Source organism: Rivularia sp. UHCC 0363, from assembly GCF_034931125.1.
In the GTDB taxonomy this organism is placed as follows: Bacteria; Cyanobacteriota; Cyanobacteriia; order Cyanobacteriales; family Nostocaceae; genus Rivularia.
On sequence record NZ_JAYGHM010000006.1, the window covers coordinates 1 to 57,671 of the forward strand.

General features: G+C 38.5%; 47 protein-coding genes (1 of these 47 running past the window's edge). 26 read left to right on the top strand and 21 right to left on the bottom strand.

All coding sequences use genetic code 11. The features are described from left to right. Positions 1 to 475: 475 nt before the first annotated feature. From VB797_RS05055 to VB797_RS05075, 5 genes are all read left to right on the top strand, one after another. On the top strand, positions 476 to 1,045 hold the full coding sequence (locus tag VB797_RS05055) for a photosystem I assembly protein Ycf4 (RefSeq protein ID WP_323236559.1): 570 nt from the start codon (positions 476 to 478) through the stop codon (positions 1,043 to 1,045). Positions 1,046 to 1,322: 277 nt separating this feature from the next. Beyond that, positions 1,323 to 2,084, top strand: coding sequence for a peptidylprolyl isomerase (locus VB797_RS05060; protein ID WP_323236560.1), 762 nt, complete (start codon positions 1,323 to 1,325; stop codon positions 2,082 to 2,084). Positions 2,085 to 2,270: 186 nt separating this feature from the next. Then, entirely contained in the window at positions 2,271 to 3,521 is a 1,251-nt protein-coding gene (locus tag VB797_RS05065; protein ID WP_323236561.1) for a beta-ketoacyl-ACP synthase, read from the top strand. A 213-nt stretch (positions 3,522 to 3,734) separates the two neighbouring features. Then, positions 3,735 to 5,147, top strand: coding sequence for a folate/biopterin family MFS transporter (locus VB797_RS05070; protein ID WP_323236562.1), 1,413 nt, complete (start codon positions 3,735 to 3,737; stop codon positions 5,145 to 5,147). 123 nt (positions 5,148 to 5,270) lie between these two features. Next, positions 5,271 to 6,782, top strand: coding sequence for a carotenoid oxygenase family protein (locus VB797_RS05075; RefSeq protein WP_323236563.1), 1,512 nt, complete (start codon positions 5,271 to 5,273; stop codon positions 6,780 to 6,782). 160 nt (positions 6,783 to 6,942) lie between these two features. Here the strand turns inward: VB797_RS05075 and VB797_RS05080 are convergent, their stop codons facing one another. From VB797_RS05080 to VB797_RS05090, 3 genes are all read right to left on the bottom strand, one after another. Next, positions 6,943 to 7,092 (bottom strand): hypothetical protein, encoded by a 150-nt coding sequence (locus VB797_RS05080; protein ID WP_323236564.1) that lies wholly within the window; start codon positions 7,090 to 7,092, stop codon positions 6,943 to 6,945. 173 nt (positions 7,093 to 7,265) lie between these two features. Continuing rightward, a complete protein-coding gene (gene hemN / locus VB797_RS05085; RefSeq protein WP_323236565.1) occupies positions 7,266 to 8,648 on the bottom strand; it encodes an oxygen-independent coproporphyrinogen III oxidase in 1,383 nt (460 codons plus the stop codon). A gap of 166 nt (positions 8,649 to 8,814) precedes the next feature. Further along, positions 8,815 to 9,513 carry a heme oxygenase (biliverdin-producing) gene (locus VB797_RS05090; RefSeq protein WP_323236566.1) on the bottom strand — a complete coding sequence of 233 codons (699 nt, stop codon included), beginning with the start codon at positions 9,511 to 9,513 and terminating at the stop codon, positions 8,815 to 8,817. 414 nt (positions 9,514 to 9,927) lie between these two features. Here VB797_RS05090 and VB797_RS05095 point away from each other — a divergent pair, with 414 nt between their 5' ends. Continuing rightward, positions 9,928 to 10,131, top strand: a complete 204-nt coding sequence (locus VB797_RS05095) for a hypothetical protein (protein ID WP_323236567.1) — start codon at positions 9,928 to 9,930, stop codon at positions 10,129 to 10,131. A 72-nt stretch (positions 10,132 to 10,203) separates the two neighbouring features. Here the strand turns inward: VB797_RS05095 and VB797_RS05100 are convergent, their stop codons facing one another. Then, positions 10,204 to 10,464 (bottom strand): hypothetical protein, encoded by a 261-nt coding sequence (locus VB797_RS05100; protein WP_323236568.1) that lies wholly within the window; start codon positions 10,462 to 10,464, stop codon positions 10,204 to 10,206. A 383-nt stretch (positions 10,465 to 10,847) separates the two neighbouring features. Here VB797_RS05100 and acsF point away from each other — a divergent pair, with 383 nt between their 5' ends. Beyond that, positions 10,848 to 11,921 carry a magnesium-protoporphyrin IX monomethyl ester (oxidative) cyclase gene (gene acsF, locus VB797_RS05105; RefSeq protein ID WP_323236569.1) on the top strand — a complete coding sequence of 358 codons (1,074 nt, stop codon included), beginning with the start codon at positions 10,848 to 10,850 and terminating at the stop codon, positions 11,919 to 11,921. A 246-nt stretch (positions 11,922 to 12,167) separates the two neighbouring features. Beyond that, positions 12,168 to 13,658 carry a Rieske 2Fe-2S domain-containing protein gene (locus VB797_RS05110; RefSeq protein ID WP_323236570.1) on the top strand — a complete coding sequence of 497 codons (1,491 nt, stop codon included), beginning with the start codon at positions 12,168 to 12,170 and terminating at the stop codon, positions 13,656 to 13,658. Positions 13,659 to 13,740: 82 nt separating this feature from the next. Here VB797_RS05110 and VB797_RS05115 read toward each other — a convergent pair whose 3' ends face one another. Next, positions 13,741 to 15,069: a cytochrome P450 gene (locus VB797_RS05115; RefSeq protein WP_323236571.1), complete on the bottom strand. Its 1,329-nt coding sequence runs from the start codon at positions 15,067 to 15,069 to the stop codon at positions 13,741 to 13,743. 233 nt (positions 15,070 to 15,302) lie between these two features. On the opposite strand from VB797_RS05115, the gene VB797_RS05120 reads away from it, so the two are divergent. Further along, on the top strand, positions 15,303 to 16,592 hold the full coding sequence (locus VB797_RS05120) for a Glu/Leu/Phe/Val dehydrogenase (protein ID WP_323236572.1): 1,290 nt from the start codon (positions 15,303 to 15,305) through the stop codon (positions 16,590 to 16,592). A gap of 139 nt (positions 16,593 to 16,731) precedes the next feature. Here VB797_RS05120 and VB797_RS05125 read toward each other — a convergent pair whose 3' ends face one another. Continuing rightward, positions 16,732 to 17,337, bottom strand: a complete 606-nt coding sequence (locus VB797_RS05125) for an SH3 domain-containing protein (RefSeq protein WP_323236573.1) — start codon at positions 17,335 to 17,337, stop codon at positions 16,732 to 16,734. 753 nt (positions 17,338 to 18,090) lie between these two features. Here VB797_RS05125 and VB797_RS05130 point away from each other — a divergent pair. Further along, positions 18,091 to 20,187 carry an ATP-dependent DNA helicase RecQ gene (locus VB797_RS05130; protein WP_323236574.1) on the top strand — a complete coding sequence of 699 codons (2,097 nt, stop codon included), beginning with the start codon at positions 18,091 to 18,093 and terminating at the stop codon, positions 20,185 to 20,187. Positions 20,188 to 20,317: 130 nt separating this feature from the next. Further along, positions 20,318 to 21,520, top strand: a complete 1,203-nt coding sequence (locus VB797_RS05135; protein WP_323236575.1) for a DNA-processing protein DprA — start codon at positions 20,318 to 20,320, stop codon at positions 21,518 to 21,520. Positions 21,521 to 21,620: 100 nt separating this feature from the next. On the opposite strand, the gene VB797_RS05140 is transcribed toward VB797_RS05135, so the two are convergent. After that, complete coding sequence (locus tag VB797_RS05140) at positions 21,621 to 21,875, bottom strand: hypothetical protein (protein WP_323236576.1); 255 nt, start codon at positions 21,873 to 21,875, stop codon at positions 21,621 to 21,623. A gap of 327 nt (positions 21,876 to 22,202) precedes the next feature. Here VB797_RS05140 and VB797_RS05145 point away from each other — a divergent pair, with 327 nt between their 5' ends. The 5 genes from VB797_RS05145 to minE all read left to right on the top strand — a co-directional run bounded on the left by VB797_RS05145 (position 22,203) and on the right by minE (position 26,767). Next, positions 22,203 to 22,868, top strand: coding sequence for a hypothetical protein (locus tag VB797_RS05145; RefSeq protein ID WP_323236577.1), 666 nt, complete (start codon positions 22,203 to 22,205; stop codon positions 22,866 to 22,868). Between the two features lie 18 nt (positions 22,869 to 22,886). Continuing rightward, on the top strand, positions 22,887 to 24,212 hold the full coding sequence (locus VB797_RS05150) for a four-carbon acid sugar kinase family protein (protein ID WP_323236578.1): 1,326 nt from the start codon (positions 22,887 to 22,889) through the stop codon (positions 24,210 to 24,212). A gap of 69 nt (positions 24,213 to 24,281) precedes the next feature. Next, complete coding sequence (minC, locus tag VB797_RS05155; protein WP_323236579.1) at positions 24,282 to 25,457, top strand: septum site-determining protein MinC; 1,176 nt, start codon at positions 24,282 to 24,284, stop codon at positions 25,455 to 25,457. A 161-nt stretch (positions 25,458 to 25,618) separates the two neighbouring features. Beyond that, positions 25,619 to 26,425, top strand: coding sequence for a septum site-determining protein MinD (minD, locus tag VB797_RS05160; protein WP_323236580.1), 807 nt, complete (start codon positions 25,619 to 25,621; stop codon positions 26,423 to 26,425). Positions 26,426 to 26,455: 30 nt separating this feature from the next. After that, positions 26,456 to 26,767: a cell division topological specificity factor MinE gene (gene minE / locus VB797_RS05165; protein WP_323236581.1), complete on the top strand. Its 312-nt coding sequence runs from the start codon at positions 26,456 to 26,458 to the stop codon at positions 26,765 to 26,767. 281 nt (positions 26,768 to 27,048) lie between these two features. Here the strand turns inward: minE and VB797_RS05170 are convergent, their stop codons facing one another. Beyond that, a complete protein-coding gene (locus VB797_RS05170; RefSeq protein WP_323236582.1) occupies positions 27,049 to 28,350 on the bottom strand; it encodes a hypothetical protein in 1,302 nt (433 codons plus the stop codon). Between the two features lie 772 nt (positions 28,351 to 29,122). On the opposite strand from VB797_RS05170, the gene fmt reads away from it, so the two are divergent. Further along, positions 29,123 to 30,118 carry a methionyl-tRNA formyltransferase gene (fmt, locus tag VB797_RS05175; protein WP_323236583.1) on the top strand — a complete coding sequence of 332 codons (996 nt, stop codon included), beginning with the start codon at positions 29,123 to 29,125 and terminating at the stop codon, positions 30,116 to 30,118. A 111-nt stretch (positions 30,119 to 30,229) separates the two neighbouring features. On the opposite strand, the gene VB797_RS05180 is transcribed toward fmt, so the two are convergent. From VB797_RS05180 to VB797_RS05195, 4 genes are all read right to left on the bottom strand, one after another. Beyond that, entirely contained in the window at positions 30,230 to 30,583 is a 354-nt protein-coding gene (locus VB797_RS05180) for a DUF6464 family protein (RefSeq protein WP_323236584.1), read from the bottom strand. A 199-nt stretch (positions 30,584 to 30,782) separates the two neighbouring features. Further along, the gene (locus VB797_RS05185) at positions 30,783 to 31,790 is read right to left on the bottom strand and encodes a patatin-like phospholipase family protein (protein WP_323236585.1); all 1,008 of its coding nucleotides are present in this window, start codon (positions 31,788 to 31,790) and stop codon (positions 30,783 to 30,785) included. Positions 31,791 to 31,935: 145 nt separating this feature from the next. After that, positions 31,936 to 32,949, bottom strand: coding sequence for a diguanylate cyclase regulator RdcB family protein (locus VB797_RS05190; protein ID WP_323236586.1), 1,014 nt, complete (start codon positions 32,947 to 32,949; stop codon positions 31,936 to 31,938). Next, positions 32,949 to 35,330, bottom strand: coding sequence for a dynamin family protein (locus VB797_RS05195; RefSeq protein WP_323236587.1), 2,382 nt, complete (start codon positions 35,328 to 35,330; stop codon positions 32,949 to 32,951). The genes VB797_RS05190 and VB797_RS05195 overlap by 1 nt, the downstream gene beginning before the upstream one ends. Before the next feature lie 242 nt (positions 35,331 to 35,572). Here VB797_RS05195 and VB797_RS05200 point away from each other — a divergent pair, with 242 nt between their 5' ends. Both VB797_RS05200 and VB797_RS05205 read left to right on the top strand, forming a co-directional pair. Further along, positions 35,573 to 35,803, top strand: a complete 231-nt coding sequence (locus VB797_RS05200; protein ID WP_323236588.1) for a type II toxin-antitoxin system prevent-host-death family antitoxin — start codon at positions 35,573 to 35,575, stop codon at positions 35,801 to 35,803. Continuing rightward, positions 35,800 to 36,186 (top strand): type II toxin-antitoxin system VapC family toxin, encoded by a 387-nt coding sequence (locus tag VB797_RS05205; RefSeq protein ID WP_323236589.1) that lies wholly within the window; start codon positions 35,800 to 35,802, stop codon positions 36,184 to 36,186. The genes VB797_RS05200 and VB797_RS05205 overlap by 4 nt, the downstream gene beginning before the upstream one ends. Before the next feature lie 497 nt (positions 36,187 to 36,683). Here VB797_RS05205 and VB797_RS05210 read toward each other — a convergent pair whose 3' ends face one another. From VB797_RS05210 to mfd, 4 genes are all read right to left on the bottom strand, one after another. After that, the gene (locus VB797_RS05210; RefSeq protein WP_323236590.1) at positions 36,684 to 37,463 is read right to left on the bottom strand and encodes a photosystem II S4 domain protein; all 780 of its coding nucleotides are present in this window, start codon (positions 37,461 to 37,463) and stop codon (positions 36,684 to 36,686) included. A 244-nt stretch (positions 37,464 to 37,707) separates the two neighbouring features. Then, entirely contained in the window at positions 37,708 to 38,205 is a 498-nt protein-coding gene (locus tag VB797_RS05215; RefSeq protein WP_323236591.1) for a hypothetical protein, read from the bottom strand. A gap of 250 nt (positions 38,206 to 38,455) precedes the next feature. Further along, positions 38,456 to 39,160, bottom strand: a complete 705-nt coding sequence (locus tag VB797_RS05220; protein ID WP_323236592.1) for an FkbM family methyltransferase — start codon at positions 39,158 to 39,160, stop codon at positions 38,456 to 38,458. A 440-nt stretch (positions 39,161 to 39,600) separates the two neighbouring features. After that, positions 39,601 to 43,236, bottom strand: a complete 3,636-nt coding sequence (gene mfd / locus VB797_RS05225) for a transcription-repair coupling factor (protein ID WP_323236593.1) — start codon at positions 43,234 to 43,236, stop codon at positions 39,601 to 39,603. A gap of 447 nt (positions 43,237 to 43,683) precedes the next feature. Between mfd and VB797_RS05230 the strand changes: the two genes are divergently transcribed. Then, a complete protein-coding gene (locus VB797_RS05230) occupies positions 43,684 to 45,000 on the top strand; it encodes a hemolysin family protein (protein ID WP_323236594.1) in 1,317 nt (438 codons plus the stop codon). A gap of 659 nt (positions 45,001 to 45,659) precedes the next feature. Here the strand turns inward: VB797_RS05230 and VB797_RS05235 are convergent. After that, positions 45,660 to 46,223, bottom strand: a complete 564-nt coding sequence (locus VB797_RS05235; protein ID WP_416350838.1) for a phosphate-starvation-inducible PsiE family protein — start codon at positions 46,221 to 46,223, stop codon at positions 45,660 to 45,662. A gap of 105 nt (positions 46,224 to 46,328) precedes the next feature. Continuing rightward, the gene (locus VB797_RS05240) at positions 46,329 to 47,270 is read right to left on the bottom strand and encodes a tetratricopeptide repeat protein (protein WP_323236595.1); all 942 of its coding nucleotides are present in this window, start codon (positions 47,268 to 47,270) and stop codon (positions 46,329 to 46,331) included. 247 nt (positions 47,271 to 47,517) lie between these two features. On the opposite strand from VB797_RS05240, the gene VB797_RS05245 reads away from it, so the two are divergent. The 3 genes from VB797_RS05245 to VB797_RS05255 all read left to right on the top strand — a co-directional run bounded on the left by VB797_RS05245 (position 47,518) and on the right by VB797_RS05255 (position 51,180). Next, on the top strand, positions 47,518 to 49,545 hold the full coding sequence (locus VB797_RS05245) for an elongation factor G (protein ID WP_323236596.1): 2,028 nt from the start codon (positions 47,518 to 47,520) through the stop codon (positions 49,543 to 49,545). Between the two features lie 263 nt (positions 49,546 to 49,808). Next, entirely contained in the window at positions 49,809 to 50,702 is an 894-nt protein-coding gene (locus tag VB797_RS05250) for a prohibitin family protein (protein WP_323236597.1), read from the top strand. A gap of 295 nt (positions 50,703 to 50,997) precedes the next feature. Then, positions 50,998 to 51,180 (top strand): DDE transposase family protein, encoded by a 183-nt coding sequence (locus tag VB797_RS05255; protein WP_323236598.1) that lies wholly within the window; start codon positions 50,998 to 51,000, stop codon positions 51,178 to 51,180. Between the two features lie 162 nt (positions 51,181 to 51,342). On the opposite strand, the gene ctpC is transcribed toward VB797_RS05255, so the two are convergent. Further along, positions 51,343 to 52,629: a carboxyl-terminal processing protease CtpC gene (ctpC, locus tag VB797_RS05260; RefSeq protein WP_323236599.1), complete on the bottom strand. Its 1,287-nt coding sequence runs from the start codon at positions 52,627 to 52,629 to the stop codon at positions 51,343 to 51,345. Positions 52,630 to 52,780: 151 nt separating this feature from the next. Beyond that, a complete protein-coding gene (gene ispG / locus VB797_RS05265) occupies positions 52,781 to 54,004 on the bottom strand; it encodes a (E)-4-hydroxy-3-methylbut-2-enyl-diphosphate synthase (RefSeq protein ID WP_323236600.1) in 1,224 nt (407 codons plus the stop codon). A gap of 427 nt (positions 54,005 to 54,431) precedes the next feature. On the opposite strand from ispG, the gene VB797_RS05270 reads away from it, so the two are divergent. The 3 genes from VB797_RS05270 to VB797_RS05280 all read left to right on the top strand — a co-directional run bounded on the left by VB797_RS05270 (position 54,432) and on the right by VB797_RS05280 (position 57,442). Beyond that, positions 54,432 to 54,602: a hypothetical protein gene (locus VB797_RS05270; protein WP_323236601.1), complete on the top strand. Its 171-nt coding sequence runs from the start codon at positions 54,432 to 54,434 to the stop codon at positions 54,600 to 54,602. Positions 54,603 to 54,830: 228 nt separating this feature from the next. Next, positions 54,831 to 56,423, top strand: coding sequence for a hypothetical protein (locus VB797_RS05275; RefSeq protein WP_323236602.1), 1,593 nt, complete (start codon positions 54,831 to 54,833; stop codon positions 56,421 to 56,423). Positions 56,424 to 56,437: 14 nt separating this feature from the next. After that, positions 56,438 to 57,442, top strand: coding sequence for an isochorismatase (locus VB797_RS05280; RefSeq protein ID WP_323236603.1), 1,005 nt, complete (start codon positions 56,438 to 56,440; stop codon positions 57,440 to 57,442). Positions 57,443 to 57,623: 181 nt separating this feature from the next. Here VB797_RS05280 and VB797_RS05285 read toward each other — a convergent pair whose 3' ends face one another. Beyond that, positions 57,624 to 57,671: the 3' portion of a M23 family metallopeptidase gene (locus tag VB797_RS05285; RefSeq protein WP_323236604.1), read on the bottom strand. The gene runs 831 nt beyond the window's last position; the window shows 48 of its 879 coding nt (coding positions 832–879); the start codon falls outside the window, past its right edge — the gene reads right to left on this strand; the stop codon is at positions 57,624 to 57,626.

The window sequence follows — 57,671 nt, forward strand, 5'->3', positions numbered from 1 at the left end:
TACTACTGGGGGCGCGTCCAACTGCGATAGTCATTTGGACAATCCTCTTTTACTAAAATTGCAACGTTTCCGAGGAAACAACTTTTTTTATCTAGACACTCTCAACAGTTTTAATACTGTCCATTTTATGAGAAAATACCACTCAATGAGTAGCTATTTCTCATTCTTTGTGCCAAACCTCAATCAGTGACTGTGTTAACAGAGTATGATTGCTTAATAATTTTTAACTTATCACATTAGTCAAGCTTTGTGCCTAATTTATACTTATAAATAAAGTATTAAATGCAAAAGAGCCACATACAATCAATATCAGAATTTTTACAATTTGACACAACTTTTCTCAGAAAACTCAGAAAACTTAATTTAAAACTTAATTTATGAGAAAATCTAAAGAAAAAGAAATGGAAATAGTGACCGTTACAGTGGCAGACTTTAAATAGGGATCTTATAACCTCTAAACCTCCAAAATAATTACATGACGGCATCAACAACTATTCCTCAAGGCAGTAATGTCCTAACACAGAAGGTTCTGGGCTCTCGCAGATTTAGTAATTACTGGTGGGCAACAATCGTTTTTTTGGGAGCTACAGGCTTCTTGCTAGCCGGTTTGTCAAGTTATTTTCAAAAAAATTTACTTTTAGTCACAGATGCAACTCAATTGATATTCTTCCCTCAAGGTTTAGTTATGGGGTTATACGGTATCGCGGGTTTGCTTTTGTCTTCATATCTGTGGCTGGTAATTCTATGGGACTTAGGAGGCGGATACAATGAATTTAATCGGGAGACAGGACAAATAAAAATCTTCCGTTGGGGATTTCCGGGTAAAAACCGCCGAATTGAAATTGACTTTCCCACTCAAGACGCGCAATCGGTACGAGTAGACATCAAAGAAGGAATTAACCCCCGTCGCGCCCTTTATTTACGGGTAAAAGGTCGCCGAGATATTCCTTTAACAAGAGTTGGTCAACCCTTGTCCTTAAAAGAATTAGAAACTCAAGGCGCTCAGTTAGCGAAGTTTTTAGGAGTACCGCTGGAAGGACTTTAATATGGGCATAGGTCAAAGGTTAAAGGTCAAAGGTCAAAAATTCAATAACTCCGAACACGGATTAAATGGATGGCACTGATGACACTGATTAATAACTCCGGTGTTCTAAAGTCCTAACTCCTAACTCCTAACTATTAATCCAAAATCCAAAATTCATTAACTCCCAACTATTTCTCATGCTCAATCTAAAATCCATTCACGAAGTGTGTCCGAAGGACATAATCTAAAATCCAAAATTTAGTAGGCTAAGATACTTGGGTTGAGTTTTGTAATGGAAATGCTGTTGAAAGCTCCTAAGTATTTTTTGGTTACTCTTTTGGTTGTCGGTGCTTTGATGTTGAATGGTTGTTCTGGTCAGGAGGTAGCTTCTACCACTACTTCTCCAGATACAGTCACGGAAGCAAACAACGACACAACCGCACAAGCAACTCTTGCATCTGAAGTAAAGAACGAGGCTGTCCCAGGAATGAACGATTTACCAAGACTTGAAGGCAACGCTACTGTAGTGATGACCGTTAATAGTTCACCAATCACTATCGAAGTAGATGGAACTGATGCTCCAATTAGCGCCGGGAACTTTGTGGATTTAGTCCAAAAAGGCGTATACGATGGCTTGATTTTCCATAGAGTAGTAAAAGATCCTCAACCTTTTGTAGCTCAGGGAGGCGATCCCAAAGGTAACGGAACTGGTGGGTATGTAGATAAAAGTGGTAAAGAACGTACTATACCTCTAGAAATCAAGCCACAAGGCGCTGATGAGCCTATTTATGGTAAAACACTTGAGATGGCAAATATTAGCAAGCCACCAGTATTGCAACATAAAGCAGGTGCCTTAGCAATGGCGCGATCGCAATCCCCCAACTCTGCTTCTTCGCAGTTTTATTTTGCTCTAGCAGACCTAGCTTTCCTAGACGGTAACTATGCAGTATTTGGTAACGTCACCGACGGCATGGATGTAGTAAATAAAATTAAACAAGGTGACAAAATCGAGAGCGCCAAAGTTACCAAAGGTGCCGAGAACTTGAAAAACGCCGAGTAGTTTTGATACGGAAATGAGGGACTAGGGGAAAAGGGGATGGGGAGACAAGGGGATGGAGGGAATAATTAATTTATTCTTAACTCCTAACTCCTAACTCCTAACTCCTCACTCCTAACTCCTAACTCCTAACTCCTCACTCCTAATTCTTAACTCTTAAATCCAAAATCCAAAATCCAAAATCTAAAATTGAATCGGGTTGTAGTTACTGGTATTGGTTTGATTTCTGCTTTGGGTAATAACCTGGAAGATAGTTGGCGGCATTTGATTGCTGGCGAATCTGGGATTCATCTATACCAACCGTTTTCAGAATTGCGATCGCTTCCTTTGGGTTTAATTGGCGATCGCCCAGCAGAGGTAAAAAGTCTGACTCAACAAGCTGTGACTTCTGCTTTGCAAGATGCTTTATTAGTTGCGCCTTTACCCGATTGCGGAGTTGTAATTGGTTCGAGTCGCGGCTATCAAGCGGAATTGGAAAAGATGGCAAGGTGGATGTATGAAGACAAGGAGAATTTTAATTTTTCTACTTCTCCCTATCCCCCCATCCCCCCCTACGGGTTGCGCCACTTGCTACAAGTCGGGGAACCCGCCCAACGCAGTGGCTTACCATCCCCCCCTCCCTTCCTTTCCTCGCTCCCTCACATGAACGCGATCGCAGCAGCGCAAATCATTGGTGCAACTGGAACTGTACTCGCGCCAATGGCAGCTTGTGCTACTGGTATTTGGGCGCTTTTTCAAGGTTTTAACTTAATTAAATCTGGTCATTGCGATCAAGTTGTTGCGGGTGCTGTGGAAGCTCCAGTTACACCTTTGACAATAACTGGTTTTGATAAAATGGGCGCTTTAGCAAAAACTGGTGCTTATCCTTTTGATGTCAATCGGGAAGGTTTGGTTTTAGGTGAAGGTGCGGCGGTATTCGTTTTGGAATCGGCAGAATCAGCAAGTCGGCGTGGAGCGAAGATATACGGCGAAATATGTAGCTTTGGATTGACTGCGGACGCTTATCATTCTAACCAACCAGATCCTCAAGCAAAAGGCGCTATTTCTGCGGTAAAACAATGTTTACACCGCGCCGATATTTCTGCGAAAGATATTGATTATATTCACGCTCACGGTACGGCTACACAGATGAATGACCGTATGGAGAGTCTAGTTATACAAAAAATCTTTTCTCAAGGCGTGGCGGCTAGTTCTACTAAGGGAAGCACTGGTCATACCGTTGGAGCTTCTGGTGCTTTAGGAGTAGCTTTTACTTTGATGAGTTTACAGCATCAAATTTTACCGCCTTGTGTGGGATTACAGGAATCAGAATTTGATTTGAATTTAGTTAGGGAAGCGCGTCAAAGTGATATTAAGCGAGCAATGTGTTTTAGTTTTGGCTTTGGGGGACAAAATGCGGTTGTAGTTTTGGGTAATGGAAGTGACTTTAAAAAGAATTGATCGTAAATAAAAATTCCAGCATTACGTTTACCTAGACCATTTACACCAATACCTGGAATATCTACGTTTAAAAAACTAGTTATATATCTTAAAATCCATCTAATTACAGATAAAAAGCATTAATTTCTCTTGACATTCCATCCCAGAGAGGGTCGCGAGTATTGTTACTAGTTATCATAATAAAAGTAGAGAAAACTTAAAAAAAATTTACCAATGTTGGTATCCTCCTCTGGCTGGTCTAAGGTCAAACACTTAATCAAAGAAAAAATTCTTTTCGGTAACGAACCGACAGCAGAGTTGTTCGCAATTCTTACGGTTTATTTCGTCCAAGGTATTTTGGGACTGTCGCGTTTAGCGGTGAGCTTTTTTCTCAAAGATGAACTTGGGTTAAGTCCTGCTGAGGTTTCTGCATTATTTGGTATTATCGTTCTACCTTGGATTATTAAGCCTTTATTTGGCTTCTTTTCCGATGGTTTCCCCATATTTGGTTATCGACGACGACCTTATTTAATTTTATCGGGGATACTCGGAGCAATAGCCTGGGTAGCTATGGGGACTGTAGTTCATAGTAGCTGGGCTGCGACAACTGCTATTTTGTTAAGTTCGCTTTCGGTTGCGGTGAGCGATGTAATAGTTGATTCGCTAGTAGTAGAAAGAGCTAGAGCAGAATCGCAAGCAGAAGCGGGTTCTCTACAGTCGATTTGCTGGGGTGCGTCGGCATTTGGAGGTTTAATAACTGCTTACTTCAGCGGTTTTTTACTAGAACATTTTACTACGCGCACTGTATTTTTAATTACCGCTACATTCCCGTTGATTGTCTCTGGAGTTGCTTGGTTAATTGCCGAATCTCCCGTAGACAATAAAAACAGCAATTTCGAGGATGTTAAACAGCAAGTAAAGTTACTGCGTCAAGCTATAACTCAAAAAGTGATTTGGCTACCTGCTGCTTTTCTCTTCATCTGGTTGGCTACACCGAGTTCGGAATCGGCATTCTTTTTCTTCACTACTAACGAGCTACATTTTCAACCAGAATTTTTGGGAAGGGTGCGGTTAGTAACGAGTATTGCGGCTCTAGTCGGGATTTGGATTTTCCAACGTTTTCTCAAAAGCGTTCCGTTTCGAGTCATTTTTGGTTGGAGTACGGTAATCTCAGCAGTTTTAGGATTAACATCGCTGTTATTAGTAACTCATGCTAACCGGGCTTTAGGAATAGATGACCACTGGTTTAGTTTAGGTGATAGTTTAATTTTGACGGTAATGGGACAAATCGCCTATATGCCGGTTTTGGTATTGGCTGCAAGAATTTGTCCTCCAGGTGTAGAAGCGACTTTATTTGCATTATTAATGTCGGTAACTAACTTAGCGGGATTAGTTTCTCATGAGATGGGTGCAGTCCTAATGCATTATTTAGGAGTTAACGAAACCAACTTTGACAACTTGTGGTTATTAGTTACAATTACCAATCTCAGTACTTTGTTACCGCTACCGTTTATTAATTGGCTACCAGAGAGAGAAGAAACTCCAAAAGTGTCGCAACCAGCTTTAAAAGACAGCAAGGAAAAAGTTTTCCCAAGTTTAATGTCAGAATTAATTTTGCAACAGCCAGCGGAAGAAGTTGTTGATTGATAATTGGGGAGACAAGGGGATAAGGAGAATAATAATTAAATATTAAATTAAAATTCGTAATTTCTGAGTGCTAACTCCTCACTCTTTATTCTCAATGCCCAATGCCCTATTTATTTATTAGAAATGCAAAACTTTAAAATTGACGAACGAGATTTAATTACAGAAAAATCCTATTCTCGCGAAAGTTGGCGGGAAGGATATCAATCTATAACCGAAGAATATGATTATTGGATTGATGATATTGAAGGAGAAATTCCGCCAGAGTTAAAAGGTACGCTGTTTAAAAATGGTCCGGGTTTACTAGATATTCAAGGACATCGGATTCATCATCCTTTTGATGGTGATGGAATGATTAGCCGGTTTACTTTTACTAACGGACGCGCTCATTATAGCAATCGTTTTGTTCGGACTAAAGCTTATATCGAAGAAAAAAAAGCCGGTAAAATTCTTTATCGTGGCGTATTTGGAACTCAAAAACCTGGCGGTTGGTTGGCGAATGCTTTCGATTTTAATCTGAAAAATATTGCTAATACTAATGTTATTTATTGGGGTGGTAAACTGTTGGCATTATGGGAAGCAGCAGACCCTCATAAACTTGACCCACGAACATTAGAAACTCTAGGTAAAGAAAATTTTAATAGTGTTTTATCGGAAGGTGAAGCTTTTGCAGCACATCCACGTTTTGACCCTAGTTGCGAACAAGATAATGGTGAACCTTGCCTGGTAAATTTTTCTATTAAGCCGGGGTTATCTACAACTATTACTATTTTTGAATTAGATACTGCGGGTAAAATTGTCCGCAAGGATGCTCATAGCGTTCCGGGTTTTGCTTTTATCCACGATTTTGCGATTACTCCTAATTACTGCATCTTCTTTCAAAATCCCGTTGCTTTTAATCCCATTCCTTTTGCTTTAGGAATGCGTGGTGCTGCGGAATGTATTAAATTTCAGCCGAATCAACCGACTAAGGTTCTTCTCATTCCTCGAAGATCTTCTATTGAGAAGGGGGGAAGTCAGAAGAAAGTGCAAATTCTGGAAACTCAATCGGGTTTTGTTTTCCATCACACTAACGCTTTTGAAAAAGATAACGAAATAGTTATTGATTCTATTTGTTACGAAAATTTACCGGAAGTTGAACCAGAAAGCGATTTCCGAGATACTGATTTTGAATCTTTAACACCCGGTCAATTATGGCGATTTCATCTTAACCTTGAAAATAATACGGTACGACGAGAATTAATTGAAAGTCGTTGCTGTGAATTTCCCAGCGTACATCCAGAGAAAGTCGGACGCGAACATCGTTATTTATACATGGGTGCGACTCATGCCGATCGCGGTAATGCACCATTGCAAGCATTTGAAAAGGTTGATTTAGCAACTGGTGAAAAGCAACTTTGGAGTGCTGCACCTCATGGTTACGCTAGCGAACCGAATTTTGTGTCGCGTACTCGTCACGGTGATGAAGATGATGGCTGGTTATTAGGTTTGGTTTACGATTCAACTCACCACCGTTCTGATTTGGTAATTTTAGATGCCAAAGATTTGAATAAAGGAGCGATCGCAAGGTTGCATCTCAAACATCATATTCCCTATGGATTGCATGGGAATTTTGTTAGTGATGTGTTTATAAATTAGTATAGAACTTACGCAAAGCCTCATAACTTATGTGGTTGACTAGCGTATCGCTCCCTGATGGTAACGAGCGAGCGGGACGCTTGCGCTTCGCGCACACTTCGTGAACGCACTACGTTAACCCCTCATAACTTATGTGGTCAATTACTAGTACTCCACCACATTAATTTTGCGGGGTAAAACATTCGTAGTGCGACCATCTTGGTCGCTCGTTACCACCAACCAGCAGCGGGCTAAAACCAACCAGCGAGCGAGACGCTCGCACTACCGGACACCCCTCATAACTTATGTGGTTGAGTAGTAAGTAGTTCATTTCAAAAGTTTTGACTGGTTCGTTTTTTCAGTATAGTTTGGGAGACGTAGCAGTGCGGAAATCTCTACAACCCATCAAAAATTATGCAATCGAATAGTAGTTAAATAATAGATAATTAGAAACCTGCTTTCTCAAACAAAGCGGGTTTCTTGTTTTTCAGTAACTGCTAACTTTTAAATTGCGCGGGAGAATTTATTTTTTTGCGTAGTTTTACGAGAATCAAAAATAACCGCAATATTTCTCACCAACAATCTACCTATTTCTGTAACGTTGATTTGATTTATGGATAAGTCAACTAATCCATCGGTTTCTAATAATTTTAATGCTGTTAATTCCTGGGAAAAGTACTGATTAAAATTAATTTGATGCTTTGATTCAATATCTGAAAAACGCAAAATTCCGCTAGACATGATAGACATAATTACATCTCTTCTAATAATGTCATCATCACTTAATTTAAACCCTTTACTTATTGGTAATACTCCCGCTTCCACTGCTTGATAATAATCTTTGAGTTTTTTATGATTTTGAGCGTAAGCATCCCTGAGCAAACTTACTGATGTCGAACCAAAACCAAATAACTCTGTTTCCGCGTGGGTTGTGTAACCTTGGAAAGTGCGTCCTAAACTACCATTACTTTGCGCGATCGCTAACTCATCATCAGCTTTAGCAAAGTGATCCATCCCAATAAATTGATACTGATTTGCAGTCAATTCCTCAATTGTCAATTTGAAAATTTCTAGTTTTTCTTGAGGTGTGGGAAGTGCATCTATTGGTAACTTTTTCTGCAATGGTTTCAGCCACGGTACGTAAGCAAAGTTAAATACAGCAATGCGATCGGGGTCTAATTGAATAGTCTTTTTAATCGTCTTCCAAAAACCGTGCAAAGTTTGATAAGGTAAACCGTAAATTAAGTCTACATTCACACTTGTAAATCCAGCTTCTCGAATCCAGCCCATGACATTAAACAGCATTTCTTCGGGTTGAACGCGATTTACTGCTACCTGTACTTGATAATTAAAATCCTGAATCCCAAAACTGATCCGATTAAACCCAATATCTCGCAAAAATAAAATATAGTCTCGATCTACATAGGTAGGATGAATTTCAATCGAAACTTCAGAAGAAACATCAAGATTAAAGTACTGATTGATATTTCCCCAAAGCTGTTTTACCTGGTGAATGTTCAGGTAATTAGGGGTTCCTCCTCCCCAATGCATCTGCACCACTTTGCGATCGGAATCAATTAAGCTCGCTGTTTGCTGAATTTCCTTAATTAAATGTTCTACATAAGGAATCGCAATCTCTTTTTTATGCGAAATCACAGTATTACAACCGCAGTAATAGCAAGCACTTTCACAAAAAGGGATATGAAAATACAAACTGAGCGGAGTTTTTCGGTGATTTGAGGTAGAAATAGCCGACTCAAAATCCTTAGCCGTGAACGCTTCATTCAACTCTGTAGCTGGAGGATAGCTAGTGTATCTCGGTGTCGGAGTGTCGTATTTTTGAATGATATCTAAGTCAAATTTAACGCCGGGAAATTGGAATATCATCGAATTAGGATTTTAGATTTTGGATTTTGGATTTTAGATTTTAGATTTTGGATTTTGGATTTTGGATTTTGGATTGAAAGTTAAGAATTGGGAATTGGTAATTGGATTTTTTCCCATCACCCTATTACCTATTACCTATTACCCATTACCCATTACCCCTCTCATCTCAATTAGCTGTAGCGGTTTCGTTATTGATTAACTTACGAAACTTTTCTTCACCAATAGATTGGATTAAAATGGCTTCCAATTCTTTCGCCATTTGCATATTAAATTGGAATGAATTATTAGCTTCTACAACTATTTTGTCGGCTGTTGTATCGTCAACTGGTACTTTATCGAGTGCTTCGCGATATTTGTCTTTGAATACTTTTTTGTCAGGGATTTGCTCGAAGTTATAAAAAGATGTACCTTGATAACCTGTTAATTTCAAGGTTGATTGAACTACTCTTTGCAACATTTGTCCTCCCGACAAATCTCCCATGTAGCGAGTGTAAGCGTGTCCGATTAATAATTCTGGTTGTTTTTCTGATAGCTCCCGAATGCGAGAAACATAATTCTCAGTAGCGACTGATGGTTTAATTTGACTAAGCCAATCTGAACCATAGTAAAACTCTAAATCTTCGTGTAAATTAGCTTTACGATTGAGTTCGGGAAAATAAAGGACGCTAATACAAGGATGATTTTTATGACTTTCGAGTGCTGATTCTAATTCCCCGTACACAAAGTATAAATTACCCAAAAATTTCGCAAAGCAATTTCTATCGACAACTCCTTTGACGAAACATTTCATAAAACCGATATTCTCCGTAGCAGCATGAGAATGCTGGGTTCCGGAACGAAGTTTTATCGCTAGATTGTTACTCATTCTTAATCCTGCATTGATGAAACGCTATCTTCTACAGGATTTACGCAGTTTAATTATATAAACAACTTTGCTTAGCTTTTGTCTGTTTTCCGATCAAAAGCAATGAATTAAGGTTGAAACGAGCTTATCGGGAACTACAATTACAAAATTAACACGACTTCTACAATACTTGCTGGAGGTTTTATTTTTTGTATCGCGATATAGCTCTAAACATTTCTTCACATATCCAGATTTAATATCATGCTGTTTATAAGTAATCAATATGCATAATATTTGTCTTAAATGCTTGAAAAACGCTAATATAAACTTCAAGTTAAACAAAAGTTAAATGATACATATTCTTTTGCGTGTATTAATGATTTTGCTAATAAAATTAATAAATTTTAGGTGTAGATTTTATACAGGGGGGCGAAGTTGGATAATTTGCAAGGCATTCACATAGGAGATAAAGTTGTTATCCTGCATCCCTCGCATATAGCAGGAAAAACTGGTTTTATCTACGCAAGAGAAATGTTTTCAGATGATATTGTTAGTAAGCGCTGGATTATCCGTATAGATTCGGAAGACGTAATAGTTTCGCTAAATCCAAAGGAGTTTGAGTTATTAGCCGAGTTATAGGGTTTTGAGCTACATTCTTTATTTCAGCAACAAGCGCGTTAAGTGAAGCTCACTGTAAGGTATCGGTCAGCTTTAACTTTGTGCTGGAGGTTCATCGTTGATTCCGAGTTCTTTCTTACTGTGTTTCAAATTCTTCCAGAGTCCCTGAATTTGCCTATATGCATCTTCAGAAGTTAATTTCCCTGAAGTTTGCAAATTAACGATATAGCCTACTTTATGAGCAAATTCTTGCAAATTAGCATTGAATACCAAGTTTTCTGGTTTGAATTCGCCATAATAGCGACTGCGAGGATAAAGTAAGTTCTCTTTGTCTACTCTGTCGGAATTTTCCATGTTCAACCTCGAATAATATTTTGTTAAACTTAAATTAATCTTATCTTAATAATGGCATAAGTTTCTAATAATACATCTCTTCTTTTTACAGAGCATCTGTCTTAGGACTTACTTGGTATATTTTTGCAGTCAAAAAAAACACACCTGTTGAGTTTTCTTTAAGTGATAACACATAATAGACGAACAAAATTGTAAGTATAGATAGTATTATGCAGAAAAACTATTACATAGTAATTATTCTTAATAACAATTAGGCGAGTTTGAAGCAAGTAAACCTAGTTAAAGATTGGTTTTTGTAAATCAATTTAAATATTTTGGCTAAAGAGGAAATATTCTTCTATTAATGGTTATATAGCTGAAAGTGGATAAATTAAAGAATCCTTATGGTAAAGTCTCTTCCAAGCCCGCAGCCATTGTTCAAAGAAGGTGTAAAAGCGCCGGTACAGGAAACGCTGCTGACCCCCCGGTTTTACACGACTGACTTTGACGCTGTGGCATTGATGGATATTTCGGCGCATGAGAAGGAGTTGGGGGCGATTGTAGACGAGTTGAAAGCCGATTACAATCGTCATCACTTCGTGCGCGATGAGGAGTTTAAGCAGGTTTGGGATAGTATTGAAGGTGAAAAGCGCGAAGCTTTTATTGATTTCTTGGAAAGAAGCTGTACTTCTGAGTTTTCAGGATTTTTGCTATTCAAAGAGCTATCGCGCAAATTAAAAAAGCGCAATCCTATGTTAGCGGATGCTTTTAACTGTATGGCACGGGATGAAGCACGTCATGCAGGATTTTTAAATAAAGCAATGGCGGATTTCAATCTTTCTTTAGATTTAGGTCATTTAACCAAGAGCCGTGCATATACCTTCTTTCCCCCGGAATGGATTATTTACACGGTTTACCTATCTGAGAAAATTGGTTATTGGCGCTACATTATTATGTTTCGCCATTTGGAATTATATCCAGAAAACCAATTTTATCCACTATTTCGCTACTTTGAAAGTTGGTGTCAAGACGAGAACAGACACGGAGATTTTTTCAAAGCGCTGTTGCGATCGCAACCGTCACTTTTCAACAATTGGAAAGCGCGTTTATGGGTGCGTTTCTTTTTGCTCACAGTATTCGTAACTCATACCCTAACGGTATTTGAACGAGTCAACTTTTACCAATCTCTTGGTATAGACGCTCGCGAATACAACAACAGAGTTATTGAAGAAACCAATAAAACATCCGCACGAGCATTTCCAGTAATTCTGAATACCCAACATCCAGAATTTTTCCGGAGATTAGAAGAATGTTCCGACAGTAATTTGCGCTTAGCGGAAATTGATAAGAGCGATCGCCCTAAAATTGTTAAATTGTTGCAAAAGGTACCATCGTTCCTTTCCATCATGGGACATATGGTAAGGCTTTACACGATCAAACCAATTGATGCTGAAGCAACCAGAGCAGCAGTACATTAAATAGATTTGATACGAGAATCAATCTAAGGGAATAAGCGTAAATCCTTTTTTTAATATTTTTAAAGATAAGATCAATTAAGAAGTATTTGTTATTTTACAAATGTTATACCAATTCTGTATGAGGCTGCGCCAAAACACCCGCAGCCTAGAAGGCTGGGGCTAATATTACAAAGCCTACCTGCGTAGGCTGAATTAAGCGCATCTTTATACAGAAACGGTATTACTTAATAAATAAGAGGGGAAACTGTGAATATTGACAGTAATTTAAAACAAACTACTGATGAAATAACAACATCAAACCAAATAGAAGAAACATTTCAGTGGACAAAGCAGTGGTATCCAGTTGCCGTAGTTGACTTTTTAGATTCGTCTCAACCCCATTCGATACAGTTACTTGGTAAAGATATTGTTGTATGGCGCGATAACATCGGCAAATGGAACTGTTTTGAAGATTTTTGTCCTCACAGACTTGTTCCCCTTTCTGAAGGTCGCGTCGAGTCTGACGGAACCCTTTTGTGCGCTTACCATGCTTGGCGTTTTAATTCCGAAGGTAAATGCGTCAGTATACCTCAATCAAAAGATAAAGAAACTGAAGCAAAAAATTGTTCTAATAATAAATCCTGTGCAAAAGTTTATCCTACTCAGGTACGCCAAGGATTGTTGTGGGTATGGGGAGAGTCGGGAGAAACCGCTAAACTAGAAAGTCAATTGCGATCGCCTAGAATTGTCCCCGAACTAGAAGATAATTCCAACAAAGTCATTAAGCTTCCCTGGTACGTTCGCGATCTTCCTTATGGCTGGGATTATTTTATGGAAAATGTTTCAGATCCCGCACACGTACCTGTTTCTCATCATGGCATCATGGGCAGTCGATATGAAGATGCCAAATATTATGATATGCCTTGCGAGCGGAAGTTATCTACTCAAGAAGGGTTCTCTTTTGAAATTGCACCTACTTCTAGCGAGGATATAGAAAAAGCAGTTCATGATTTCCAGCCTCCTTGCCATATGCGGATCTGTTCCGTTGATAAACAAGGATGCAAACTTATTTTAGCTTTGTATGCCGTTCCTACTCGTCCAGGGTGGTGCCGTCATATAGCTGCTCAGGTGTTTGTAAAAAATGATAAAGGAGAATCTCCGAAAGGTTTAGGCTTTTTTGGTTTACCGATGCCAGTTTGGTTGAGTCACATTTTATCATCTGTTTTTCTGCACCAAGATGCAGTTTTTCTACATTATCAAGAAAAATTTATTGCACAAGCTCATCAAAATAAATGGTTGGATAAAGTTTATACTCCCAATCCTCAAGATAAAATGGTGGTTACTTTCCGCCAATGGTTTGAAAAAAGAGCAGGTGGTAGCGTACCTTGGGCATCAGAATGCGATGCGAATTTACCATCAAAAGAATACGATAAAAGCAAACTTTTTGATGTGTGGAATACGCACACTAAAAATTGCATAGTTTGCCAAAATGCTCTCAAAAATATTAATCGCTTCATCAAATTTAGTTTCGCAACTTCTATTGCTTGCCTGTTTTTGGCACTCTTTCTAGATGCGCGTACTGTAGCAGTAAAAGCTGCGAGCCAACAAATAGATACATCAATATTCGCAATGGCTCCGAGTACAGGATTTTGGTTAGCTTTAGTTGGTGCAATTTCCAGCGCAACAATAGGATATTATCTCCGTAGATTGAGCAAGCTTTTCTATACTTATGAATTTAATCATTCTCATAATGATTAGGTGTTAAGTTCTGCTCTGTATATATCAGTATCTTGTAGCTTGTTTACCATCGGAGTTGCAAAAAAAGCTACATAACAAATATCTACGAATTCAACCGAACAAATTTAACTTTTAACTTATCCTTGGGATAAGGTGTAGGCGCTGGTATGATGCTTAAATCTTGTCCAGGTAAAAGTTCCCATTCATACCCCCGAACTAAAAGCGCTGCAAAAAGTTTCATTTCCAATTTCGCGAACTCTTTCCCGATACATTCGCGCATCCCACCACCAAATGGAATGTGAGAAAAAGGTTTTGATTTATCTTCAGCCCTAGACGGTGCAAAACGCTCTGGGTCGAATTCCGACGGCTCAGTATATACACTGTTATCTTGATGCGTTTTAGGTACTTGATATAAAACAGACCAACCTTGAGGAATCAAGTAACCGTTAAATTCACAAGGTTGAATTACTTCTCGAAAACCACCACCAACCGGAGGAACCAAACGCAAGACTTCTTTAATCACTTGGTCTAAATAAGTCATTTGCTTGAGATTTTCTGTAGTTAGTTGCGAAAATCCTAGTTGCTGTTGTTCTTCACGTACTTTTGCGAGAACCTCGGGATGCTGTGCTAGTAAGAGACACATAGAAGCGATCGCCGATGTTAATGTTTCGTGTCCGGCAAATAATAAAGTTAATATTTGGTCTTTGATTTCTTCTACACCGAGCTTATTACCATCATCATCTGTAGCTTGTAATAGCATTCCTAAAGCATCGTTATTTGAAGCGGGTTGTTGTTGACGCTGCAATATTATTTCTTCAATCTGCTTAAGTAACAATTTACGACTGCGTAATGCTTTACCAAAACTAGTCCAAGGTAAAGAAAGAGGAATACTAAATAAACCTCCGACCCATTGTTCAAAAAGTTTTACAAAATTGCTATTGTTAGCTGCATCAGTTCCTACAAATAATTTACAAGCAACGTCAAAGGTATATTTTCTAATTTCTGGATACCAAGTCAAAGTACCCATTTTTTCCCATTTGTGTAAATAACTTTGCAGAATTTCTTCCATTGTAGAAGCATATTCCGCTAACGCTCTTGGTTGAAAAGCTTGCGATAAAATCCTGCGTCGGTTTTGATGTTCTCCACCATTTTGTATAGCTAAGGAAGCAGAACCTAATAAAATCTTAGTACTGGGAGGCCATTTATTAGAAAAATATTTATTGTCATTCGTAAACAGAAAAAGGTTAGCTTCCGAACCAACCATAATTACCGTAGGACTAAAAAAAATACTGGTTTTAAAGATAGAGCCATATTTTTTATATCGCTTATCTGTAAAATTGGCATCGCGAAAAAAGCTGATTGTTTCACCAATTACAGGTAAACCAAAATTACCAGGAGGTAAAGGAAGTGTTTTAGGATTGGTAGTTGTCATTCGATTTTGGATTTTGGATTTTGGATTACTCTACGAGAAGACGCTTCCGCGTCAATAGATTTTGGATTGTCCAGAATTATCTTAAATAACTATTATGAAACAAAAAATGTAACGAAATTTACAAAAATATCAGAAATTATCAAAAATCAAGTTACGGTAAATATGTAGAGACGCGATATATCGCGTCTCTACATCTATGAAAATAACGAAAAATATTTTAATCATTACATTTTATGGATAAAAAATCCCCACTTTTGCCAGAAAATCCTTCTCCTGCGTATATTTGCCCTTTCGACCAAGCTTGTAGCTATTTAGACGCAGCCGCAAAAGAATTAAAGTTGGAACAAGGTACATTAGAAATACTCAGTAATCCCCGTAAGGTAGTTACAGTTTCCATCCCGGTAAAACGAGATAGCGGTGAAATACAGGTTTTAGCTGGACATCGAGTCCAACACTGCGACGTTTTGGGTCCTTATAAAGGTGGTATTCGTTTCCATCCGGCCGTTACACTGCGGGAAGTTTCAGCCTTAGCAATGCTGATGACTTGGAAATGTGCGTTGTTGGGTATTCCTTACGGTGGTGCAAAAGGGGGTATTGCGATAAATCCCAAAAGTTACAGCATCCATGAATTAGAACGCATTTCTCGACGTTATATTAGCGAGTTAATCAAAGACATCGGGCCGTCGGTAGATATACCCGCACCAGACATGGGGACATCAGCCAGCGAGATGGCTTGGATGATGGATACTTATTCGGTAAATGTCGGTCATGCAGTACCCGGAGTTGTCACCGGGAAACCGCTTTCTATAGGTGGTTCGTTAGGAAGAGAAATGGCAACCGGACGCGGTGTAATGATTATTGTCCGTGAAGCCTTAGCAGATAAAGGTAAATCTTTAGCAGGAACCAGAATTGCCATTCAAGGTTTTGGAAACGTCGGTGGTGGTGCGGCTGAATTGCTGCATCAAGCTGGTGCAAAAATTATTGCTGTATCCACAGGTTCCGGCGGTATTTTCGCGGAGAATGGTTTAGATATTCCAGAATTACAAGCCTACGCAAAGGAGAATAATCGAAAGATTTCGGGATTTCCGAAAGCGAAACCAATTACGAATGCAGAGTTATTAACATTACCTTGCGACGTATTGATTCCCGCAGCCTTAGAAAATCAAATTACCCAAGAAAACGCCGATCAAGTTCAAGCAAATCTAATCGCTGAAGCTGCAAATGGTCCGGTTACACTCGAAGCAAACCAAAGTTTAGAAGCGCGGGGTGTAACAGTACTACCAGATATTTTGAGTAATGCTGGTGGAGTTGTAGTGAGTTATTTGGAATGGGTGCAGGGACTTTCTTATTTATTTTGGGATGAACAAAGAGTTAACGGTGAAATGGAAAGCTTGATGGTGCAAGCATATCGCAAAGTTATGCAGCAATCTCAGGAAAGGAAAATTTCACCGAGATTAGCAGCTTATGTATTAGGAGTAGGAAGAGTAGCGCAAGCTTTGAACGATAGAGGATTATATCCTTAATCAATTATCAGAATGTTTCCAATTTTATCTAGGAAATATTTTCGTTTATGATGAAAATATTGATAAAGACGTAGCACTGCTACGTCTCTACATCAGTGATTGAATAAATTACCAATTGTTCATTGTTCATTGATAATTGTTAATTGTTTTGATATTCACTACCGCTTGCACGGAAACCTTTTTCTTTGAGAATAATATTACCGTTAGTGGCGTTATTAACAATAAAATCTACTTCACCGAAAGGAATAAACCTGACGTAGTAAGCAGTATTATCTTTGATTGCAACGTAACTTTTAAACTTACTTTCAGCATCAACTTTTGGTAATCTTGCAGCTTCAACCGCGTATAATTCTGTTTTTTCAGCGCGGTTGTCGTAAACATTCATATAAATCTGCTTTTCTTCGGAATAAATTCTTACTGTCTTGCTGTTAGTTGCAAAAAGTAATTGAGTTGAAGTAGGAGAAGGATTTGTGTAAGTTAATTCGATCACATCTTCACGTACCCAGCCGATATCATCTGCTTCCGAACCGTATTTTACTTTATACCAAGCATAGGTATCTCCAGAAGGTTTGGTTTGATCGAGAATTTTTACCCTATCTCCCTTTTTTCCTTGGTGAATCACCTGACGATTCAACGAAGGTCCCGAACGGATGTTAATTGTAGTAGCATTACTATTGTTAGTCTTGAGAATCCCTTCGCTAGCAGTAAAGGTTTGTATCGGTGTTGATTGATTAGCGTCTGTCATAAATTTATCTCCCGTACTCTACTGTTAATAGATAGTTAAAAGTATTCAGATTTACCTAGGACTTACGCAACTGGCATATTTTGGTCGTAGGGTGCTGTGACACTTTGCTTGATTTCTAACGCAATATGTGTCACGCACCGTTCCCTCGCTCTTGTGACAATTGCGTAAGTCCTGTTACCACTATTATTTGTTACAAATTCTCAAGCGTGCAGTTTTTGCAACATTCTGAAATGTTTGAGGGGATTGAGTATAAAAAACCGCAGAGACGCTGAGAGCGCGGAGGGAAGAGGTTATAGAGGGATGATGGGTAAGAGTGGGATTTATCTTTAATTGTTATAAATGCTTAATCTCAGGTAGTTGGTGCGTGACACTACAAGCTTTATTACTACGTTCATAATTTCTATAAGTGTCACAGCACCCTACAAGAAAATATAATTAATTACGAATTACGAATTGCGAGTTACTAATTATATTTAACACGGGTGAAGAAGAATACGAATTACTTTAAACTTTATTGAACCCACGAAGGTGGGTTTCGCCTGTGTAGCCGTGATTTCAATCGCCAGGTATTCTTCGCCGTGTTAGCCCCTAGCGGAGCGTACCGTAGGTATTGCGTCTCCGGAGGAGATATTAAATCACCAGGTATTCAGATCGGGGAATAATTGCAAATATTTATACTATCTTTTACATATTTTTGCTTAGTTGTTTTTTTTAAATGCTAAAAAAGAAAAAACATTTTTAAACTAAGCATCTATGACATCGCAAATTGAAGATAAAGCTTTATTACTTCTACGTCAGGCTCTTGAGAACCCAAAAGCTGACTTTCGCTGCGGACAATGGGAAGCTATTGAGGAGTTATTAAGGCGATCGCGTTTGCTTGTGGTTCAACGTACTGGTTGGGGCAAAAGTCTGGTATATTTTTTAGCTACTCGTTTGTTACGAGATAAAGGTGCTGGCTGTACGCTTTTGATTTCACCGTTATTAGCTTTGATGCGAAATCAAATTGCAGCAGCAGAAAGGATAGGTGTGAAAGCTGTTACGATTAACTCTAGCAATACTGATGATTGGGGAGTTGTACAAACACAGTTACTTGCAGATGAAGTAGACATTTTGCTGATTTCTCCGGAAAGATTAGCTAATGATGAATTTAGAGAAAAAATACTGTTACCGTTATCCAAAAAAATCGGTTTATTTGTAGTTGATGAAGCGCACTGTATTTCCGATTGGGGACATGATTTTCGTCCCGATTACAAGCGAATTGTCAGAGTATTACAAGCTCTTCCTCAAAATATTCCAGCTTTAGCGACAACTGCTACGGCAAATAATCGAGTTGTGGATGATATTATTGCTCAATTGGGTTCGCAATTACAGGTTTCAAGAGGTGCTTTAACCAGACAAAGTTTGCATCTGCAAAATATTAAGATACCATCACCCGCAGCCCGAATGGCATGGTTAGCAGAACAACTGCCTAATTTACATGGAAGCGGAATTATTTACACTTTAACTGTAAGAGATTCTCAACGTGTTGCCGATTGGTTGGTAACTCAAGGAATAAATGCTGCTTCATATCATAGCGATTTGGAAAGCGATCTTCGTGAAGGATTAGAAGAGCAACTTATAAAAAACGAAATTAAAGTTTTAGTTGCAACTACTGCTTTAGGAATGGGTTTTGATAAACCAGATTTAGAATTTGTAATTCATTATCAACGTCCGGGTTCTGTTGTACATTATTATCAACAAGTGGGTAGAGCGGGAAGAGCGGTAGAAAAAGCCTACGGGATTCTTTTAAACGGTGAGGAAGATGATGAAATTACCAACTATTTTATTAATACAGCTTTTCCTCCAGAAGTTCATACACAGCAAGTTTTAAATGCCCTCAATCAAGCTAAGGATGGCTATTCTATTCCTCAGTTGGAGCAACAGCTTAATCTTTCCAGAGGACAAATTGATAAAGTTTTGAAATTACTATCCCTTGACTCTCCCGCACCTGTAACGAAACAAGGTTCAAAATGGTATACTACGCCGATAAATTATCAAATCGACACCGATAAAATCACAAAACTCACAAAAATCCGCTATCAAGAACAAGATAGAATGCGAGAATATATGCAAACTCAAGAATGTTTAATGTCTTTTCTCGCAACAGAATTAGATGACCCAAATCCGGCTGCTTGCGGTAAATGTGCTAACTGTTTGGGTAAAGCTTTACTACCAGAAAATTGCTCTTTTGAACTTGTAAATAAAGCAATTCAATTTTTACGCCGCAGCGATCAAATAATTGAACCGCGTAAAACTTGGGCATCACAAGCATTTCCAAATTATCAATTTTCTGGAAGAATTAAAGATAACTTAAAAGCAGAATCGGGAAGGGCTTTATCTTTATGGGGTGATGCAGGTTGGGGAGACTTAGTAAAGTCTGGGAAATATCAAGATGATTATTTTGATGATGCACTTGTAGAAGGTGTATGTGAAATGATTCAACGTTGGCAACCTCAACCATATCCCAGTTGGGTAACTTGCGTACCTTCTTTAAATCGGAAACAACTTGTACCGGATTTTGCTAAAAGGTTGGCTGACAAATTAGGTTTACCATTCGTACCAGTTGTGCAGAAAATTCGTCAAACTCAATTACAAAAAGAAATGAGCAACAGCTATCAACAAGCTCAAAACTTAGATGGTGCTTTTGCAATTAACAGTTGGTCAGGTATGAATGGTTCTGTATTTTTAGTTGATGATATGGTTAATTCCCGTTGGACTTTTACCGTAATTGCCGCGCTTTTACGTCGCAATCAAAGCGGGTTAGTTTTTCCTGTAGCATTAGCACTGAATACACTAGGTCAAGGGAATTAAAAAAGTTAGGCAACGGGGAACAGGGAACAGAAAATTTACTAAGTATTTTTTCCACATTCACATAGTTTTCCTATTCCCTCTTGCAGACTGTTAACTTAAGATAATAAGCACGGTAAAACCATTAAAAATCATGTTAAATCATGTATTATCGCCAGATACTCAAGCAATTTTATTATTATGTAGTAACTTCGGACAAAATCGCAAAATTGAACCGCAACCCTTGACTCTTAGTGAATATAATTCCTTAACTAATTGGTTGCGAAATAATCAAATGCGTCCAGCAGATTTACTCGAACCAATAGCAGGAAAACAACTACAAAAGATTGGCGAAACAAAACTTGATTTGACTAGAATATCAGCTTTACTCGAACGCGGTGCAATGCTAAGTTTAGCTGTGGAAAAATGGACTAATCAAGGATTGTGGATATTAGGAAGAGGTGATACAAATTATCCCAAATGTCTCAAGCAAACACTAAAGCATTCAGCACCAGCAGTTTTGTATGGAGTTGGTAATATCAAACTATTATCAATGGGAGGATTGGCGATCGTCGGTTCTCGCGACGTTGACGAAGAGAAACTAGAATATACAAAAAAAATCGCCCAACAAAGCGCCGTGGAAGGAATACAGGTCATTTCCGGTGGAGCGCGTGGTGTAGATAAAGCGGCGATGTTAGGAGTATTGCAAGCCGGAGGAACGTCTGTAGGAGTGTTAGCTAATAGTTTGACTAAAGCATCTGTAGACGCAGAGTATCGCTCAAGTATCAAAGAAGGTAGACTTGCATTAATTTCTAGTTACGATCCAGACGCTGGTTTTAATGTTGGGAATGCAATGGGACGAAATAAATATATTTATGCTCTTGCAGATTATGCTGTTGTAGTTGATGCAACTGCGGGTAAAGGTGGTACTTGGGCTGGTGCGGTGGAAGCCATTTCCAAATTACATCTAGCAGTTTTTGTTAAGATGCACCCTACTATATCCGAAGGTAATCAACAATTACACGATAAAGGAGCAAAAGTTTTTCCACCCGAACCTTGGAACGATTTGAAACAACTTTTGAAATCAACAGCATCCTTAATTGAACCATCAGCAGAAACAAAAGAAATTTCATCCACCTCAAAAGAAATTTACGAAGCAGTTTTACCTTTAATTCTCGATCGTTTACAACAACCATTAGATGCAAAAACTCTTGCAGAAACCTTAAACGTGAGATTATCGCAAATGCAAGATTGGTTAAATGAAGCTGTAGAAGAAGGAAAAATTAAAAAAACTCAAAAACCAGTTACTTACGTGATTAATCAGTCAGCAACTCAACTTTCTATGTTTTCAAATTAGTAAATTTATGAAAAAATCAACCTGTATTTTGTAGTTTTATAGTTAATACTTTAAATTTGATTAAACCCGCGCAGGTGGGTTTTGCTTGTGTAGCCGCGAATTAATTCGCCAGGTGCGGGCTTTGTTGAACCATTTGGGCTTCCGTAAGAGCTTGAAAATTTAATCCTGCGTCTATCTCACCGTATTCAAATGATTTTTTTATATCTTGAGTCGGTCGATTTGCAAGTAGCTGTTCAAAATCTTCTAAGTTACCAGATGAGTTTGTAAGAAAATTAGAAAGAAGAGTTTTTACCTGTTCTGATGGTAATGCTTCAAGATGGTTTAATATTTGCTGTTGAATATTCCCTGCTGTCATAATTTTCTCAGTTTTGTAATAGCTTTATAAAATCAAAAATGCATATATTATTTTAACGAAAACTTACTCATCTTCGTTTAAAAGCCAGAAACTTTGGTTACTCCGCATAATAAATAAAAAACTCTCAGTAAAAACCAAAACGTTAATGTTGGGTTAAAGCCGCTTCTACACTTGGAATAAATATATGTATTATTCGTGCGTCTTTAACCCAACCTACTTGAAACCTTCATTAAACCCACGCAGGTGGGTTTTGCTTGTGTAGCCGCGAATTAATTCGCCAGGTATTCTTAAAATATATAACCCCCACCAAAAGGAGAATATCTTAAAGTGCAGCCAGATTTACTCGGCTTGGAAATTAGCAAAGGTGAATTAAGACGCTTAACGGGTGTAGATCCAGAAGATGTATTTCGTCCTTCAATTCTGAAAAACCGCGAAAAACGAGTTGGTTTTTTCATGAACGAAGTAATTACAGCCTTAGCGTTAACTCCTATTGTTGTCGGCTTTATTTATGCATTTATTATTCTACCTACCATCGGTTCCTCAATTCCTATCGGATTATTGTTGTTAGCTTTAGTACCAGTATCAGTGGTATTAGCACGGGGAGTTTGGCGGCGAAAAAGTTGTCCGAAATCGCTCACAAAACTTCTCGATGAAGTTGATGAATATCACGAAGTTATTCAAGCGATCGATATTAACGACCAGTTAGATACAGCGGGAAATACGCAAAACAATATTAGCGATCGCGATCGAGTTATTACAGCGTTGCAACTAATTCGAGAAGATTTGGTACGCGCTTTGAAAACGGAACGAATTTTACGGGATAATAAAAAGTTACTTGCGAACAATCAAGATTTATTTGTTAATAATTTAGCCAATCTACAAGCTTTGCAAGTTAGTACGGAAGCTGGCGAATACGCTCAACTTCTCAATCAATCATTGCAAATTGCTGTTGATGTTCAATCTCAAATTAGAAAATTACAGTCGCCCAAATGATTTTAATATGACAAAAATATGACTAATAAACCAAAAATTATTGTTCTAGATGACGATCCTACTGGTTCTCAAACTGTCCACGGTTGTCTGCTTTTAATGCAGTGGGATGTAGATACTTTACGTTTGGGGTTACAAGACGATTCCCCGATTTTTTTTATTTTAACTAATACTAGGGCGTTAACTCCAGAAAAAGCTGCTTCTGTAACTAAAGAGGTTTGTCATAATTTAAAGTTGGCATTGGAAGCCGAAAAGATTGAGGATTTTCTGGTAGTTAGTCGTAGCGATTCAACTTTGCGGGGACATTACCCGGTTGAAACTGATGTTATTGCTGAAGAACTCGGACCTTTTGATGCTCATTTCCTCATACCGGCATTTTTTGAAGGAGGACGTGTTACCCGCGACAGCGTACATTACTTAACGATCGATGGTGTCCCAGTTGCAGTTCATGAAACTGAGTTCGCTCGCGATTCAGTATTTAGTTACAATCACAGTTATTTACCTAAATATGTAGAAGAAAAAACCGAAGGACGTATTGCAGCCGATACCGTAGAACGATTTCTACTTGATGACATTCGTGGTGGTAGTCTGGAACGGTTAATAAAGCTCAGGGGAAATCAATGTGGTGTGGTAGATGGTGAAACACAAGCCGATTTAAATCAGTTTGCTAAAGATGTATTAACAGCAGCGAGTCAGGGAAAACGGTTTTTATTCCGTTCTGCTGCAAGTATTTTAACTGCTTTAGCTGCACTACCTCCTCAACCAGTTTCCCCAGAAAATATGGCTGAATATGTCATGACGGGTAAACCGGGAGCCATAATAGTTGGTTCTCATGTAGAAAAAACTACCCAGCAGCTAGCAGCGCTGTTGCAAGCTGAAGGTATTGTCGGAGTAGAAGTAGATGTAGCGCGGTTGCTTAATAAAGGGAATCAATCTGCTACACTGCTAACCGATATACTCAAAAACGTTCATGAGGCACATGAAGCTGGAAATACACCAGTAGTTTATACCAGCCGTGAAGAATTAACTTTTGAGGATGTTAGTACGCGGTTGCAATTTGGGGCTAAGGTTTCAGACTTGTTAATGGATGTTGTCCGGGGTTTACCTTCTGATATCGGATTTTTAATCAGTAAGGGTGGTATCACTTCTAACGATGTTTTGAGTAATGGTCTTGCTTTGAGAGCAGCACGTTTGCTCGGTCAAATTCTCGCTGGTGTTTCAATGGTAAGAACTCCAGAGAATCACCCTCAGTTTCCTAATTTGCCAGTAGTACTATTTCCTGGTAATGTTGGCGATCGCGATGCTGTTTTCACTGTTTACGAAAGGTTAAGTAAAAATCTTAAATGAGGTTTAACAATTCAACGTTTTAATGACAATTTTCGATGTTAAAGCTTTGATATTCGTGGCTGGTGTTACATGACTTCTGATTCAGCTATTCCAGATTTTAATTCTAACGATGCCGAGACAGATTCCATTACTAGTTCGGATGAGGAGTCTACCGTGACAGAAGTTACTTTTATTTCAAGTATAAATAATGTCAATTCTTCAAAGTTAGTTGACGATCAAATCAGTGATGAAGATAATTCCTCATTTCATTTTGATCGAGTTAGTACTGAAGATAATTCTCATGAGACCGAAGATAAATTATCCGATCAAACAAACGTAGAAGAAAATTCTGCTGTTGAACAACAGGTTACAAACGTAGAAGAAAATTCTGTTGAACAACAGGTTACAAATGTAGAAGAAAACTCTGCTGTTGAACAACAAGTTACAAAGGTAGAAGAAAATTCTGCTGTTGAGCTTAACGATCGAATAAGCATTGATATTCCGTTGCTAGAAAATGCAGTTGCGGCAAATCAAAAAATACAGGTAGAAATCAGGAGTGCCAAAGATCGATTGGAATTAATTTTACCAATTGTATCCGAAGCTTCCATCTCGGAGTATACCTGGTCTGAAATTTGGCAGCAAATGAAGCTGCGACTTATAGCACAGCAACGCTTCTTTACCTCTCGAATCAACGTACATTTAGTAGCCCACGACCGCTTACTTGATAGCAGACAACTGCAAGATATTGCCGAAACTTTAAGCGAAATGTCCTTGCATCTCAAATCTGTAGGTACCAGTCGCCGACAAACTGCGATCGCGGCTGCGGGTTCTGGTTATTCTGTGGAACAATTGCAGCCAAAAACGGCTTTCAGTTTTGAATCAAAAACGGCTGCATTACCTCCAGCAGAAGCACTTTATCTAGAAACTACAGTACGTTCCGGTGTCGAAATTCGCCACAGAGGTAGTGTAATTATCTTGGGAGATGTAAATCCAGGTGGTATTGTAGTCGCAGATGGCGATATTCTAATTTGGGGTCGCTTACGGGGAGTTGCTCACGCAGGTGCCCAAGGTAACAGCGAATGCACAATTATGGCTTTACAAATGGAACCAACCCAGTTGCGAATTGCCGACGCTTTGGCTAGGGCCCCAGAAAAATCGCCTACACAAATTTGTGCGGAAGTTGCCTATATGACCGCAGAAGGAATCCGCATTACCAAAGCAAATGATTTTTCTAGAGTTCAATTAGCTAAGTTGAATCAACATTAGTCAAAACAATTCGTAACAGCCCTATGAATAAATAGATTCTAAAAAAGCGCGATTAATAATCAACCGCACCCTCTGGGTGAACACTGATAAACCACACCCTCTGGGTGAAAACTAATTAAACAATTGTATTTTTTAATGCCATCACGAGCGCGTTCGTAATCATGACTCGAATTGTTGTCATTACCTCCGGTAAAGGAGGAGTCGGAAAAACAACCACTACAGCCAATCTGGGCATGGCTTTAGCCAAAATAGGTCGCCAAGTGGCGTTAGTTGATGCGGATTTCGGTCTGCGAAATTTGGATTTGTTGCTAGGACTAGAAAACCGTATTGTCTACACTGCGGTGGAAGTTTTGGCAAGAGAATGTCGTTTGGAACAAGCCTTGGTTAAAGACAAGCGGCAACCCAATTTAGTACTGCTACCTGCCGCACAGAATCGCACCAAAGAAGCAGTTACCCCCGATCAAATGAAGTTATTGGTAAATGCTTTAGCGCAAAAATACCAGTACATCATTATTGACTGTCCTGCCGGAATTGAAATGGGGTTTAAAAATGCGATCGCCCCCGCAAACGAAGCATTAATTGTCACAACTCCTGAAATAGCAGCCGTCCGTGATGCTGACCGGGTGGTAGGGTTATTAGAAGCACAAGGAGTAAAGCGCATTCACTTAATAATTAACCGAATTAGACCCGCAATGGTTCGGTTAAATGATATGATGTCTGTGCAAGATGTTCAGGAACTTCTAGCAGTTCCCCTAATTGGGGTAATTCCCGATGACGAGCGGGTAATTGTTTCTACTAACCGTGGCGAACCTCTGGTTCTATCAGAAAATCCTTCTTTAGCAGCCACAGCTTACAGTAATATTGCTCGTAGATTAGAAGGGGAAACGGTAGATTTTCTTGATTTTGACTCGTCCCAGGACAGCCTATTCTCCCGCCTCCGAAGGTTATTGTGGACAAAAATTATCTAACCAAATTCAGTATGCGCTCATACAGCTGCAATGATTCTTGAACTTTTAGAACGACTTTTTTCTCGCGGTAACGATAACAGTCGTAACGATGTTAAACGTCGCCTGCAATTAGTTATTGCTCACGATAGAGCTGACTTAAGCCCTCAAATGATAGAAAAAATGCGGCAAGAAATTCTAGAAATTGTTTGCCGCTATGTGGAAGTTGAGCCTGATGGCTTGGAATTTTCTTTGGAAAGTAACCAACGTACAACAGCTTTGATTGCTAATGTACCTATCCGCAGAGTAAAGGATTCTGCAACCAAACCTGAAACAATTGAAAAGACTGAAAATAAATCTGAGTAATTTTACGTAGGCTGTGGGGCATGGGGCATACAAAATCACTGCACTGTTTGACACTTCTCGACCTAAAGGTACAATGCCCTAAAATATAGTCCTTTTCGGTTGAGTGCAATACGCTTCGGAGAACCTCACCCCCATCCCCTCTCCTTAGCAAGGGGAGGGGTGCCGGAAGCGGGGTAAGGTTTTTGTATTCTATTCAACTGAAAACCGCTATAAAATACAATAAATTAAAAATCCCGTTTTAGCTCGAACTAGAACGGGATTATATTAATTATCAGGCTTATTTATTGATAAGCTACCTGGGGCCCTGCCCAAACATCAGTAGCCTTTCTACCAAAAGTGGTAGGCTGGTCTAATGCTGGTGTTGCAACTGTTTTACCATCATTGGAAACTGTTATAGTAGGCCAAGTTTCTTGACCCATTTCACCAGCCTGAAATACCACATTATCAGGTGTATTTTTGCTCCAACCTAATAAGATAGCAATGTCATACTGATGATTCTTTTGAGAAGGAGCAACTGTATTAGCTTGATTATTCTGACGGTTCCAAATTAGTGCTTGGTCTGAAGCGTGAGCAGTATTGAATAAACCTTCAAACTTACGTGCTAAGAAACGCTCGCCATTTTCCGACCAGCCAACAGGAACCAATACACCGATTTTTCCTGGGAAATCGCCGTCTTCTTTGCTGTGAGCCGTTTTACCATGAATCAAAGGGTCTAATAAAGCAGAAGTAGATGATACAACCTTCAAACGCTTAGTTTGTCTATCTTCCACAAATAGTACGCTGCTGACGCGGCTTTCGTACATTTGCGGCTTAACTTCCAACTTGACCCGACTGTATATAGAATAACGACCATCTGGAGAAATCACGGGTAAGCTACGGTAGTAACGTACTCCCGAACCAGTAGTACTGCTTACGGATTCTTGAGTAGCTGTAATCCATTTCCAAGGAACCGGATGAGGGCTTCCAATTGGATCTTCTTGTGATAATTCTGATTGCTGTGGTTCTTCGCTTACAGGTGCATCGGTAGGTTGAGGAATTAAATTTCTTCTCAAAGCTACGATCTTACCCTCTCTGAGCGAACTATTCCCTGAAGATTGAGCTTTTACAGCTTTTAAACGCTGTACTAACTTAATTTCAGTACGAGAAAGTTTCTTCGGTAATACTTGAGAATTAACAGCAGGTGGTGCGAGTTCAACTTCTGAAAATGGGTCTCGCTCGGAAGAATTATTAGGAGAAGTTGTTTCTCCAGTTAAATCTATAGTTAAAGACTCTACGACATTCGATTGTATTATTTTTGGCTCGATGACCGCAGCCATTCTTACTGACTCAGAGTCAACTTCAGGTGTCAAAGTTTTGACAGCTTCTGGTTGCGATAATTTGTATTCGCTAGCAATCGGAACTTCTACTAACACCGACGATTCCAAATCTGGCAATTCGGCTGTAAGCTTGGTTATTTGTGATTGTTTTGCTGAGCTAGAGTTTCCTGATGCTCCTAATAAAGGCGCAATCAGCACTACGACTAATACGTACTTGAGGAATGGTTGTACGCGGAACCATCCCGACAGTAAAAGATGTTTCAGCATTTGTTGGTTGACTCTTTAGAGGGCGGTTGCTATAGGAAGAGCAATGCCTCACGGCAATGGGGCAGGCTATCTTTTATATGTATAACAGGGAACTAACGATTTCGCGAGATGCTCTACTATAATTTCGCACAGTTTAGCAAAAATCGCGTATTCTTTTTTACTCATTTATCTAAACGAATGTCTAGATAATTCATAGTTTGGATAAAGTTACTCAAATAACGCATTATTGCGTAAGTACAAAAACCAAAAAATGTCATTTTAACCAAATCTTGGCTCAAAATTAAATTAGCGTCAATACAGCCACTACCAAATAATCAAAATGACACAAAACTTAATTTAACCCCGATGACTTAGATAAATGTCGGAATCAGAATTCCGACAAATCCTACCTGCCCAGTTTATACTTCAACATTTCAAACCCTAATTCCGGGCATGATATGTAATATCAGAAAAAATAATAGAAGCAATTAAGACCTGGCTCTAAAATGCTACTTGGAATTTTGGCGCAGTCCAGCATATACTAACTTGAATTGCAACCACAAAATTACTCGACTTAGTAATAAAACTTAGCTACAAATACTCAGTATTCACTAGATGCAAAAAATTTGAAGAACGCAAGCAATAAAAATATTGGATTTTCGCTTCAGACGCAACCTATACTAAGATACCCTATATACTTACTAATTGCACTCTATCTATTGGCTTATTGTTATGCGATCGGGCGGTATGTATCAGTGTTAAAAGTTGAGTTAATCGGTATTGTATTTGCTTTATGAAAATTGTATTTTTCGGTACTCCCCAATTTGCCGTTCCCACCTTAGAAAAATTGCTTAGTCATTCAGATTTTGAAGTACTTGCGGTTATTACCCAGCCCGATAAATCTCGGGGACGTGGGAATAAACTTACACCTTCTCCAGTAAAAAGTGTCGCATCAGCAAATAATTTAGCAGTATGGCAACCCCAGCGAATCAAAAAAGATGTTGCGACTTTAAATCAACTAAAGGAAATAGATGCAGACGCATTTGTTGTAATTGCTTACGGACAAATTCTTTCCCAAGAAATTTTAGATATGCCTAAACTTGGTTGTGTCAACGTACACGGCTCAATTTTACCGAAATATCGCGGTGCAGCACCGATTCAGTGGTGTTTGCACAATGGAGAAACAGAAACGGGGATCGCAACTATGTTGATGGATGCAGGTATGGATACTGGAGCAGTTCTCCTAGAAGCTAAAACACCCATTGGATTGCTTGATAATTACCAGGATTTGGCAGAAAAATTAGCATTAATGGGTGCAGACTTACTGGTAGAAACACTTATAAAACTGCAAAACCAGGAAATCAAACCTATTCCCCAAGATGAAAAAGCAACTTACGCTCCTTTAATCAAAAAAGAAGATTATCGTTTAGATTGGTCAAAAAGTGCCATAGAATTACACAACAAAATTAGAGGTTTTTACCCCAACTGTGTCGCAACATTTCGCGATCGCACTATCAAGATTACAGCGACTGTTCCACTTGGTTCGGATTACTGGGATCAATTACCAGTCGCACTTCAAGAAATAAAAAATAAGTTACTAGATTTGTCCAGTGGAAAACCAGGGGAAGTCGTAAGTATTATTAAAAATATAGGAGCAATTGTCCAGACGGGAGAAGGTTTATTGTTATTACAAGAAGTCCAGCTAGCTGGGAAACGTCCCCAGTCGGGATGGGATTTTGTTAACGGTAGTCGTTTAACTGTAGGGGAAGAATTTGGGATGGTAAGCTAGGAGTTTCTAATTTTGGATTTTAGATTTTGCGGAAAGTTGGCGGTGTCGGTTTCCGTCCCGCCAAACTTTCCAAGACGGATTTTGGATTGCAGATGAGAAGTGAGGAGTTGACTACTCCCTATCTAAATATTTACAACCTTTACAGGGTCCGATAGGATTGACGGCACAACGGATAATTTCTGAAAGAGCGTTGTAGCTACAGCTAGCGTTACCAATTACCCAACGTCCGTTTACCAAAGTTTTTTCCACTGGTCTTTTTGCTAACTGTACGTAAATTGCAATTTTGTGCAAGCAGTAGCGTCCTTGCTTTAACTGGTAGCGGTGACGACGTTCTAATACTGCGTAGGTTTCACCTTTGAAGTCAAGATAATTTCCAGGTTGCGGTGTCCAATCAAGTTGGATGTTGCCCAGAGATTGACGTGATGAGGTTAAGATGACTTCTGTTAGTAGTGAATCTGGCTCCATGAACTCGCTACTGAATTGGTTTACATTATTAGGATATTAGCGCAATTTGGATTTACCTAGTAGTCTACCAAGCCAACTTTACAGGTTGGGTAAGGAGTAGTGGAAATAAACTTACCCTGCAAACTTCCCTTGGTGGAATACGAGATAAATTTTTAAGTACCGGCTATGCAATTAATACTGTGGAGAATAGTATTATCATTCACAATGGAGCATCATTCAGAAGTTGGTGAGTAGAATTAATCAACGACACTTGAGATTGACGGTACTCTTTAACTGCAATCAAAGAATTAATGATTGGATTTAAACAGCGTTTTGCATCTTCATATCCTTGCTGTTTTAACTTCCTAATTCGCTGACTGCTAAAATCTAACCAACTATCCACTACACCAACAACTGGAATTTCCGATTTATTAATTGCTGTTTCCGGTCTAATTTCAATAATTGTTTGTTCGGGGAAATCATGACGATTCCATACAGAACCATTTTCTAAATGAATTACAATTACGTTTTTATATCCCCGCTTTGCTAAAGCAATTAATGGTACATTATCAACCAAACCACCATCAATATAATTTATTCCGTTAACTTCTCGACTGGGAAATGCTAAAGGAAGTGCTGCACTTGCTAATAGTAAATTATAAATAGTTTCATCATCCATACAGTCTTGTACGCACAGCCAACAAGCATTAGCACCAGTTTTTGCCCGAATCAAATCGATGAATAAATCGTAACCCAAACCGGGAATTTTCAAAGAAGGAAACACCGTTACCCATAATTCAATGTTTTGTCTCAGAGTATTGGGATGAACTGCTTGTTTTAAAAAATATTCTATAGGTTCGGGGTCAAAAATAGAGGTGTTATTGTTCTTAAATCCTTGTTTGATTAAAAAATCAACTAACCAGTGTCGTAATGTGGGAGTAAAAGCTTGAGTTGCGTAACTAAGAGTTTGCAGAATTGTACCTGTGTGAGGACGTAATATTTCTGCTTCTCCTAACTGTTCCCAAAAATGATTTAAACGCTCTACTCCGTAAGAAAATGGATAATAAGATGATAAAACTGCACCATTTAAAGCTCCGATACTTGTTCCGGCAATGATTTGTGGTGTTAATCCTAATTCTGCAATATATCGAACAGCACCAGCTTGATAAGCACCTTTCGCACCACCACCAGTTAATACAAGTCCGAATTCTGGTTGATTTGATTTCATGGGATTATTCTATTCTTAAAGTAGTTTTCAAATATCTTAGACTCGGAAACCTAACCTGCTTCCCGCTAGAATATTACTGAGGTAAAACCGCAGAGACGCAGAGAACGCAGAGGAAAGAAGTAAAGAGAGTGGTCAAAAATGTGGTTTATTTACTTGAAATTATTTGTAAACAATCGTTTGCAGTTTCTTCCACCACAGCAGTGATAAATTCCCTCGCATCACTGGTACGAGATATAGAATTAATTTGATTTCGACAAAGCGAAACGGCAATTTGTCCGGGTTTATCTGGTTTCGCTGTTTGTGGAATTGCAAGTTCAAGGGTTGTACCAATTACAAATAAATGAGGAATATCAAATAAACGTTGCTGGGAGAAAGAACGAATTTCTAATAAACTTGCTGTTAATTCCTTATCATCTGCTGTCATCGATGCTGAAGAATAATCTAATAAATCACCTATTCCAAAAAAGCTGTTAGGTAATTGTTTCTCTGTAGCAATAATTTTATTAACTAACAATTCCCGAAAACGTTGGGTGTCTCCCGTTTCCAATTCGTAAATAACTACAGCACTGCTGAAAACTTCTTTTGCGAGTAAAGCAACTTGTATAACCCAAGGTAAATTATTATAAGTTTGTCCAGCAGCCCAAGCGGTAATTATTCTGTCTAAATCTTCGTTTGCAGTAACTCGTATTTCTAACTGACGCAATCGGGTTTCAATATTATTGATACGGATATTGATTTGTTCTGCAAGTTGATTTAGTTTCTCTTCCTGTAATTGTAAACACTGTTTTTGATTGCGAATAGCGTTACGAGCTTCTAACAAAGATTTTTGCGTAACTTCCAAAGCAACTTGAGAGATATTGAGAGAATCAGTAAGCTCTAAAACCCAATTTTGTAAAGCTTCTTGACCTGCAATAATGTTGCCATCAAGTAATATTTTGCGCTTGCTGTTGCTACCGTCGAGTTTATCGAATAACTTTCCGAAGAAACCGCGATTTTTGCGATAGCGAATGATGTCTTTGTTAACTTGAATTCCGTTAACTAAGTTAATTAAAGCTTTGTCGCTGACGGTGGGGATGCGGTTTTGGAGTTGTGAGAGATGGTTGGTAGAAGGGCTGATTTTATTATTAGCTGATTTCGTTAGAGGAGAAATACTTTTCATTATTTATCCTCCATTAAGTTATTTGTACGTTGTAGATAAATTTCGGTTTCTCGAAGCTTTTTTCCAGATTCTGAAAATAAAGCATCTAAATTAGATATCAATTGAGATTTTTGGTCAACTTCTATTTTTTGATCTTCTTGCGCTTGTTTTAAAGTGTCACAGTAATTATTTAAGTAATTATCGAGATTATTAAACAAGTTGTTAATGCGCTGTTTGAAATCATCATCTAAGTATTGATAGACCTTTTGTTTAATATTCTTAATACTTTCATCAATTAATCTATTAGATTTATCACTAATTTCTCGTAATGAAACAGTGTAGTATTGTTCTTTTGCATCTGGTAGTTTGACTCTAATTGTTTTTTTCTTTGGAACCATCCCTAAAAAATGAAAAAAACTTCTTTTTTGAACTACTTTTGTTTCATATCCTTGGTCAACCCATCTACTTTCATGGTTAATTTTAGCTTTGGGTTCATAGACAGGAAAATAATTTATTTTCAAATCAGGTAGTGATAAATTGATATTAAAATTTTCATTTAGTCTTGTTTGTGCGCGTTTAATAATTGGCTGAGTTTCGTATTCTAAAAAATCAGTTAAATTGTGACGAGCAGATTCGATATTTTTATGAAATTCTATGCGAACTTTTTCTAAAAAAGGCTCTATAATATTGCGTTTTACAGAAGCAATCGCTTCTTCTGAAAAATCCTCTGCTTGACGTAAAGTTGGAAATTCAATTACACCTTGATTTTGTGATTTTATCTCAACGTGTCCGAACTTATTAGAAGCCCAATTAAAAAAACTTTGGAAACCCATACCTCCTTTTTGAATAAAATCTGCACGTTGATATCTCTCTTCAGTAAAATATGCTTCAAGAGATGCTTGAGCGTCTGTTTCTAGTTTTTCAAGAATTTTATCTAATTGATTTTCTAAATCAACTTTGATTCTATCTACTTCTTTTAAACGATGATGACATTCTTCTAAAGATTTCAAATCTTGTTCTAATAAATCAACTTCTTGCTGTAGTTTCTCATCATCTTGATTTATCGCACTACTCCGAAGCTGTACATCATTGTTCAACTCAACTAAATAATGATTTGCTATTTGCAGCGTTGACTTCATACACCTTGGTGCAGCTTCCTTCATCAAAGCAGCGATCGCACCATTCAAAAATGGCTCGAAACCTGACTTTTTCCACAGTTTTTCGGCTTTTATCTTCAAATCATCAACTGTCGCATCTTCTAATTCTTCTTCCCAGTCAATCCCGAATACTTCCTCAGCTAAAGCACGTACTGTCTTCATCTCAGCAACTTTTTTATCGGGAAACTGCTGCAATTCCATCAAAAAATTTGCAGAAGTAAACGCACGTCTAGCAGAAATTTCAAAGACTCGATTTTTATCCCCAGCTTCACCAATCTTAAATTCAGCAGCAACAAAATCCTTAACTTGTTGTGGATTCATATCACCATCTCGACGTTGATCTACTTTATTCACCAAGACATACAGGTTCTCTTTTCCTCGTATATCAATAACTCTTTGAACGTCTTGTTTAACTTTTTCCGCTGCTTCGTTTTTTAATTGAGTAAAATCTAAAACAATTAAAACTATCGAACTTTTTTCAAGTTGTTCCGCAACAACTGCTTGAAGTCGTAAATTTTCCCCTGCTTCATTTGGTCCCGGAGTATCAACAATTACGAGTTTTCCCTGAGTTTTCGCTTGATTATTATCCTCTAAAGAACGCCAAAATGGTGTTCTAATTCGAGGAACATCTTCAAGATATTGAATTGGATCTGATTGCGGATCTAAAATGCTGCAAAGCCTAACAATATCATTCAAACTAGTTAAAGTAAGAGCAATATCTTTATGTCCCTCAGATTTACGGGGTATCGACTCACTAACCTTTACTTGAATTAACTCAGGCATTTCTTGCAAGTGAGGATAGGTAGCAAGTCTTTCTTTGACTGTTTCCAAACCTAGCTCGTTAATTTTTTCTCGTAATGAATCTAAAGTATCTTGAAAAACAGATAAAACACTATCACTCAAAGTTAAAACAGGTTTATCTAATCCAGCATCAAAAATAATTTCAGTAGGAAGCGTAGTCATTGCAGAATTGCGACTGGGGAGGATATCTTGTCCCGCAACTGCATTAACAATTGTTGATTTACCAGCTTTCATTGGAGCAACAATTGCCATTCTCAACTCCAAATTTTCAACCTTAGTGGTTTCGTTTCTTATTTGTTTTTCAAAGTCAGCATATTTGTTATCAACGCGATCGGAGCTTAGTGCAGTACTCGCACGGTTCATTAAATCGCTAATTTCTCCTAATAATTCAATAACGTCTTGCTGCAACTCTTGTACGTTGGGAATAGGTACTTCAGCGAGCATAAAATTTTATCCTGTATAAATGTAAATTAAATCAAAATTAATAATTCATTTACATTCATTTTTGCCGATAAAAATTACAATGGAATCAGTGAAAATACAGTCGTAGGGTATGTTATTGCAGAACGTAACCCACCTTGATAGCAATGTTTGCTGAATTATGTAAAATTATTTGTGGTTAATGTTAATTTTTATTGATTCGTTATACATTAAAATAAAAGTATAAATTTGACAAAAATGTTTTCATGCAACAAGTAACCCTAGCAGAAGCTTCTGAGAATCTGGCTCAATTTATCGATGCAGCCCTTAAAGGTGAAGAAATTATAATTACTAAAGATGAGCAACCTGTTGTTAAACTTACTGTAATAGAACCAGTGAAACGTTATCCAGCAAAGGCTGGTAGTGCCAAGGGTTTGGTATGGATTTCAGATGATTTTGATGAACCGTTGGAAGATTTTAAAGAATATATGGAATGAAATTATTATTAGACACCCATACTTTTATCTGGTTTGTAATAGATAGTCCTCAATTAAGTTCAAATGCTAAAACATTAATTGAAGATGAGTATAACGAAAAATTTTTCAGCATTGCTAGCATTTGGGAAATGGCTATCAAACAAAGTCTTGGCAAGTTAACATTTAATTTACCACTGCAAACATTTGTGAGACAACAAATGGAACAGAATAGTATGGCTTTATTAAATATCGAAATAGACCATGTTACAACCGTTGCTACTATGCAATTGCATCATAAAGATCCATTTGATAGATTATTAATTGCCCAAGCAATGGTAGAACAATTACCCGTTATAGGTGTAGACTCAGCGTTTGATGCATACTCAATTCAGAGAATTTGGTAAATTAAAATGATGGATATTAGGTTACAAGATACAAAAGTAGCTGTAGGTTGGGTTAGACACGAAAAGCAATATTGAACAATAGCGAAAATATTTATTAATCGTGTCGTAACCCAACATTATGGTTTGAGGAAAATATTAACAATTAAAATCAAAGCGTTAATGTTGGGCTAAAAACGCATCTTAACATTTGATAAACCATAATTTTCTCGTGCGCTTTTAACCCAACCTACGAAATTGATAATTGATCATTGTCTAAACAAACTTCGTCAACTGCATCCGGTAGTAGCTGTAGTTGTAGGTTGGGTTAGACACGAAAAGCAATATTGAACAATAGCGAAAATATTTATTAATCGTGTCGTAACCCAACATTATGGTTTGAGGAGAATATTAACAATTAAAATCAAAGCGTTAATGTTGGGCTAAAAGCGCATCTTAACATTTGGTAAACCATAATTTTCTCGTGGGCTTTTAACTCAACCTACGGAATTGATCATTGTCTAAACAAACTTTGTCAACTGCATCCGATAGCGCTCTTTTTTTGTAACAGCGATTTCCCCTACTTCTAAACGTCCTTTACCACGTATAGCGATCAAATCTCCAGTTTTTATTTGATGAGAAGCTTGCTTAATATCTTTCCAATTGACCCTTACATCACCAGCATTTATTAAATCAACCATTTTGCTGCGAGACATTCCGAAACCCGCAGAAGCGATCGCATCTAATCTCAAGGATGCTTCCACGGTGGTTAATTCTTTTTTCCTGGGTTCTCTAACTTTTAATTCGCTTAAATCCACCCTTTGAGTCTTGACAGGAACCGAACGTACTTGAGTCAAATTTGCTTCTAGAAAATCGGCTAATTCCGGAACGACAACTACCTGCGCTCCCCGTTCGCCGAGTACAATAATATCGCCAGTTTTTTCGCGGACGATTCCCGTTCCCAACATTGCACCCAAGAAATCGCGGTGATTTGCTGTATCAAACAAGAAATTACCAGCAATATCCAAAGCAACAAGTTCAACTTGCGACTCATCTAGAGGAAGGTCGCTACGTGCGATCGCAATTCTTTTTCGTTCCGCTTGCGGATATCCACCCCAAGCTAACAACTCCACCTCAGTTAATCGACTAAAACTTTGTTGAGCTTCAGCCAATTCCGGAGGTGAAAGAAAGTCCGTGAACGTAACTTCCCAAGTTTTAATAGCTTTTTCCGCGCAATCAATTACACGAGCTAGAGTATCTCGATTCTCAACGTGTTTTAACAGTTCTTCTCTGGGCAACATTTTATCAATTATCAATAAACAATTATCAAGGTTAAAGGTCAAAGGTTAAAGGTTAAAGGTTAAAGGTCATAACTCCTAACTCCTAACTTATTATATTTTTTCGTCCCCTTGTCTCCCCATCTCCCTATCTCCCCATCTCCCTATCTCCCCATCTCCCCATCTCCCCATCTCCCCATCTCCCTATCTCCCTATCTCCCCATCTCCCTATCTCCCTATCTCCCTATCTCCCCATCTCCCCATCCCTTTACTCCGCAGCGTAACCTTGAATATTTTCCGGTTCAAGCTGACGCAAAATTCTGGTTGTTTCGCGGTTCGCACTTTGAGGACCTTCAACTACAACTATATATTTACCAGCATCTAAGCGGTTGCGATAAGGTAAAGCGTCACCACCACCAAAAACTAAACCGACTCCTCCACCTACAAATATGGCACCTAAAGCACCACTACCAGCACCTAATAATCCTCCAATAAAATGATTGCCGATTTCTCCAGCCCAAGCAAAGGTATTTAACCCAGTAATTAAGCTAAAAGTAAAACCAGCCACAAAACCAAACGGTACCAGCCAATAAGACATAAACTTTGCTTGCTTTTTAGCTTCTTCCTTGGGGTCAATTAAACCAAATTCATCAGCAGATTTATAGCCTCTACCAAGTATGGTACTTTTAATGCCCTTCTTTTCTAAGACAGTGTAAGCTTCTTCTGCTACCATCCTATCTGGGAATACTGCAACGAGATAATTCATCTATATAAAAGCTTTATTCTTGAAAATAATTTTGCTCTAATTAACAGCGTAGCAGTACTGTCAGCATCAATTATGTTTTTTAAAATCAATATTTTCTAATCTATACAATAAGCAGCAATTTCTACAAATGCGCTCTCAGCTTGCGAGCAGAAAGGAGGAAAGCTGACAAAACCGTCGATTGTACTGAGATAATCGATCTATTCTACTTGATTTGCTGGATTTGCATTTTAGGTTCCCTACTCCCTATTCCCTACTCCTTACTTTTAAACAGATAATCTACCTCAGACGCACGTTCAAATAAATTGTAGCGATCGCCAATGTAAGATTCAATTTCTTGAAAATATTTTTCGTTTAAACATTCAATTAACATATATTCGGGTCGATACTTATCAAAATCCAATCCTTGCAAAGCATTTAATTCAAAACCTTCGACATCGAGGGATAAAAAATCAATTTTAGATACATTTGCTTCATCTAAGATAGAAGTTAAAGTTCTAGCTGGAACCTTAATTTTGTAAGGGGTAAATCCCAATTTCCTTCCAGCGATCGCGACACGTTCGGCTTCAACTTGATCGTCATCAAAAGCACCTTTAACGAGGGACATTAAATGACCGTACATCATTTCAATTTCCGGCTCTGGGTAATCGGAAGAGACTAAAGCACAGTTAAAAACTTGTGAATTTGGTCTTTCTTTGACGCATTCTTGATAAAGATGAGGAATTGGTTCGATTAAAATTCCTTTGCAGTTTCTAAATCTTTCAAGATAATAAGTATTGCTTTCAGAAAAACCGTTATTTGCTCCAACTTCAATAAAAAAGCCATTTTGAGGTAGATATTTTTCGATTATGGAGCCAACTCCGCGACGATAAGGACGGGAATAGCGTTCGCTTCCTAAGAATTCAAAGAAATATCGGCGGTATTTGATGGTGGAATTTTTGAAGTTTTGATTGAGCATACAATTGTAATTTTGCCTATAACGGTATTTATAAATGTTATTTTCTACTTGTTTAATATTATTAGTAATTTTAATTCAATTATAAATTTATTTAATATATAGGAATTCTACTTGAATCTTGCTAAGTATACTTAGAATAAAACCTTTGTATAGCAGGCTTAGAGCTAAATTATTTTTTCAAAAATCAAATAGGAGTCCTATATTTGACTTAATTATAATGAAGCCTTTTTTATCTATGTTGTAAAAATGTTGCAACAGTTTTAGCATTTTGCGTAAAAGCTGTTAAAAGTGCTGCAAAAAGGATTATTATGCATTTTTTCATGAGTTTTATCTATGTAATTATCTGTATATTATTTTTTAAAAGAAAATATTCTATATACAAGTAATAACACAGATTAAATGGTGCGTTACGCGCTCCGCGATAACACACCCTACAAAACCTAAACCACCGCAACTTCAGGTACCGCACCTTGCATTTTGATAAAAGCATCTATCAAGGTTTGTAACTGGATGTCTGCTTTCATCACTGCTAAACCCCGCACGGTTACTTTACCGGGTGAATAAACAAACCGACTCATGAGATTTTGCGGTAACTTTTCTGCTAGCAATTTCCAAGCGGGTTCTTCCATTGGGGTTTCTAATACAATATGCTGCTTTCCTTCCGGTTTAATCCGACTAAATCCTAAATTCTTCGCTAATTGTTTCAATTCCATGACTCGTAAAAGTTGATTCGCTGACGCGGGTATGGTTCCGTAGCGATCGTTCCATTCTGCTGCAATTAACGCTAATTCTGATTTCGATTTCGCTACCGCTACCGCACGATAAGCGCTCATTTTTTGATCTAAATCGGGAATGTAATCGGCTGGAATCAACGCTGTCAAGTTAAGGTCAATTTGAGTATCGTCAACGGTGGGAATTTCTTGTCCGCGAATTTCGCGGATGGCTTCTTCAAGCATTTCCATGTATAAATCAAAGCCGATGACGTTCATTTGTCCCGATTGCTCTGCTCCCAATAAGTTACCGACTCCGCGAATTTCCATATCCCGCATTGCTAATTGATAACCGGAACCAAGTTGAGTAAATTCCTGAATCGCTCTCAACCTTTTGCGGGCTGCTTCCGATAATGACCTTTGTTTGGGATAAAATAACCATGCATGAGCTTGAATTCCCGCACGTCCGACACGTCCCCGCAGTTGATAAAGTTGCGCTAAACCGAACTTGTGCGCGTCTTCAATTAAAATCGTGTTGACTCGCGGAATGTCTAAACCCGATTCAATGATGGTCGTACAAATTAAAATATCTGCTTCCCCACTACTGAAAGAAAGCATGATCGATTCCAATTCGCTCGACTCCATCTGACCGTGCGCGATCGCAATTCTCGCACTCGGTATCATCTCTCGAATAAATGCCGATTTCTCTTCAATCCCCTCAATCCGGGGAACTACGTAAAAGACTTGACCACCTCGGTCTAATTCTTGACGTATTGCTGTCCGAATTGATTCGGAATTAATCGGTGAAAGATGAGTTTTAATTGGTCTTCTTGATGGAGGTGGTGTAGTAATCAAACTCATTTCCCGGATTCCCGACAAGGACATATACAAGGTACGGGGAATTGGTGTAGCGCTCAAAGTCAGTACGTCTACTTGAGTTTTCAAAGATTTGATTTTTTCTTTTTGATTGACCCCAAACCGCTGTTCTTCATCTACAACTAATAACCCTAAATCTTTAATTTGAACGCCTTTTCCTAACAGTTGATGAGTACCGACAACTATATCTAATTCACCAGTTGCTAAGCGTTTCTGAATATTCCGCTTTTCTTCAGCGGTACGAAAACGGTTGAGCAATCCCACATTTATCGGGTAAGGTGCAAATCGTTCTTTTAAAGTATGGTAATGCTGCTGAGTGAGAATTGTAGTTGGAGCAAGTAAAGCCACCTGTTTACCGGCAGTTACGGCTTTGAAAATCGCTCGAATTGCCACTTCGGTTTTCCCAAAACCCACATCACCGCAGACCAAACGATCCATCGGGCGATCGCTTTCCATATCTCGCTTGACATCTTGGGTTGCCTTCAACTGGTCGGTTGTAGGTTGATAGGGAAAAGAATCTTCCATCTCTTCTTGCCAAGGTGAATCCTGGGGATAGGTAAAACCCGTTTGTTGGGAACGTGCCGAATACAGCCTAAGTAAATCTACCGCTAACCTTTTAACAGTTTTACGGACTTTATTCTTGGTATTCTCCCAAGCCTTACCAGTCATATTGTTGAGTTGTGGTGACTGGTTGGTGCTAGTGCGGAAACGCGATAAAGCACCTACTTGGTCTGCTGCGACCCTTAACAATCCATCTGCGTACTTAACAACCAAATAATCGCGGGTTTCGTTATTCAGAGTCAAACTTTCCAGCTTCAAAAATTGACCCAAACCGTGATTTCGGTGAATCACATAATCCCCCTGACGCAGCTTATTAGGGTCAACTTGTTTAGAACTAGCCTTGCGACGCTTGCGGACGTAACCAGGAGTAGCGAGAGTATGCTGTCCGTAAAATTCCCGGTCGGTGACAACAACCAAACGATAAGTAGGTAAAATAAAACCTTCAAGTTCCGCAAGTCCGGAATACTTCAAAGCCACCGGAACGTGATTAATTTGTGACCTATCAATAGCTTGGAAATCGCGGGGATTAGGAATAAACTGCGCCGGACAATCGTGTTCCTGCAACAGCGAAACCGATCGCGAAGGTTGAGCCGAAATTAACCATACCGCAAAATTGCGCTCGCGTTCTTCTCGCAGCGTCTGGGCTAATTTCGCAAAAGCACGGGGAGTTACCGGAATCGAACGAGCTGCTAAATTAATCCCGTCATTCTCTTCAGATAATTCTGATAAATATAAAGTCTCAAAATTTGTCACGTCTTCCAGACATTCTTCCCAGAAGCGGTGAATTTTCGGAAGAATAGCAGAGGAAGCAGAGAAAGTAGAGGAAGAAATATTCTCCCCATCTCCCAATCCCCCTATCCCCCCCTTCTCCTTACGGAGACGCTTCGCGAACGGATTCACCACTTCTCTCAACGGAGGGAGACGACCCACGAGAGTGGGTTCACCATCTCCCTCTCCCCCCTTCTCTCTCCCTTCCCACTGCTCCTCGGCATTCTCCACCCAACGTAAGCTATGAGCGTAGCATTGCTCGGATTCGTCGATCGCGATTAAAGTATTTTCAGGTAAATAATCTAATAAAGAAGCAGGTTTGTCGTAAGCTACACCCAAAAATCTGCGGGTTCCTTCTAAAAGCCGTCCTGTTTCTAATTGTTCTTTTTCTACGGGTGAAAGATAATTTTCTACAGACGCTGTAAATTGCGTCTCTGAAATCAAAATAGGAGCAAAACTTGTAGGAGTAAGAATGAGCCGATCAATTTTATCTAAAGCAGAACGCTGAGTGGAAGGATCGAATTCGCGGATTTGCTCAATTTCATCGCCAAACCATTCCAAGCGTACTGGTAACTCAGAAGACACGGGAAACACATCCACAATATCACCGCGCCGACTCCAGGTTCCTTCCATTTCCACTAAAGGAACTCTTTCGTATCCTAAAGTCGCCATTTTTTCGGCAAACTGACCAAGATTAAATTCCATTCCCTTAGCGATATTTAAACAAAAAGGTTTAAATGCCTCTGGGGGTGGTAAATGTGGTTGTAAGGCTGCATGGGTAGCGATGACAGCCATTGAAGCAGAGGAACTATCCCCCACTGTAGATTGGATTAAATCGGCAAGAACCTGCATTTGACCCCAAGTCATTTCGGTTTCCGGGTCAAATGGTTCGTAGGGAGATGCTTCGGAAGTTGGATAGAAATGTATCGTTTTCCATCCCATTGCTTCCAACTGCGTAGTCCAGCGTCCGGCTTCTTCTAAAGTAGCGCATACCACAAACAAGTTCCGTTCCGAACTATTTGCTAACGCTGAAGCCACCAAACCTTTCGGTAAACGTGGAATCCCATTTAATCGTAATTCAGTTTGCGTTTTTAACTTAGAAAGAAGTTCGGTGGTGAGAGGGGAACGCCCCAAAGCACGCACTATGGAAGAAAAAGCCATAACGTTTACAGGTGGAGTAGCTCTTTAAAAGAATTTGCTGCATCCTTACGGATGAATACTATTAATGAAAATTTACAGTAAGGACTTAAACCCTCAATTAAGGTTAAAAATATACACTAGGAGACCTTTTAGCTGCATAAATTAAGGTATTTTTAAGTAAATTCGCCCTTTTCTAAAATACAGGTAAGAAGTCTTTTTGATGAATCCCTACCTTAACTATTTTAGAAGTGTCAACCGAAAATGTTGCTTTAAAAGTGTTCTTCCCTAGTAAAATTACGACTGACCCAACGAGTGAGTGATGAATAACGTGTGTTCCGTGTTCGGCGATAAATTTCTTAGTTGGAGGAAATTTTATGTATTTAGAGTCTTTTATTTTTACTCATTGGATGCTATGTACTTAAATCAAATTCAGCATAGTTGGCCGCTTTCTCAACGGCAATTTTAAGAATGTCCCCCAATCTCGAATTACTAATAATCTTTCTACTAATTTTCGCTAACGGCATATTTGTCATGTCAGAATTGGCGATCGTCTCGGCTCGTAAAGTCCGTTTACAGCAGCTTGCCAATCAGGGAAACATCAGAGCTAGAAGCGCTTTTGAGTTAGCTTCTGCTCCGACTCAATTCTTAGGTACGGTGCAAGTAGGAATAACTTTAATCACCGTTGTATCTGGTGCTTATGGGGAAGAAATTATTGCTGAAAGAATATATCCAATTTTAGATTTTATTCCTTTATACCAAATTCAGTTTGCTCGTGGATTAGCAGTATTAATAATTACTTTTTTAGCGATAATTTTGGGTGAACTCGTACCCAAGCGCGTAGCGTTAAATCATCCGGAGGCAATTGCTTCTATTGTTGCTTTACCCATGAAAGGCTTAATTAAAATTGCCTCTCCGATTGTTTTTATACTGAGTCTTTTTACAGATACAATAGTACGACTTTTGGGGATCAGACCTTCTACCGGACCACAAATTACAGAAGAAGAAATCAAGATACTAATCGAACAAGGTACTGAAGAAGGAACCTTTGAAGAAGTAGAACAGGACATGGTTGAACGAGTTTTTCGTTTAGGCGATCGCCCCATAAGTTCGTTCATGACACCGCGTCCAGAAATCGTTTGGTTGGACTTGCAAGACAGTCCCGCTCAGAATCGAGAAAAAATTATCGAAAATGGTTATTCGCGGTATCCAGTATGTCAAGAAGGGTTAGATAATGTATTGGGAATTCTTCCAGTAACCAGCTTATTGACTCGCTGTTTTACCGGGGAACAGATGGATTTAACTGTCGGATTGCGAGAACCAATATTTATACCAGAAAGCACCCGTGGTTTAAAAGTTTTAGAGTTATTCAAACAAACCATTAATCATGTAGCTTTAGTGGTAGATGAATATGGAGTAATTCAAGGATTGCTAACTCTTAATGACGTATTAATTGAAATTGTTGGTGATGTTCCTTCTGATGAAGAAGATGAGGAACCACAAGCAGTACAAAGAGACGATGGTTCTTGGTTATTAGATGGAATGTTAACGATGGATGAGTTTTTTGAACTTTTTGATATGGAAGAAATATCATCCGAGTCTCGCGGTAATTACCAAACTCTAGGGGGTTTAGTAATGAGTTCTTTAGGTCGTATTCCAGTTGCTACAGATAGTTTTGAATGGAAAGGAATGCGTTTTGAAGTTATGGATATGGATGGCAATCGCGTTGATAAAATTTTGGTAATACCGTTTATAAATGAATCAGTTAATTTAGAAGAATCTGAATAATTCGTAATAGCTAATCTCTTGACTACTACGAATTAAGTAGGTCGGCGTTGAAAATTGTAATTAGGACAAGGCAGCTTTGCTGTAGGGGTAAGGGTTTAAAGCTAATTTACATTTTGTTACATAGTTCTGTTTATTTCTGCCGACTTACTTACAGCGTGTTTTATTTCACAAAATTACATTTTACCCTTCTGCATTACTTGCTGAAGATGTTGACGAATCTCTTGGGCTTGATCCATATCAGCTTGACGTAACTTTTGGAACAGTTCTACGCAAGGCTGAGAATCCGCTTATTGTGCGTCTTTGATATAAGCATTATAAGCTGCCGCAAGAACTCACTTTAGAGCGAATTGTACATAATTGTATATTCTTGTCGATGAAATTGCCTTCTAAGACGTAACTCTGATTGCTTAAGCTTTGTTAGTTTTTTTACTATGAAAACATAAAAATCGTATTTATATTGAGAAAAAGCCAGAATTATATAAATTTGCTTTGTCAAAATTATAGCAATAAGTTTGATTCAATCAACACAGGGCAGAGCCTCCAAAAACTTCGTTATCAGCCGATACCTGGGAACCAGAACCAATTACCCATTACCAATTTACCATTCAAAAAAAACCCGCCAGTGACGGGTTTTAATAGAATTAAAATATCGGTCCAGGTTAAGTTTTAACTTGTCTATTCTCCTGATAATTATTGGATCTTCTTTCTTGATTACAACTTCCTGAAGACTCTTGATTGTCTTCACCGTAGATAAAAGGACAATATTTTGTATTTGCGCTGATACAGTCCATGTGTGGAGTTTTAGCGCATACCAACAGTAGTACACCCAAAATTATTAATAAACTACAAATTGATGCAACTTGAAATCCTGAGATTTCTAACGCACCATGAACGATGACTTCTCGCAGCAAAGATACAATCGTTACTTCTACAGCTACTCCAACTGCAATGCTATGCTCTTGTAGATACACCATTAATAGTCGAAATAACTCGACCAAAATTAAAATAAATAGCATTTTTGCAGTTACCTGCTGATAATCAACAGATTGCAAAATAGCGTAAAATATTCCCCATAACTGAATTACCATCACAGCGAACAAACAGAAACATAGAGAAATGACAATTAAGTCACAAAAAGTCTCCATATTGCTAACTATTCTATGCCTATCTAACCAGCGATTCCACAATAAAAATTGGCTTTTGGGACGTTTTTTCACAAACATAAACATAGGTTTCCAAGTGAACTACAGACCACACCAGCCATTGTTCAACCAATTCTTTTATTGTGACGTACCTTCTAGCAAGTTAGCAGCAGTATTGACAACTTTTTAGCGGGGAATTTGATAAGTAAAATTTTGTGCTTGTTGGATTAATTGTTCCGCACTATTTGCCCATTGAGGATTATTTTGTGCCAAGAATAAATCCCTAGAGTATTGCAATACACGCATAGCCTCCGCATATTGTTTAAGCTGTATAAATGCTAATCCAGCACCGTAATAAGCGCTGGGATAATTACGATTAGCATCGGCGGATTTTCTAAATGCTTCTAAAGCTTCTTTGTGTTTACCTTGGCTATATAAAATTGAACCAATATTATAATAAGCTTCCGGATATTTGGGATTAATCTTGACTGCTTCATTAAAAGCATTTATCGCTGGTTTGAGTTTGCGTTGTTGTAGATAGCATAATCCAATTTGATAAGCTGGCTCTGGTGCTTTCTCACTATATTTAATTGCCCTTTTAAAAGACTTTACTGCTTGATTGCAATCTTCTTTTTGCTGATATAATAAACCCAAATTGTAATAGGCAACTCCTAATTTTGGATCGATTTCTAAGGCTCGCTGTAAATAGCTTTCGGCTTGAGCAAAATTATTTCCTTCTAACAGAGAACCACCTAAATTTGCATAAGCTAAGGCAAACTTGGGGTCAACTTGGGTTGCTTGATAAAAAGCATCCGCTGCTGGTTGTAATTTTCCTGCTTGTCGTAACGCTAATCCTAAATTGTAATGTGCTGGTGCTAAAGATGGTTCAAGCTGAATTGCTTGGTTAAAAGCTGCGATCGCATCATCGACTCTTCCCATCTGAACCAACTGCAACCCCTGATTTAAGTAGGTTGTAGCGCTTTCACGAGCGTATTGCGCTAGCTTTTGCGGAACGGGGTCAAATTGATATAGATCGACTTGATTAGCTTTAGCGGGAGCTATGCTCGCACTTAACAAGATTGCACTCAAAAACCCAGTCAACCGATATTTATCAAGTATTTTTTTCATGGATTTTCTCCCTTATAATGCTTTTGTCTGACGCTTCCACCTGCTACAACTAGATTTGTTTGCGAAAAGTTTAATTTTATATATAAATGTTCTGTTTCTTTGCTGAACTTAGAAAAATTTTACAAGATAATTACAATACTTGTAGTGGTCTAGAGACTCAATAGGATGAAATTCAGCGGATTGTTAATCATTTAAATAAGCCAACATAGTGCGGAGTGAACATCGCTACACCGCAAAGGAGGTTTTTATGACTCAAAAAGTTAGAACGAGTTTGCATTCAATTGCGATCGTCGGTTCTTATTTAAGCGGAAAAACTACGCTAGTAGAAAGTTTATTGTTTGTTACCGAAGCGATTTCTCGCAAAGGTAGCGTTAAGGATGGTAACACGATTGGGGACAGTTCTGCACAAGCGCGAGAGCGTCAAATGACTGTGGAAGTAAGTGCTGCTAGTACAGAATACCAAGACGTTCGCTTCACCTTTATTGATTGTCCCGGTTCTGTAGAATTTGCCCAAGAAACATACAATGCTCTGATCGGTGTTGATGCTGCAATTGTTGTCTGCGAACCTATCGCTGAGAAGGTTTTAACTTTAGCACCATTGTTTAAATTTCTCGATGATTGGGAAATTCCTCATTTGGTGTTTGTGAACAAAATGGATCAAGCAAATATCCCTGTTTCAACTGTCTTTAACAGGCTTAAAGCTGTTTCCAGTCGTCCATTAGTAGCGCATCAATATCCTATTTTGCAGGGAGAAAACTTAATTGGATTTATCGATTTAATCAGCGAAAAAGCATATCATTATCATCCCGGTACTGCTGCTGATACAATTCCTTTTCCCAAAGAACTTAAACAAGAAGAACACGCTGCTAGGGAAGAAATGCTCGAAATCCTTGCAGATTTTGACGACCATTTACTTGAAGAACTTTTAGAAGATATTCAACCCAACCAAGAGGAAATTCTCAAAGATTTAAAGTTGGATTTTGCTTCAGATTTAGTTGTACCCGTATTCTTCGGAGTTGCTGAGCTTGATTATGGAGTGCGTCCCCTGTTAGAAGCGTTATTAAAAGAAGCTCCCGACCCTGAAGCTACTGCAAAACGTCGTTTAAGTAATTTAAGCAAAAATTCCGATCCTATTGCTCAAGTATTAAAAACTTACTATACCCCCCAAGGCGGTAAACTTTCTTTAGTACGGGTATGGCAAGGAAATATAGCTGAAGGAATGACTCTCAATGGGATTCGCGCTGGTAGTATGTATCGCTTGATGGGACAACATCAGGAACACGTAAATACAGCCTCATCCGGCGAAATTGTTGCTTTAACTCGTCTCGATGGTATTAAAACTGGCGATACTTTAACTACATCTCAGGTGGAATTACCCAGAGTCGAACAGCTTGAACCAGTTTTCGCTTTGGCTATAGTCCCTGGAAAACGTGATGATGAAGTTAAATTAAGCGGTGCGCTAAATAAATTATTGGAAGAAGACCCCGCTTTAGCTTGGGAACAACACGGTGACACCCACGAAGTAATCCTTTGGGGACAAGGGGAAATTCATCTCCAAGTAACCCTTGACCGATTGCGGTGCAAATATAACTTACCAATGTCTACCCACTTACCCCAAGTACCTTATAAAGAAACCATTCGCAAAACAGCTTCATCAGTCCACGGACGTTACAAGCATCAAAGTGGTGGACATGGACAATTTGGGGATGTCTACCTTAACATTCAACCTCTACCTAGAGGAGAAGGTTTTAAATTTGGCGAAAACGTCGTTGGTGGTGTAGTTCCCAAGCAATATATTCCCGGTGTAGAAATGGGAGTGCGAGAATCTTTAGAACGCGGACCCTTGGGTTTTCCCGTAGTAGATGTATCGGTAACTCTGACAAACGGTTCGTACCATAACGTCGATAGTTCCGAACAAGCTTTTAAATTAGCTGCAAGACAAGCAATGCATCTAGGAATGTTGGAATGTCAGTCTACGCTGCTAGAACCAATTGTTCGTTTACAGGTAAAAACACCTAGCGAATATACCTCTAAAGTCCTGCAACTATTAAGTGGTAGACGCGGACAAATTTTAGGTTACGAACCTATGACAAGTTGGCAAGGCTGGGATAACATTACCGGATACCTACCCCAATCGGAGATGCACGACTTGATTGTAGAATTGCGATCGCAGACTTTAGGGGTAGGTTCTTTTGATTGGGAATACGACCATTTACAAGAAGTACCTGACAAACTTACCGATAAGATTCTTGCTAGTAATGGGAATGGTAAATGAATTTTAGATCCGTCAATAGATATTAGATTGTTTTTGTTACCGGAAATTGATTCCTGGTAACAATTTTTTTTAGGGTGTGTTATCGCGGAGCATAACGCACAATAATAACAAAATAATTTTTTCCAAACTATAAGTAATTCAGCTTTAATTAAAAACTTGTGCATCTATTAAGACTGATTAAACCTTAAATTCAAATTCATAAAAGCATAAACAGGAGCAGATATATATGTAGTAGTCTCTAAACTAATTATTAAAAAAATATCATGGGTTTCATTGTTTCCCTCCTAACTACCCTAATTGCAACTCTTGTTTATTTAAATTCCGGTAAAATAGCTGATAACAGAAATCGCTTAGCGGTACGTACAATTGCTGCATTAATTGCTATTGTTGCAATAATTGCTTCTATTGCTAGAGGTTTAGTAATTGTTCCTCCGGGTAATATTGGAGTTACGAATTTATTCGGTAGGGTTTCTGATAATAGTCTCAATCCCGGCGTGAATTTAGTTAATCCTTTCGCAAAAGTTCTTAATTTTTCAACTCGCTTGAAGGATATTAAGGAAAACGTAGATGCAAGTTCCCAAGAAGGTTTGAACCTTAATATTGATGTTAGCTTGCAATACAAACTTGACCCACAAAAAGCCTCAACTGTATATAAAACAATTGGAACCAGCGAAACACAATTGATTATTTCTCGATTTCGCTCTACTATCCGTTCCATTATTGCCCAATATCCAGCAAACGCTATCTACTCTATCAAACGTCAAGAAGTTGCTCGTCAAATAAACGAACAACTTACCCAGGAATTATTACCTCTAGGTTTCGTAGTTGAAAAAGCGTTGTTACGAAATGTTAAAATGCCAGATACAATCCAAACAGCAATTCAAGAAAAGCTTAAAGCCGAACAAGAAAACCAGCGGATGAAATTCGTTCTGGAAAAACAGCGTCAAGAAGCCGAACGTAAACGGATTGAAGCCAAAGGTATTGCAGATTCTCAGAAAATTATATCCGACGGACTTACAAATAAAATATTGCAGTTGCGGACAATTGAAGCCACAGAGAAACTAGCTCAATCTCCTAACTCCAAAATTATCGTTGTTGGTTCGGGTAATAGTGGAGTTCCTATTTTATTACAAGAATCGGCAAGCACAAAGCCTTAAAGCAATTGTCTAACGCACGGGAACAAAACCAGCTTCAGCGATCGCCTTTTGTCCTTCCGAAGTCAGCAACAATTCAGTATAAGCGTCTCCAATCTGCTCTTCCCTACCGTTATTCTCTTTGGTGAAAAATCATGGCAAATAAATTTGCTCGTGTCAAAATTCTATAGAGCTAAAATAGACGGGGCTATCTTTTTCCCGCGCTATTTTAGGTATATTAAGACTTTCATAGTTGTTAACCAGACTTCAATGCCTGCTAACTATTCAAAAACCGAAACTTTTATAATCTAAAATCTTTATGGAATATTCACAATCTTGGTATATTATCAAGCGCTCAACCGAAAAATGCGAAATCGTCTCCAGTGAACCAGCACCTGAAGACGATACAGAGATTATAGAAAAGTGGGGACCTTTTACAAAGGAAGAAGCCATATCCCGTCGTATAGGATTAATTAGGACGGGAAAATGCCAGCCAGTTTGAATTAGCAGTTAAAAGTTAGGAATTAAGAGTTGAAAGTTGTTTTCAAGAGAAGAGTAATTTCCTTCTGGCACATAAATAATAAAAATGCTTCTCTACAAGCCAATACAGCTAACTACCTTCTTCCTAACTCATCACTCCTAATTCTTAATTCTTAACTCAAAACTACTTTTTCTCCGCTCTAACATTGCCTTGTGCCGCAATTTCTTTTTTCAATTGTTCTATGGCTTTGGCAAATTGAGGATCTTTCAAGGTCGCTAGTTTATCGCGTTCCTTGAGCCACAAATTCTGCCGCTGCTCGTCGCTCAAATCGACCTTGAAATCTGGTTTAATCCCGGATTTATTAATATCTGCACCGCTAGGAGTGTGATATTTGGCAATCGTTACTGCAACTCCGGAACCATCATCAAGGGGACGAACTGACTGCACTAAACCTTTACCAAAAGTTTTACTACCTACTAAAACAGCACGTTTATTATCCTGCAACGCACCGGAAAGAATTTCACTTGCGCTAGCACTTCCTTGATCCACCAAAACGACTAATGGTTTTTCCGTAAGCGAGCGTCCATTTGCTATCTCTTTCTCTTCCCCTCCCTTACGGTCAATTGTGGAAACAATCGTACCTTCCTTGAGCCACATCCGGGCAATTTCGATGCTAGAGAATAACAAACCGCCTGGATTATTACGTAAATCTAACACGTATCCATCAACCTTCTTCTTCTCTAAGCCTGTAATAGCATCGCGCATTTCTTTTGAAGCATTAGCGCTAAACTGCTTGAGACGAATATAGCCAACTTTACCCGCAGGAGTTTGTTTTACCGAAGCTTCAACCGGATGGATTTCGATTTTCGCTCGCGTAACAAGATAGTCTTTTTCTTTTCCACCACGGGAAATAGTCAACCTAACTTTACTTCCCGGTTCACCTCGGATTAAGGTTACGGCTTCGCTAGTATCCATCCCCTTGGTACTTTTACCATCAATTTTAACGATCGTATCTTTTGCCAAGATACCAGCGTTAAAGGCTGGAGTACCTTCCAATGGTGCAATGACAGTCAACTTCTTAGTTTCCTCGTCAAGACCGATGGTGATCCCAACACCAGTGAGTTCTCCAGAAGTATCCACCTGCATATTCTGGAATTCTTTGGGGTCCATGAATCGGGTATAGGGGTCATCCAGCTTTTTGAGCATTTCCCGGATCGATTTGTAGGCTTGCTCTTTGTTCGTGTAGGACTTATTTAAGTACTCTTTACGAACAGCCTGCCAATCTACCTGATTAAATGTACCATCTACGTATTGGCGGTAAATAATTTGCCAAACTTCATCTACTATCTCTTTAGGACTTTCTTTAAATAAGGCCTGTCCTTGTGAATGGATGCCAAAACCCGCGACAGCGATCGTTGAAAGCGTCAGGGCCGTAGCACCTAAAACAAGTCTACTTCTTGTAATCACCATATTACAGCTGTGCCAGACTGAATTTACATAGTCAGTATGCTCAATCTAACACAGCCTACTACTGTACAGACCGAGCATAATTTGTTATTTCGATAAATTTTTCACTTAATCCGGCTAGCTTTGCGAAACAACACAAAACTAGCGGTTTCTTTTAAGAAGGTTCAACCCAACGTTCATCGGCTTTAATCAAGTTTATCAATTCCTCCACGCCTTTATCTTCAGGAACCTTCTTAATTTCTTCTCTCCCCCTGTAAAGTGATATGAAGCCGGGAGTCTTGCCAACATAACCGTAATCAGCATCAGCCATTTCTCCGGGACCGTTGACAATACAACCCATAACTGCAATATCTAATCCCGTGAGATGGTTGGTTGCTTCGCGGACTTTGTGCAGCACTTCTTCTAAATTGAATAAAGTGCGACCGCAGGAAGGACAAGCAACGTATTCTACCATCGTTTTACGCAATCCCAAAGCCTGCAAAATACTGTAGCAAACTGGAATTTCTTTTTCCGGTGCTTCGGTCAGGGACACGCGAATTGTATCGCCAATTCCATCGGCGAGCAAGGTGGCAATGCCAGCGGTAGACTTAATGCGTCCGTATTCCCCGTCTCCAGCTTCCGTAACTCCTAAATGCAAAGGATAATCCATACCCTCATCATCCATTCGTTGAGCCATCAACCGATAAGCAGCCAACATTACCGGCACTCGTGAAGCCTTCAGTGAAATTACGATGTTATGAAAATCTAAGGATTCACAAATGCGAATAAATTCCAACGCCGATTCTACCATCCCTTCAGGAGTATCCCCGTAGGTAAACAGCATTCGTTCGGCAAGGGAACCGTGGTTTACCCCGATTCGCATAGCTTTTCCTTGGTCGCGTAGGGAAACAACCAAAGGTTTGAGAGTTTCGGCAATTTTATCGCCAATTTCGTCAAATTCAGAGGTCGTATACTCAGTTCGATTGAGTTCTGGCTTTTCAAATACGTACAAACCCGGATTAATCCGTACTTTTTCAATATGCTTGGCAACTTCCAAAGCAATTTTCATCCCGTTATGATGTACGTCGGCAACAATTGGCACATCCTGGTAAGTTTGCTTTAACTTTTGTTTAATTTCAGCTAAAGCTTTAGCATGAGCCATACTCGGTACGGTGACTCGGACAATTTCGCAGCCGATTTCATGTAAGCGACGAATACCAGCCACGGAACCGGCAATATCGAGAGTATCCTCATTAATCATCGACTGCACCACCACGGGGTATCCTCCCCCAATGGTGACATCTCCGACCCTTACAGGACGGGTTTCGCGCCGCTTAATAGTGGTTTCAAAAGCGGGAGTCGTAGACGCGCTAGTTGTTGGTGTTGGCAGGGTTTGCATAACCTGTTTAGGTAAAATTCTGTAGCGAAGATATCAAATTTTCAAACATTCTGTTTTTTAGATTGCCACAATTAAGGCGGTTTAGATGTTAATTTTCTTGGAAAAAAGCTAATAATTTAGAATATAGCGGTTTTAATATAGTTAATTAAATAGCTACCTAGATATAAACTATACAGCAAATACTTTGAAGGATGATTATATTTACTATTTACCACTCGGATATCTAGCGAGCGAGACTATATAGCGAGCGAGACGCTCGCACTACAAGATAAAAAATAATAATTGTAGAGACGATCGCCTTGTAGAATTACTCACTTTGAGCCTTCAACAGCCACCGCTTGCGGCTCATACCTATCGCTACATTTAAGATTTTATAGCAACCTTACCGACTCCAGAAGAAATCGCTAATTTTCGTCCCACTCCTGAAATGCAAAACCGTTTGCGCCTTCTTTTAGAACGTAGTAAAGCAGGTGATATAAACGAACAAGAAAGTATGGAGCTTGATGAATATGAGCGGATTGAATATTTAGTAATTATGCTAAAATCAGGTAATTTAAAGAATATCGAAAGTCTTCGTAGTCTTCGTAGGTTGGGTTGAGGAACGAAACCCAACATAGCTTTTTCATAAATTGTTAGGTTTCACTTCTTTCTACCCAACCTACAAACTATAAAATTAAATAAAAAGATGTTCATATTAAGCTGTATATCTATTAGTAAACTTACTTAATAACTGTCAAACTATAATACGTGAATACGCAAATTTCCCCTTGAAAATAAAATTTATATCCTGCCAAAATCTATACAAAGGGTATATTCGGGAATATTAATGCGTAATAATCTCAACTTAAAGACAGTGGTGCAGAATCGTATTGGTAGTGTTATCAGATTTATGATGACAAGCTCCGTTGCTTGCTTCACAGCAACTTTATCAAATTGGATGGACTATCAATACTACTGGAATGGAACTATATATCGGACTCAAACCGTTGATTTCAATATTTTATCTCACACGTTACCCACTAAACTATCTTATGCATTGCAAAAAAAAGACCTTGATGAGTTACAAGAAACTTTAAATAGTAGTTATGGTTTTTTTGGATTAGTTGTAACTGATTGTAGAATAGAAGAAAAAAATTGTCTTAATCAAAAAATTTTATATTCAACTAAATCATATAGAAGCTGGAAGACACAACTTAAGCCCGAAGATTTGTTACTGTATCCGTATGACTTATTAAGAAATCCACCTCCTCTATTAACTGAATCAAAATATGATAGTCCTCGTACTGAAGAGCGAACTGATACTGGCAAGGAAAACGCCGGAAGGATTATAGGAAGAGTATATTACATACGAGGTATTTCCCCGAGTTTCTTAGAAGACTATCAACGTTGGGTAAAAAAACCTTTGAGTACAAGTGGAGCGCATAAAGATTATTCTTTAACAATGGCTCTTTTTTTAGTAGGAGGGTTTGCTTCGTGGATTATTATCGAATTTTTGATTTACAAACGAAAAATTCAAGAGCAATTACACCAAAATAAATTAGAACATACAGATAAACAATATAAAAAGTTATTGTATCAGTTCAAGCAAGAGCTAAAGCGTAATCAGAATAAACAGGAAGAAGTTTCCCTTCAATTACCAGACCAACAACGAAAGATTGATGAATTACACCATCATAATCAAATACTCATACAACGAATTTCTAAATTAAATAATGATTTAAATAGTCAATCAAGCAATCAAAATAATAAGTTAGAAGAATTAAAACTATTAAAAAAACAACTTTTAGAATCTCAGCAGAGGGAATCAGAAGCAAAAAATAATGTTAACAATTTTTATTCATTAATTAACGATTTAAAGCAAAGAGAAAAGAGCAACATTCAACGAATAAAAACTTTAGAGCAGCAATCATCACAATTAAAAAATCTAAATGCTTCTCTAATAACTTTAGAACCTAATGGACAAGATTTAGATATTACACAATTACGAGACGAATTAGGAATGGAGAATATTTTAAACGAAGGTGTAATTAAAAGTATATTTTATCGTGACCGCTATTTATTTGGTAAAGGAGCAAGTATACTTGCTAATATTTTGACAGGGAATTGGCTTAAATCAACATCATATATAAAAATCAAAGTACTTGAAAAAGATAATACGCCTGCTCATTTACGTAAATATGAATTAGAAAATTGTCTCAATCAATTTACTAATAAAGGAATTATTGTAAAGGTTGAAGTTCAACCTCTAAGTTGTAGAGATTATTTCGATCATGCACGACTGCTAGAAATTGAAAGAACAGATGGTCAAAAATACCAAATTATTTTTGACCAAGGAATGGATTTCATACAATTTAACCTATCTAGCAATACATATAGTATAAAAACGCCTACATATTTAACAATAATCAAGCAAAATTAAACTTAAATATAAAAATGAACCCCCAACTCCCCATTCCTCCACATTTCAACCCTGCAAAAGTCGGCGAAATATGGCGGGTACCTTACCAACAACGCTCCACCGAAGCTGAAGCATGGGCAAAACAACACGATATCAAACCCGCATCGCAAGATAAAAGCCGGGTTTGTCTGCTGTTAATCGATGTGCAAAACACTTTTTGTATTCCCGATTTTGAATTATTTGTTGGTGGCAAGTCGGGGAAAGGTGCCGTAGAAGATAACGTGCGTCTGTGTCAATTTATCTATCGTAATTTAAGTGAAATTACCACAATCGTACCTACGATGGATACTCACACGGCAATGCAAATTTTCCATCCGGTATTTTGGGTAAATTCCGCAGGGGAACATCCGATTCCTTCGGCTACTAATATTGTTCCTGATGATATTGATAATGGTAATTGGCAGGTTAACCCAGCGGTTAGCTTCAGTTTGGGATATGACTACGAATTTTTAGAAAAATACGCTTATCACTACGTCACAAAACTCACCGACAACGGTAAATATCCCCTCACCGTTTGGTCTTATCATTCCATGTTGGGTGGAATCGGTCATGCTTTGGTTTCCGCTGTGGAAGAAGCGATATTTTTTCACTCCATCGCTCGCAACTCTCAAGCACAATTTGAGATTAAGGGGAATAATCCTTTAACTGAAAATTATTCGGTATTAAGTCCGGAAGTATTACAAAGTTTTGATAATCGTGCGATCGCAGAAAAAAATAGTCGTTTAATTAAACAGCTTCTAAATTTTGATCGAGTCATCATTGCCGGACAAGCCAAAAGTCACTGTGTAGCTTGGACGATTGATGATTTATTAACAGATATTAAGCAAATAGATATTAATCTTGCCAAAAAAATCTATCTCCTCGAAGATTGCACCTCACCAGTGGTAATACCTGGAGTTGTGGATTATACGGAACAAGCCGACGCTGCATTTAAGCGATTTGCAGATGCGGGAATGCGGGTGATTAAGGTTAAAGGTTAGAGGTTAAAGGTAAAGGTTAGGAGTTATGAGTGAGGAATTATAGAAATTTGGATTTTGGATTTTATATTAGCCCACGAAGGTGGGCTTTGCTTGTGTAGCCCCAGACTTCCAGTCTGAGGGCTATTTCTATTAATTATTAATGCTTACCTCCAATGCCCAATTCCCAATGCCCCATGCCCAATTACTTTAAATACTCAGAAGGATCTTTCGCTACCCAACCCAGAGACGA

Bases quoted from the DNA above. Each gene is read 5' to 3' on its own strand.
- VB797_RS05075 (WP_323236563.1), top strand. From the start codon at position 5,271: ATGCAAAACTTTAAAATTGACGAACGAGATTTAATTACAGAAAAATCC.
- VB797_RS05250 (WP_323236597.1), top strand. From the start codon at position 49,809: ATGGGTTTCATTGTTTCCCTCCTAACTACCCTAATTGCAACTCTTGTT.
- acsF (WP_323236569.1), top strand. From the start codon at position 10,848: ATGGTAAAGTCTCTTCCAAGCCCGCAGCCATTGTTCAAAGAAGGTGTA.
- ctpC (WP_323236599.1), bottom strand. From the start codon at position 52,629: ATGGTGATTACAAGAAGTAGACTTGTTTTAGGTGCTACGGCCCTGACG.
- VB797_RS05255 (WP_323236598.1), top strand. From the start codon at position 50,998: ATGGAATATTCACAATCTTGGTATATTATCAAGCGCTCAACCGAAAAA.
- VB797_RS05235 (WP_416350838.1), bottom strand. From the start codon at position 46,223: ATGTTTGTGAAAAAACGTCCCAAAAGCCAATTTTTATTGTGGAATCGC.
- ispG (WP_323236600.1), bottom strand. From the start codon at position 54,004: ATGCAAACCCTGCCAACACCAACAACTAGCGCGTCTACGACTCCCGCT.
- VB797_RS05195 (WP_323236587.1), bottom strand. From the start codon at position 35,330: ATGCTCGCTGAAGTACCTATTCCCAACGTACAAGAGTTGCAGCAAGAC.
- VB797_RS05190 (WP_323236586.1), bottom strand. From the start codon at position 32,949: ATGAAAAGTATTTCTCCTCTAACGAAATCAGCTAATAATAAAATCAGC.
- VB797_RS05135 (WP_323236575.1), top strand. From the start codon at position 20,318: ATGTTAAATCATGTATTATCGCCAGATACTCAAGCAATTTTATTATTA.
- VB797_RS05185 (WP_323236585.1), bottom strand. From the start codon at position 31,790: ATGAAATCAAATCAACCAGAATTCGGACTTGTATTAACTGGTGGTGGT.
- VB797_RS05115 (WP_323236571.1), bottom strand. From the start codon at position 15,069: ATGACAACTACCAATCCTAAAACACTTCCTTTACCTCCTGGTAATTTT.
- VB797_RS05245 (WP_323236596.1), top strand. From the start codon at position 47,518: ATGACTCAAAAAGTTAGAACGAGTTTGCATTCAATTGCGATCGTCGGT.
- VB797_RS05170 (WP_323236582.1), bottom strand. From the start codon at position 28,350: ATGCTGAAACATCTTTTACTGTCGGGATGGTTCCGCGTACAACCATTC.
- VB797_RS05210 (WP_323236590.1), bottom strand. From the start codon at position 37,463: ATGTTGCCCAGAGAAGAACTGTTAAAACACGTTGAGAATCGAGATACT.
- minE (WP_323236581.1), top strand. From the start codon at position 26,456: ATGATTCTTGAACTTTTAGAACGACTTTTTTCTCGCGGTAACGATAAC.
- VB797_RS05240 (WP_323236595.1), bottom strand. From the start codon at position 47,270: ATGAAAAAAATACTTGATAAATATCGGTTGACTGGGTTTTTGAGTGCA.
- VB797_RS05215 (WP_323236591.1), bottom strand. From the start codon at position 38,205: ATGAATTATCTCGTTGCAGTATTCCCAGATAGGATGGTAGCAGAAGAA.
- VB797_RS05100 (WP_323236568.1), bottom strand. From the start codon at position 10,464: ATGGAAAATTCCGACAGAGTAGACAAAGAGAACTTACTTTATCCTCGC.
- VB797_RS05055 (WP_323236559.1), top strand. From the start codon at position 476: ATGACGGCATCAACAACTATTCCTCAAGGCAGTAATGTCCTAACACAG.
- VB797_RS05275 (WP_323236602.1), top strand. From the start codon at position 54,831: ATGCGTAATAATCTCAACTTAAAGACAGTGGTGCAGAATCGTATTGGT.
- VB797_RS05270 (WP_323236601.1), top strand. From the start codon at position 54,432: ATGCAAAACCGTTTGCGCCTTCTTTTAGAACGTAGTAAAGCAGGTGAT.
- VB797_RS05060 (WP_323236560.1), top strand. From the start codon at position 1,323: ATGCTGTTGAAAGCTCCTAAGTATTTTTTGGTTACTCTTTTGGTTGTC.
- VB797_RS05080 (WP_323236564.1), bottom strand. From the start codon at position 7,092: ATGAACTACTTACTACTCAACCACATAAGTTATGAGGGGTGTCCGGTA.
- VB797_RS05220 (WP_323236592.1), bottom strand. From the start codon at position 39,160: ATGCTCAATCAAAACTTCAAAAATTCCACCATCAAATACCGCCGATAT.
- VB797_RS05125 (WP_323236573.1), bottom strand. From the start codon at position 17,337: ATGACAGACGCTAATCAATCAACACCGATACAAACCTTTACTGCTAGC.
- VB797_RS05280 (WP_323236603.1), top strand. From the start codon at position 56,438: ATGAACCCCCAACTCCCCATTCCTCCACATTTCAACCCTGCAAAAGTC.
- VB797_RS05120 (WP_323236572.1), top strand. From the start codon at position 15,303: ATGGATAAAAAATCCCCACTTTTGCCAGAAAATCCTTCTCCTGCGTAT.
- minD (WP_323236580.1), top strand. From the start codon at position 25,619: ATGACTCGAATTGTTGTCATTACCTCCGGTAAAGGAGGAGTCGGAAAA.
- VB797_RS05205 (WP_323236589.1), top strand. From the start codon at position 35,800: ATGAAATTATTATTAGACACCCATACTTTTATCTGGTTTGTAATAGAT.
- mfd (WP_323236593.1), bottom strand. From the start codon at position 43,236: ATGGCTTTTTCTTCCATAGTGCGTGCTTTGGGGCGTTCCCCTCTCACC.
- fmt (WP_323236583.1), top strand. From the start codon at position 29,123: ATGAAAATTGTATTTTTCGGTACTCCCCAATTTGCCGTTCCCACCTTA.
- VB797_RS05090 (WP_323236566.1), bottom strand. From the start codon at position 9,513: ATGAGTAACAATCTAGCGATAAAACTTCGTTCCGGAACCCAGCATTCT.
- VB797_RS05070 (WP_323236562.1), top strand. From the start codon at position 3,735: ATGTTGGTATCCTCCTCTGGCTGGTCTAAGGTCAAACACTTAATCAAA.
- VB797_RS05140 (WP_323236576.1), bottom strand. From the start codon at position 21,875: ATGACAGCAGGGAATATTCAACAGCAAATATTAAACCATCTTGAAGCA.
- VB797_RS05180 (WP_323236584.1), bottom strand. From the start codon at position 30,583: ATGGAGCCAGATTCACTACTAACAGAAGTCATCTTAACCTCATCACGT.
- hemN (WP_323236565.1), bottom strand. From the start codon at position 8,648: ATGATATTCCAATTTCCCGGCGTTAAATTTGACTTAGATATCATTCAA.
- VB797_RS05230 (WP_323236594.1), top strand. From the start codon at position 43,684: ATGTCCCCCAATCTCGAATTACTAATAATCTTTCTACTAATTTTCGCT.
- VB797_RS05150 (WP_323236578.1), top strand. From the start codon at position 22,887: ATGACTAATAAACCAAAAATTATTGTTCTAGATGACGATCCTACTGGT.
- VB797_RS05200 (WP_323236588.1), top strand. From the start codon at position 35,573: ATGCAACAAGTAACCCTAGCAGAAGCTTCTGAGAATCTGGCTCAATTT.
- minC (WP_323236579.1), top strand. From the start codon at position 24,282: ATGACTTCTGATTCAGCTATTCCAGATTTTAATTCTAACGATGCCGAG.
- VB797_RS05130 (WP_323236574.1), top strand. From the start codon at position 18,091: ATGACATCGCAAATTGAAGATAAAGCTTTATTACTTCTACGTCAGGCT.